Below are 57,193 nucleotides of genomic sequence, written 5' to 3' on the forward strand. Positions count from 1 at the left end.
CAACCGTTGATAGAAGCCACCCGGTGAGATCGTCTCATCAGCCGTGGAGTTGTAACTGCGTCTGAAGCCAGCGAGTGTTCGGCTCTCGCCTGCGGCGAAGCCGAACACGAGCGCCCACACGAGGACTGGTACCTGTAGCTTGCCCTCTCGCTCGACCACGCCGAGTTCCTCGGCGTGCTCTTCGAGGAACTCGGAAGGAAACAGTGTAGTAAGCCGACGCATGATTCTCGATGAGGAGGCTTCTGTGTGCACAGCGGTTGCCTCCTCATTCCTCTCGAAAAGAAGCCTCGATAAGCCGTCACTGTCACGTGGTTCTCCTCTTAGCTAAAGACGGATAGGTACGTTATTCCCTTACGACCCTCCATTCAACAGGAGATCTAGACTACGGACCCGCTTTTGCGGCGAAGATACTGCCACAGTTAGATGGGATTCCGTTACAAAACGCTCATGCGCTCATCGATGAGCTGCATGGGAAGATCGAAGCAAGCAGTGCTGGAATGTCGAAGTTCTCAAAAGAAGTCCCTAAGCGTACTGCTGAACAGCTTCTGAGCAATGTCTAGCACAAGACCTGACGCGCCTAGTCGGGACGAATTGATCCGTGAAGTCGCGGAGTACTTTGTCGGGTATATTGGTGCTGGAGCATCAATGGAGCCATTCGCAGATGATTTCACACCCAATCTAAAAGTTAGTAGTCTTGAGGAACTTCTGGAGTATTATTTCCTGTTGACTGGAGAAGTGTCTAATCAGACATCCCGTTCGGAGGTAAACCTCTCTGAGAGTATAATTGAGGATACGTACGGTGTCCCAATTGGCGTCCTTGATTTCACATCATTACTGGCCAATCGGATTCGATCACTTGATCCCGAGATTCAGCCTGCGACGGAGATATTCCGGGGGGAAGTACGAGGCAGGATCAATTGGAACCAGACGATCAAGCACCGATACAACACAGGTGATTCGAATTCCCAAGTCTTTGCGTGTCAGGTACAGAAACCATCGTTAGACTCGCCACGGAACCGTGTGCTGGTAGAGCTTCTCACTCAGATCGAGAAAATATTCACGCGGTTTGACAATCGCGTCTCTACTGATGAATCGTTTGAATGGTTTAGACCTTGGCTACGGTCACGAAACCAATCTGAAACTACGACAGGCCGTTACGACGAACCGCATGAACCCACCGAGTCGCCAAACCTACGAGCAGTGATTAAGACTGCGCTGAACCAGAGTCAACTTTCGGCGCTTAATAGAAAATCGGTTGAGGTTTCTGATAAGGAGGTTCGTCAAGTTCAGTTTGACCGGACCCCTCTTTATAGAGAAGCCGCTGAACTACTGGCTCTTCACCGACGTCTCAAACGTGGAAAGTTCGATGAAGATATCGCCCGGTCGTTTCTTGGATCTCAGGTTGTCCATCCACCAAACGACACTGAAATGATATCGACGTTGTTTGAGATGTACTGGATATTCAAGCTGATGGACACGTTCGAACACGCCGAACATAGACTCTTTGAAATGAAGGAGGATGAAGATTTAATCGGTCAGTGGCGCGAGAATGATTCGACGTATCTAATATTCAATGATTGGGACGGAACCTACGATGGTAACGAGTATCTCTCATTCGATCTCCCCTCGACTGAGAATCTTACAGCGTCAGCTAATTCAGACAATGCGGATGAAGTAGGCAATTCCAATACCCCCGTTGAAAACGACGTCCACCACCGTTTAGGGTTTGTGTTGGCTAACAAATATCTAATTGAGCGGCAAGTACTCGGTCACAATCCTACGCAAAAAACGCCAGATATCGTGCTTCTTAGATGTGAGGAGATTGGAGCCAGTCCAGTGATCGAGAGTGTGTTCATCGGAGAGGTGAAGCACTCAACCAACGCTCAGACCCTGCGGGAGGGAACTCTACAGTTGTTAGAATACGGTGCCTTCGCGCGAATTGGCGATGATGCAAAATTGTCCGTGGAACATAATGGACCATACTTGGCTTCTGATTCACCGATCATTGACTCACCTAATCTCGAACTTGGATATTTCGTTGGACATAGAAACGCACTCTCAGGAGATGACTTTGCGAATATTCAAGTTCGGGGCTTTGATCAATCACCAACTGAAGTATTACAAAGTTAGGTGGTACTGGTAATGAATGTGAGCGCACCGCTATACTGACCTGTGTTATTATAAGCGGGTGCGCGCTCCTGCCGACTTGGATGGGCGGCGGTCAAAGTGGTTAGGGTAGAGCCAAGAGCGATAACCACGTCTCACAGAAGCGTACAAACTGTTGGAGAGCCAAGCCCCGCGAGCGCGAACTCTTAACATCCCGGCCCGCGACTGCTCAATCTGACCGCCAGTCACCAGCGATGACGCGAGATGCTTAGCTCAGAACGCGAACGGCAGCGGGACGGACCAAGGATAGGTGGAAGCGCAGCCGCGCGACCAGCCGGGAGCGCGGCGAGAACCGCGAAATCGCCACGCGGCAACGCTGGTCGCCCGGACCGCCGAACGGAAGTGAGGCGGCCGGACGCAAGGGTGAGAATCCTGCAGCGCCCATTATGCGGTATAACGCTTAGGATACACAGGACAGCGCCGCCTTCTTTTTAAACAAGGCGGATGTCTTGGCGATCAAGTTCGTTATGTTGCATCACGGGGGTCGCTCCCGTCTGGTGATTCACCAAGAGACAAAACGGATTGTACTGTATTAGTCATTGAGTCGTTGCGCGCGAACAGTCCTCCTGAGAATTCCTTTCACACTGTTGAGTCTGAATCACCAATCAGACCGTGCTTGCGGATTGATCGCCAAGGATTCTGCCAACTCAGAGGAGTGTCCAAATAGTCATACGATATACAGGGCGCATATGGATCAATATGCGGCATCAAATCACTCTGGCTGATCCAACTGTCACTGTCAGACTTACCGTATTCGAATGGGCCACTGCTCTGGTGTAACGCGGGAAACCTGGTATAGTATAATATGCCTGAAACATTTTTACCTGAGCTTTCTACTTCGATATGGCGACGATGTCACAAAACTTCCCTTGGCACGCCAGTGCTGCGATACTGTCGGACAGTCCGCAACCATTCCGCAACTCCGAGGGGGGTGCCCACTGATGGCAGTCTCCCCAGTTGTGTCCGATGTGGCGTTCATACTCGGTCGGACGATGTTTGCCGCCGTCGTCGGGTATCTCGCCCTTGGTAACCTGTTTGATCTTGAATCGTCAATAGGCTACGCCGAGAGCAAGGGCGCCCCGCTGGCCTCTGTCACTGTACCGCTGGGAAGCTTAGGATTGATTGCCGGTGCACTAGCAGTCCTCGTCGGGTTCTATCCTGCTGTCGGCGTGCTGGCTATTGTTGCATTCCTGACCCCGATTACTGTCATCATACACGACTTCTGGACGATGGAGGGCCAGGCCAGACAAAACGAACAGATCCACTTCCTGAAAAATCTCGGGCTAATCGGTACCGCGTTAGTCTTTCTATCGCTCTCGACGAGTGCGTGGCCCCTCGCAATCGGAGTCGGGATGTGATCAGCAATGATCCGCCCAGTTTCAGGACTTATCGGTCGGTGGCTACCAGTTATCTTTCGGCTGATTGCAGTTACGGTTACGGCGTATCCCGCCGTCCGGAAATTCGTTGAATACTCCTATCGGGTTGAACAATTCGCCATATACGGGATTCCCTGGCCGGAAGTGGCGGTTCCGTTGACCGGTGTGATCGAACTCGTTGTCATCGCGTTGATTGCGGTTGGGCTCGCTGTGCGTCTCGGCGCTGCGATGCTCGTTGTCGGCATAATCGTCGTCGCGATCACCGCTGGCTCAAATCCGTTCAGTATCGTTGTGTTAGTCGTATGCGCCGGGATTCTTGCATTAGGCACGGGTCCGTGCTCCTACTGGAACCCGACAGTAGATGATCTGAGAAAATGTACAGTCAAACCGGATACACAGGGACTGATCAAACAGAAAAATCATAATTAGACTCGCTATGTCGAAGCAAAATATGAATCAGCATAACGGAACGCCACCACTCCCACCGAAACGAACAGGGGTTCCGGTAGTCGGTAGTGCAATAGCCTTTGCCCGAGATCCATATGCCTTCTACGCAGATCTTGCGAGCTACGGCGACGTAGTCCGGTTTTCACTCGGGAGTTACGACATAGCAGCCGTTCTTCATCCGGAGGGAATCAAACAGGTGCTGGTCGAGGATTTCGACCAGTTCCGAAAACCCGACGACGCGGGGGGTGTGGAAGTGCTTTCCGACGGATTGCTCCTCAGTGATGGCGACCAATGGCAGCGCCAGCGGACACGCCTCCAGCCCATATTCTATCGGGAGCGTATCGAGACATACGCTGAGACGATGGGTAGCTATGCGGCTGCGGTTGCCGACGAGTGGGCAGCAACTGACGGCAGTGTTGACCTGATGGAAGCGACATCGACGTACACGCTTCGTGTGCTGGGGAAGACGCTGTTCGGTGTCAACACTGACGAGTATCGACACGCGGTCCGAGCAGGTGCCGAAGCGGTTCGGCAACGCAGCAGCGAAAGCCCTGTCTCAGTCGATATCCCCGACTGGCTCCCGACACCTGGGAACCGCCGCTACCGGCGTGGCATCGACCAGCTTGAGGACGTTGTTGACACCCTTCTCGAAGAGCGTGGTGAAGACGCAGGTGGTGACGACCTCCTGTCGTTACTCCTCACAGCGACTGCCGACGGCGAGGGTCCCAGCGAGCGCGAGATTCGCAGTCAACTAATGACGTTTCTGTTCGCTGGCCACGAAACAAGCGCCACGGCGCTGACGTGGGCTCTGTACGAACTGGGTCGGAAACCCGCGGTTGCGCAGCGTCTCACCACCGAAGTCGATGAGGTCGTGGATGGCTCGTATGCGGCGCTCGCAGAACTGCCCGAGCTGGAGTATACAGAACAGGTGTTGCGCGAGACATTGCGTCGGTATCCACCGGCGGCTGCAATCTTTCGGGAGACTGACGAAGCGGTCCGCATCGGTGGCTACCGGCTTCCAGAGGATACGTACGTGGTTCTCCCCCAGTTCCACGTCCATACCGACGACCGCTGGTGGGACATACCACGACAGTTCGATCCGTCACGATGGGACGATATTGCGGAGCCCCCAGGTGACCGCCCGGAATATGCGTATTTCCCCTTCGGTGGTGGCCCTCGTCACTGTATTGGGATGCGGTTTGCTCGTATGGAACTGAAACTGGCGCTTGCAACGATTGCCCGGCGCTATCAGATAACCCACGAGTACGACGACGTGGGCATCGACGTGGGATCGACGGTGAGTCCCGCCGACAGTATCGGTGTCACAGTCGAAAAACGACACTAGCAACGGTATCTGCCCGCATTAAAATGATAATTATTTAATGCCTCTGTTGTGCCAGGGACACGTTTTTCAGCTGCCTGTCAGGAGCAGAACTCAGGTCTCACTAGCCGCTGACCCATCCACGGACTCGGGCATCGAGTCATCGTCGGCCCGACCGAGGCGCCCAGCTGCGGTTTCGCGCTGTCCCGACGCAGGCACCCGCTCCGAGACGTTTCCGAGGCCAAAGGGAGGCATATTGTTGTAGACGGCCTCGTACTCTCCATCCCCGACGAGGAATGTCTCGTGCCAGATCCCGACATCTCCGTCGCTTCCGACTTCTTGATTGTACTCTTGCCAGGCTGGCAAGTGTTCCTGGTCCGGGTCGCGTGCGTACTCGTGTAAGTCCTCGAAGGAACGCCAGTACATGAACAGGATGTGGTTACGAATGCCAAGATTACGCTGGTAGCCCAGCAGTCCGCTGTCGGGGTCTGCTTCGAGTTCCCGCAACATTCGCGGCATCGCCACAAAAACTGGGGCCCACTTGTGGACTTTCCAGAGTTTGTTGATCCGCATCCCGATTCGGAACACCACGAACTCACCCTCAATATCTGCGGTCACGCGTTCGGAGATAATGTCTCCGCTCATCTACGAACCCCCCGTTTTTGCTTGGGTGCGCTCATTGTCACGCCGCCTCAACCACAGTACTCCACTGTACAAGAGAGCGGCCACAATGACGACTGTGAACAACAGCAGCCAGCTGAAGGCGACCGATCCGAGAAGTTGACTCTCGTAGGGTCCGATGACATCGGCTGGCGGTTCGTTCGCGGTTGGGCCGAAGTGTTGCGTGATGACCATCGTGGCCAGCACAAAGAACAGGACCGTCCAGTACCTGACGCCGGCACGGTTTCGCCACCCGAGATATAATCCCAGGCCAACGAATGGATAGGCCAGCAAACTGAACGTGAACGCATTAACAGCAGGGATTAGCGGCCACCCGACGTGGTTACCTCGAATGACATGATCGATATGATGACCGAGACCAAATAGAAACACGAAGAACACGAGGAAGAAGAGTCGGCGTGGAAGTTTTTCACCAGTTAGCTGTGAGTTACGGAGCCAGGTCCGGATGACGTGTCCTTTCCATATGAACAGCCCCGAGAGTGTCAACAGCGGAAACACGATCATCTGGAGGACTAAATCACTGCCCTGGGCCGATCTGAGTGGTGAATAGAGAAACACCCCTAGAGCTATCGCGAGAGCAAGGTGAACTACTCGTTGCACTAAGCGAGATGGCCACCATCCTCGCTGTGTACGATCAGTCATCTTTCGGGTGTTTGTGTCCGCCGCTTCTCCGATTCGGTTAGCTTCCTAGTGAATAATGGTACCTGTGTCATTTCTGAGCATTGACAAGTCTCGAAGACCATTATCTTAAATCTTACTAATACAACAATTATTCTTATAGAGTGTTTGGGGAGTTGTGTTGTATTTATTAAGGAACCGTTATTTCTCACTTGGGCCGGTCTGTAAACAGAAGCGTAAATTCGGATCAGCAATCGTATGTCGAAACCATCAGTGTATCAATCAAGCAGCGTGACGTGGCGATCAGTCGTCTGCCGGATGCGTGGTGGTGTGTTGGGTCTGAGTAGATCTGGCTGTGTCTCGCCAGGTTCCACGACGATACCATGCATAGGCAAGGACTGCACCGGCGAGATTCGTCGCTGCAATCGACAACCAGACGCCGGACGGTCCCACTGAGACGGCGCCAAACTGTGCCACCGGGAGACGGATCAGCCCGTACATAATCAGTACGATGACAGCAGCACTCAGTGTCTTTCCTGCACCCCGGAGGCTCGCGGTGAACACCCGTACCAGGCCGATGAATCCAAACGTAGGCGCCACGTAGCGCAAGAATAGGGCGCCACTCTGGGCGACTTCAGGGTCGGTAGTGAACACACCGATAATGGTTTCAGCACCGATCCAGGCGACGATTCCCACGACTGCGAGGACCCCAAACACGAAGCGAGCAGCGAAGTGCGTCGCCGTCGCTGCCCGGTCGGGTTGGACTGCACCGATGTTCTGTCCGGTCATAGTTTCGATGCCCCTGGCGACTGCGATTGCGGGGAGGTACACGACCGAAAGCACGCGCATCCCGATGCCGTATCCGGCGACCACCGTCGTCGGGAACAGTCCCACAATAACCAAGAGAAGATTGAGTGACAACGTCCGACTGATACCCTCGACAGAGGCGGGAATCGACAGACGTAGTTGCGTAGCGACGCACTCTTTCGTGGGTCGGAGTTGGGAGAGTCTGATACGGATGCCCCGATTTCCTCGGAACATAATCCAGAGTCCGACGGCAAACGCCAGTCCCCGGGAAGCGACCGTTGCAATCGCAGCGCCACGAATCCCCCACTCCGGGAATGGACCCCACCCGAAGATGAGGAACGGGTCAAGAGCGATGTTCAGCCCGACCGACCCCGCAACCACCAGCATCGGTGTGACAGTATTCCCGGCCCCACGCATCAGTGCCATGAACGTGACGAATCCGAACATAAACACCAGCCCGAGTGAGATGAGTCGCATATAGACGGTTGCTAACTCCAGCACCTGCGGGGATGGGCCGATCACTCGGAGGACATCGTCGATAAAGAAGTATCCGAGTCCGCCGAGACCGACTGCGCCGAGTACCGAGAGTGTGACTGTCTGTGAGGCAACCGCCGTCGCCAGTGGTCGGTCACCGGCCCCCAGATGCTGCGCAACGAGGATGCTTCCCGCGGCGGAGATGCCCAGGCCGATTGAGATGTACAACAGCACCATCGGAAACGTGAAACTCGTTGCTGCCAGCGCAGCGGTGTCGTATTGGCCCAGCCAGAACGTATCGACGAGATTGTACGTGGTCTGGAGGAGATTCATAATCACGATTGGGAGGGAGAGATGAAACAGTGGCTGTGCGATACTCCCATTCGTAAGGTCAAGTTCGTCTTCGCTCTTGAACAGCGGGCGCGTGAATTCGCGTGGGTCCATATGTCTCTGGTCTCACGCACACCATATTAATATCAGGATAATTATACTAAATCAGGTATTGCTTGAATGTCCAGGTTTCCTCTTGGAAACCAGATGTGCTCAAAACACAGAAACGAAGAAAAGAATGCTTGAGACGGAAATAAAGAGTTTATTAATAGAGGAGATAGTCTACTATTTTACTTCAGAGTGGTCGATACGCAACATAGATATACTACGCTAAATCTGGTTTATTATAATTATCCTGAAATATAATTGCCACGGCAAGGTAGATTCGAATGTATGACAGCAACCTCAGACACACAAGTGACAGTGACCCAGTTCACGGACCCGATGTGTACGTGGTGCTGGGGTTCGGAACCGATCATCCGCCACCTTCACGTCGCGTACGGGAATCAACTACAAGTCACGTACGTGATGGGCGGTCTCATCGAAGATTTTGAAGAATTCTACGACGCGCGAAACGACATCTCAGAGCCCGATGATGTCGCCCCTCACTGGCTGGAGGCATCCGACATCCACGGGATGCCTGTCGATGTAGATATCTTTGATGTTGATCCAGCACTTTCGACGTATCCAGCCAGCATAGCCTTTGTCGCTGCCCGCCAACAAAATGAAGCCCTCGCTAATCGATACCTGCGGCGTCTCCGTGAAGCGTACGCGACGCAGGTACGCAATATCAACAACCGCGAGGAACAGGTCAAACTGGCACGACGCGTCGGATTGGATATTGGTGAATTCACGACGGCTCTCGACAATGGAAGAGCTCGATCCGAATTCCAGAACGACTTATTGCGGACTCGGGCAGCTGGCGTACGAGCCTTCCCAACGTACCACATCGACGGCCCTGCTGGTGACCGTCAGATTAGCGCGTTCCGGTCGTTCGATGACTTGGTAGACGCACTATCCGCTGTGGCTCCCAGCCTTGAGCAGTCGTCTCCGCCATCCATCGAACGCTTCATTACCGAGTACGGTCCCGTTGCAACCCAGGAAGTCGCCGAAGTATATCAGGTCAGTCGTGACAAAGCACACCAGACGCTTCAGGCGCTCGGTGACGAGGGTATTCTCCGGCGGGAATCCCGTGGGAACGGTGTGTTCTGGGACCGCTCCCAGTAGCGTGCGCGTGCCACGGAGGTGACGAACTCACTACCGGAGTGATAATTCGAGGGTTACTCAAACGATTTTCACCAACTGTTTACATTCATATCATACTATCCAGGTTCAACTCGGGGAAAACACGATTCCAAAGCGCTTTGTAACTCAACGTGGCCCGTTCGAGGTAAATTTCAGTTCACAGAGATAATAAGTGGGTTGCAAACGTCTGTATCTCTGAACCGAGATGACCCGAAATATCCAGGTAGTGGCTGTCTGTGGAAGTTTGGCGTCCGACAGCGTGACTCGTGTCGCGCTTCGGGAAGCGTTGCAGGCAGCACAGACTGCGGGTGCACAGACGACGCTCGTCGATCTCAGGGAGTACGATCTCCCAACATTCGACGCCGACAATCAGGACGCTGGCGACGCCCCAGAATTGCGCGATTATCTTCAACGGGCAGACGCGATCATTCTGGGCACGCCGATGTATCACGGCTCCTTCAGCTCGCCACTGAAAACGGCGCTGGATTACAGCGGCTTCGACGAGTTCGAAAACACAACGGTCGGATTACTCGCTGTCTCCGGGGGGTCGTTCCCGACTCCTGCACTGGATCATCTCCGATCAGTTATGCAAGCATTCGACGCGTGGCCGCTGCCACTCGACGTGGCTATTCCGAACTCACACGAGTATGTTAGTGATGGCTCCTTCGTTAAATCGTCGCTTCGCGACCGGGTGCACAGACTCGGAACCGAAGTCGTCCAGTACGCAGACGTTGCTCAGTACCGTGCCACCGCAACCACCCCCTCGACTCACACGCACGCTGATTAACATCTATGTCAACCGCATCAACCCGTCAGGACGAAGTTCACACAAAAAACGTTGAAGCCTGTCCCGTCGTCCAAGCAGTGGAGACTGTCGGAACGCCGTGGCGTCTGCAAATTCTGTACGCGCTCCGTGAGTCGGAGCTGCGGTTCAACGAACTCAAGCGGGCGACTGGTGGCAGATCGAAGACGGTCTCGGACGCACTTGATGTCCTCACCGACGAGAGCCTGATTGCACGACGGACCGAGGAGGCAGCCCCGATCGCGGTCTACTACCAGCTCACAGAGAAAGGAAAGACGCTTCTCAGTCGACTTGATGAAGTGAGTCAGTGGGCTGTCGAATGGATGGACGACGTGGATGATCCTGACGAGTTTACACAGCGGCTACGATAGGGACAGTATCCGGACCGGCTGTCAGACCCCACTCGCTGTCGATTTTTGTACGGGTTCCTGAAAATTATTAGGATCGGTGTAGAATAGTCGAGGTATGACAGGACCGGGTGACGAGTCCCCGGAAAAAATCGATCCCCAAGAGGCATTTCAATTGTTCAGCCACGAGATGCGACTTGAGATCCTGTTCGCTATCTGGAAGTCGCCCAACTATGCGTTGGCATTTTCAGAGATACAGGATGCGGTCGGTGAGCGCGACTCGGGCAAGTTCACCTACCACCTAGAACAACTCACCGGACAGTTTGTCACAGAGATCGAAGGACAATACGTCCTCCAACTTGCCGGCCACCGTGTCATCGACGCCATCCAAAGCGGTATCTTTCACATGTCCCCAACAGTGTCGCCGGTCAAAGCACCTGGGTCCTGTACGCACTGTGGTACGACACCGACCTTCGAGTACGACGAGCTACTCGCAACTGTCTCCTGTAGTGAGTGCGAGACTAAACTCATCGAATACCCGTTCGAACCCGGTGGTTTTCAGGACCGTTCAGTCGCTGAGGCTGTTAGTGCGTTTGATCGGCGGACGAAATTCTTATGGCGACTTGCCTCAAGCGGTGCCTGTTTCGTCTGTGCGGGCCGTGTGGAGGTCGCCTACACTGAGTCAGCCCCACAAATCGACCACGACGACCGGTATGGAGAGTTCTTTGCCGCCGACCATCCCGCCCTCTTCCATCTCAGCTGCCACAACTGTAGTTTCTATAGCTACATCCCAGTTGGAATCCGACTGCTCGATGATCCAACGGTCGTCGGGTATCTTGCTATGGCCGGGATTGACGTAACGACTGATCATCTCTGGGAACTGCCATTCATTACTGACGCAGAACTCGTGACAGTCCAGAGCCGAGAGCCGTGGGACATTCTCATTGAAGTCCCGACGGAGACTGAGAGTCTCACAGTCCGTCTCGACGACGACGCATCTGTCCACTCTCTCACCGTCTGATAAGTCGCATCAAAAGTACCCCTGTCCAACCACACACCGGGCGCGAACTCCTCCTCAGGGTTCGTCCGCGGGAGTTGGCTTGTCTGCCATTGCGATTGAACGGAGGGGAACTACCTTCATAAGTGTCAGGGGGTATTATATACCAGATTCAGTCAAGGAACTGACCAATATAAACGGGTGGGTAGACACATGACACCGGAACGGTTCATAGCGAATCGGCACCCAGCACAGCAGTTAGGAAACCATCCGACACTGGCTGTGCTGTCCAGACTGTCACAATCACCACCGTACTGAGAGGGTCAAGTATAGTGGACAATACCTGGTTTCATATAGTCTGCCTGAAATATTATAATGGGTAGGTCGTATCCGCAACTGCAATGTCCGAATCAGCCATCGACTCGCGTATCGACAGCAACCACACCACCGGTAGAGGAGTGATGTAACAATGGGGAAGCTTGTTGACGGCGAGTGGGTTGTTGCCCCCGAGCGGGGGCACGACGAACAGGGGTTCGACGCCTGGATCGGTGGGGGAGACGGAGACAGCGACTACGAGTATCCCGCGGAACCGAATCGATACCATCTGTATATCTCTCGGGCGTGTCCGTGGGCGCACCGGACGGCACTTACGCGCCGCCTGAAAGGTCTCGAGGACGTGATTTCGATCGATGTCGTCGATCCAGTCCGTCGGAACGATGGATGGGAATTCACCCCGACAAAAGACAACTGCACACCCGATTCGGTGAACGGCTTCGAATACCTCCGTGAGGTATATACTCAGGCTGACCCGGCCTATACCGGGCGTGTGACTGTACCCGTCCTCTACGACACCGAACGAGACACGATCGTCAACAACGAGTCAGCCGACATCGCTCGTATCTTGGACGACGCCTTCGACGAATACGCCACGCGAGACATCGATCTCTATCCCACACAGAAACAAGAAGAGATCGACGCCATCATCGAGCAAATCCACGACGATATCAACGTCGGTGTGTACAAAGCAGGATTTGCCGACACCCAAGAGGAATACGAGACGGCAGTCCGGCATCTATTCGACGCGCTCGAGCAGTGGGATAGCGTACTCGGGGAACGTCGGTTCCTCGCGGGCGACGAATTGACGCTTGCCGATGTGTTCCTGTTCCCGACACTCTATCGATTCGACGCAGTGTACCACACTCACTTCAAGTGCAATCTCAAGCGCCTGGTTGATTTTGAAAACCTCTGGCCGTATGCTCGTGAAATCTATCAACTTCCGGGCGTCCAGGCGACCTGCAACATAGACCACGTGAAAGCCCACTACTATCGCAGTCACGAGGACATCAACCCGACAGGATTCGTTCCAGTGGGACCGGCAGCTGACTGGTCGGCGCCGCACAATCGAGCGCGTCTTGGCGACTCGACAGCCATCACTCTCGCTGCCGATCAGTAACAGCACAGATACTCTTAGGGCAACACTCGAAATCGTACGCCAGTATGACAGACTCCATAGATTTTTGTTCCGGTGGCAGAAGATACGACCACGGTGGGATCTGCGAACTTCTGGACTCATCTTCGCCCACAGGATCGTGACCAGACGGTTGCGCCGTTATCGGCCCTCAGTTCGTGGTGGCTTCTCGCTGTACTTGCTCCGATTGGACTGACGGTACTGGTCATCGCCAGCGCGTATACACTCACAGGAGGACAAGACCCCGGATTTCCACTGCAATTCCCGCTCTTGATGTATGGGTTCGCCAACCTCGTGGTGCTGGTTGGTCTGTGTGTACAGGTGGGTGAGGAAGTCTGGAAAGCGAGTGCGCTGTTCCGAGACCCATCATCTGCCGAAGTTGCAGCTGGAATGGGTGCAACTGGACTCGGGATTATCATCGGGTGGCCACTCACGACAGTGGTATCAGAGACCGTTGGCGTCGCTCACTATACAGTTCCATCTCTCACAGCAGTTGTCCCGATTGCCGTTCTATTTCTCGGTTCGGTTGCCGTGGCCCCGATCGCCGAAGAGATTCTATACCGCGGAGTGTTTCTCGGGATTGTTCTTGAGCGGGGATATGCACCCGTGGTCCCTAGCGTGGGTTCACTCGTCGTATTTGCGGGGATTCACCTGTTCAAAGCCGGACTGGGAGGCGTCGTGAATGCGTTCCTGCTGGGTGTATTGGTCACCGCACTCCGACTATGGTTCGATAATCTCCTCGGAGTGTGGTCGATGCATACGCTCAACAATGTTTTGGAGTTTCTTGTTGCCATCTCTGTCATTCCATCACTGTATGCGCTGTGAGACGGGCTCTCAACCATCCAGGTTGCTCCGAATTAATTATGCCAGAGCCATTTTCTTCGCTGCTGCATAGAATCTCTGTATCTCGCACGCTGCTACTGATATGTCGTAGAGGGGTCTGCGTTCGACATCGGTACATTGGTCCCCTGAACTGTTGTCGGATGCACACGTCCCTGGGGTGTGGCAAGGAGAGGTTCCCTACCTGCATCATCAGTTACGTCCGGTCGCCGGTCTGCCAACTATGCATCCAGCACGCTACAGGTTTCATCGGTGAGAGCAATATATCGCTCACCTCGATCCTTATTCTTGATAGGAGTGCCCGATTCCGCTCTATGCTGGACTTCAAGTGATTGATCGTCGGGGTTGTAATCACCGACATCAAGTGCAACGACTGGCCCACGACGGAGTGCAGCGCGCCACATCAGGCGGAAACAGACGTGGCGTGCTGACGCGTACTCGTAGGTATTGAGATGGTCGAGTATCTTTTCGGCAGCTTCAGAATCGACCTTGACATCACGGACGTTCTCACCGCTGTCCAAGCTTGGAGATATGACCTTGGTGAACAGGTCTGTGTGAACAGCATCGACTGATTCACACCATCTGATGAAAACACGTAGCGTATCCATCTGAGTTTTCTCGGTTACTGGAGCGATGTCGCCCTCCTCTCGACGCCACAAACGATAGCGGTGGAGATCACGGCCAGTGAGATCATTGAGGTTCGTCACGTCCTCGTTGTCACACCATTGTAGAAAGTGGCCTAAGCGGGATTGGTGTGAATGCAATGTCGCGTCTGCAAATGAATCGGAGTAAAATCAAATCGCCTCGTAGAGGCCTCTATACTCCCGTATTCGGCATATTCAACGTATCAAATAATCCGCCTCAAATTGCGACCAAGGTGAAACTAAACGCACCTCTTCGCAGTCGGTCGATTCTTTCAGCAAATCGGGGTGGTTTCGGTGGATAACCCACCCGAGTTTGGTTACGTCCAGTACTACTGTCGGACCTGCGCGACAGGATGTATCAATCTTCGTTCACAGTCGCGGACTCGCTACCGCGAGTGTTCCACTAAATCTATCGTATAATTGTCGTTTCTTAATTATCGTCATTAGGCATCCTGTATTGTCCAAAATCGTCAACGGTGCCAAGTGGAGGAGCACCACACATAATCCACGTCTGCTCCTCGGTGTCGGTGTCGTTCCGAACACTGCGGATGGCGTCTGGTCCGAGACGAACGACACCGCCTGCGGAGACCTCGTGACGGGTCTCCTCAATTTCTACAACCCCTCCGTCGAGAGCAATATACACTTCTTCTTGCTGTTCGTGGGCGTGTGGAGCTGTCGTCTCCCCTGGCGCAAGCGTTACTGTATTGATTCGCATCTCGGTACAGCCAAGCGATTCGGTAAGTTTTCGATGACGGTTCCCCGACTCGGGGAACTGCTCTTGTGCAATGTCCTCTAATTCAACGACGGAGAAGTCTGCTGTCATATTCACCAATCTAACCGTCCGGATAATAAGTTGACGTGGCTACCACTGGAGGGATTGAGATGCACTCTCTCTGTTGTGACTACCGCCACCCCACCCATCGCGACAATAGCTGTATACAGATTTTAGTAGGCCGCCAGCGGAGCATTCTCCTGTGCATTCCGCCCTCCAGGAGTGCCGCCGATCACTCCACCGACACGCTGGCCAGGATGTGAAGCCGCCCGATTGGTCCTATCGCATTCGTTTCGGGTCCAGAACCAATCCGCAGTTCCGTGCGTCGTTCAGAGACACGTGGCTGTTGTCAGAGATCAAGTGCGTGAGGGAGGCTGGTACTGATGAGCGATGATTCGGGATTCAGTATTAATGGCCCTGAGACTTTAGCAGGGGCATTACTGTATGTTATGATTGGCCTTGCCATCGCCAGTTATGGGGGCTACGATTATGTGCAGCAGACCGAGGCAGTTCGGGATTCAGTACAAGTCAACGCGACTGTCACAGAACTCAGCATTGAGACGGATAGCGGGACATCCTCAAACCCGGGTATCGAGTACGACCCGACCGTTGAATTCGAATATCGGTATAATGGAACGCAATACACTGGGACAAAACTATACCCAGCGGATATTGAGCAGAACTACGAGACACGGTCAGGAGCCGAGTCGGCGATCGAAGGGTACGAACAAGGGGCAGAGACGACCGCGTACGTCGAGCCAGACGAACCGAGTGATGCGTTTTTGAAGAACAAGACATCGAACGCGCCGCTAATAGCCATTGGTATCGGCGGGATATTCGCTCTGTTCGCAGCAGTGTCAGCTGGAAAGAAAATGTAATCCGCTCTGATGTAACCGCTGCTTCTGTTATCTATCTGGCACCGCAGCAGCTAGCACAAACAGATAGACCGCAGGCTCCGAGAGTTATAATAGCACTCAGGAAACTCACGCCGGCCTCAAGAGGTAGCACCCTTTCTAGGCCCGTTCGTAACCGTCCGTCCGACGCTGTAGGCGGCGGTCGTGCCGAAGCAGCAATGAGTCGAGGATGTCTGCCGCAAGTCGCGGAATTCACTTCAAGCAGGGGATGAAAGAATTGGCCGCGACACTCCGCTGTGAATCGATCTAATGAGTGTGTCTGGAGTTGGCAGCACTCCGAGTGAGTAAACGCGAGGACCGAGAGTATGTCACAGTGCGAGAGGTTGTTTTCACTATCGAGTACGAGCGTGGGACCGATCCGTTGATGGATGTCTTCATCGAGTACCCTGATTGTACGCGCGATCGCTGCAGGTGCAAGCGACCAGCGAGGCACGCGATGTTGCACCAGGTCCGATCAGCACGGCTTGCCGGGCCCCCCCTTGGAGATGCCGATCGCGGCGGGCTGGCCGTGTGGTGGCGGCCACGAGGTCGATAAGCCGCAACCCACCTTGTTATGTCGCGCCTACCGCCGCAACCCACGGGATTCCGCACGAGACAGATGCCCACCAGTCCACCGGATCACGACCGACGCGCCACTGTCGGGTCCCGCCACGGGAGGGTTCACGATGACCGTCGGCGCTATCTTCGATGCGATTGAGGAGCTAGCCGCCGGCTCGACACACCTCGTCAAGCGGCGGAAAGTTGACAGCGTCGATAACCACTACATCGGGCTCCCCGAGACCAAGACCGCGACCACGGAGTGACGATGCACACGAGACATATTACAGTTGTCGTAAGACCGGGGCAGGGGTGTGGCTGAAAGATCGGCACGAAGACCGCCACCACGGTCACGCCACACCAGTCGAAACCACCACCACAGACAAATTCGAGCGAGAATAGCGATAAATAGCGCTAATACACTTTATTTCGGTAGTCGTATCGCCGTCTTTTCTCCCGTCGTTCTCCCGTCGAGACGGGTGACAAAGACCTGGGAACCCATCGTACGACAACTGTAAGATCGGAATGTGGCTTCCAACCGTCTCGTCAGAGTAGGGACGCAGCTCGGATCGGGATACAATCGCGGGATCTCCCTCCGCCGTGGCGATCGCCTCCTTCGACACGATGGTACTGTATCCGGATCGTCGCAGCTACGAGAGGGTAATGCGTAGTTCGTATTCGTTCGTGATCCCGAGGAGAATTTGTGGGAGTTCGGACGTGAAGCGGTCCCCGTTGAGTCGGTTGGAAGGCCCAGAGACACTGAACGCACCGATAACCTCGCCGGAGTTGTCCGTCACCGGGGCGCCAACCGCGTTAACACCCTGGATTTGCTCTTCCCTGTTGAAAGCGTAGCCGCGGTCACGGATCGTCGTAAGTTGTTCACGGAGCGTGCTCGCCGAAGTGATCGTGCTCGAAGTCTTCCGTTCTAGGCCCTGATCGATGATTCGAGCAACCTTGTCGTCAGACAAAGATGCAAGAATGGCTTTCCCTCCGGCAGTCGCGTGGAGGGGGATGCGTTTTCCAATCGTTGACTGTGTCCAGACGCTGTGGCTTCCCGCAGAGGTATAGAGATAGATCCCTTGGAGATTTTCTTCGACGATAAATGTTGATCGACAGCCACTTTCCTCGGCGAGCATATCGGCGTACTCTTCGGCACTCGTGTAGACGTTCTTGCGCGTCCGTGCCCGCTCGCCGAGTGTGAGGAACTTCAACGCGAGATAATAGACGCCGTCTTCTTTCACGAGATAGCCCTTCTCAACGAGTGTATTGAGATACCGATGTGCGGTACTCGAACTGACATCCATTGAATCAGCGATATCGGTGGGTTTCCCGCCGTTATTTGAATGTATTAGTTCAAGGATCTCAAATGCCTGTTCAATCGTGGTCAATGTCTCAGGATTTGTGTCATTCATTCCGGTTTGTGGATCTACGGCCGACAGCATAATGCTACCGCATACTAGGATTAATAATCTGAAGAATAATACAGTATAGATATATCTATATTGCCGTATCAACGGATTTCTATCCCGATATTGGGTAGTGTGAAAATCAGTTCGCACATCGAGGTGCATCTCAGCTGTTCGTATTGTGGGACTATTTTGTATATGTCCCGCATAGTGATTATTTCAATCGAGTAAAAAGAGTAAATAACATCGCGGATTACCATATCTCGAGTGTTATTAAGAGCAACTTATTTGTTATTAGGGCGGGTGGGACCTCTTGGCACAATGGAGTACAACGATATTTCACGCCGGGAGATCCTCGCTGCGACTGGGACTGCGATCCCAGTCGGGCTTGCCGGCTGCTCGGACGGATCAGATGCGTCGGGCGATTCAACTGACACCTCCAGTTCAGATTCGGCTGACACAGGTAACACAGCGGCGGATGAATCCGGTTCTTCGGAGGGAGCCACATTCAACGTTGGGCAGGCACTCCAACCCACGCGGTTCGATCCGATTCTCCAGTACTCGAATCCCGATGCGCTAGTCGGTAACCGTGTTTTCAGTAAACTGTACACCTACACTGAGGGGACGGAGACGACGACAGATCTGGCAACCGCAGCGCCTGAAATCACGCGAGAGAACACACGATACGTCGTTCCAATAAAGGAGGACGTTACTTTCCACAACGGCGACCCGCTGACCGCAGAGGACGTGGTGTATTCGTTCCTCGCACCGATTGAGGAAGAAACGCCACTCTCTGGGATTTTCTCAGTCATCGATACCGCCACAGCCGTCGATGACTACACTGTCCAGTTCGATCTGAACTACCCCTTTGCGATGTTCGACGATCTCCTCACGCATCAAATCGTGCCGAAAGCTGTGCGTGAGGATGATCCGGAAGCGTTCAACACCGAACAGCCAATCGGCTCGGGGCCGTTCCAGTTTGTTGACTGGGAAGAGAATTCCTTCGTCGAACTCGAACGGTGGGACGACTACTGGGGTGACACAACGCCGAACGTCTCGGGAGTGCGGTTCGTTCCCATCACGGAATCGACGACTCGGGTGACCGAGCTCGAAACCGGGAGTCAAGATATCATCGAGACCATCCCTCCGAAGTTGTGGTCGACCGTTGAGGGAATGGAGAATGCAGACGTCTCGTCCGTCGAGAGCATCGGCTACTTCTACGTGGCGTTCAATATGAACGAAGGGCCGACCACGGATCTCAAGGTGCGAGAGGCCATCGATTACAGCTTCTCGATGGACGACGCCGTCGAGCGGTTCATCGAACCGTCCGGGCTTCGTCAGTACAGTCCGATGCCAGGCCCGATCAACGAGGATTGGGGATTCCCGGTCGACCAGTGGACGGATATTCCCAACGACAAGGACATCGAGCAAGCCCAGCAGCTCTTCTCTGAGGCCGACGTCCCATCCGATTGGAACTGCAAGATTATCGTTCCGCCGGACGACAACCGTGAGAACATCGGGGTCTCGATCGCGAACGGGATCAAAGAGGCCGGCTACGACGCGAACGTCCAGCGCCTCGACTGGGGGACGATGCTCAGCCAAGCCTACACCGGCAACGCCGACGATTACAACATCTACGTCCTCGGCTGGGTCCGCTACCCCGACCCGGACGACTTTATGTATAATCTGTTCCACATCGACGCGGCCGGCGTCAATCAGGGCGTCTACTACGAGAACGAGGAAGTGATGACACAGATCTCCGAGGCGCGCCGCTCCGTCGACCAGGCAGAGCGGAAGGAACTGTACACGAACGCGATCACGACACTCCTCGAAGACAAAGTCCACCTTCCAGCCTTCAATTACAAGAACGCCTACGGTGTCAGTTCTCGTGTGCAGGACTTCTCCGTGCATCCTGTTTCGCCGATCAACCCTCGACTCGTCACCGACTACAACAACGTCTCCCTGTAATCTAATACGCTCCCTACTCCCTTGCGCATATGAGTCTCCCTCGATACGTCGCCCGTCGGCTGGGTCAGTCGGTATTTACGCTTCTCGGCGTCGTCACGATCACGTTTCTCCTCGTCAACGCCGCTCCGGGCGACCCGGTTCGGATCTTTATCGGGCCGAGCGCCGACGCATCGGCAATCGCCGCGATGCGGGCGCAGTTCGGCCTCGATCAACCGATCCATATCCGATACATCAAATATCTTATGAATGTCGTCCAGGGCGACCTCGGACAGAGTATCAACTACCGGGTGCCGGTGACACAGAAAATCCTCGAACGGCTTCCAGCGACGCTCTTGCTCGTCGCATCTAGCTTCACGTTTGCTATCATCACTGCGGTCCCGATCGGGGTGCTTTCCGCACAGCGCCGGAATCAACTCTCCGATCACGTCTTCCGAATTTTCGGTCTCATCGGGGTGAGTACACCGAGCTTCTGGATCGGGCTACTCCTGATTATCATCCTCACGTACCACCTCGGGCTCCTGCCAGCGACCGGTCTGGTGATGCCGTGGGCGCCCCCATCAGCAGTCGATCACGCGACGACACGCCTAGACGTGCTCTACCAATCCGGAATCCACCTCATTATGCCGACACTGACGCTGGGCACGCTTCAGATGGCCGCGATTATGCGTATCGAGCGCTCCTCGATGCTCGAGGTCCTCAATCAGGAGTACGTATCGCTCGCCAGAGCATTTGGCGTCTCGGAGCGGACGATACTCCGGAAACACGCCTTTCGGAACGCACAGCTTCCTGTGTTGACCGTCATTGGACTCAATCTGACGACCGCGCTCGGAGGGTCGGTACTCACTGAGACGGTGTTCAGCATCAACGGGATTGGAACGCTCATCATCACAGGTGTGAACGCCCGGGATTATCCGCTGGTCCTCGGCACGACGCTGTTTTACGCGTCGTTGTTCGTCATCGGCGTTCTCATCACAGACATACTCTACGCGTATCTCGACCCGCGTATCTCCTACGGGGATGAAAGCTAATGAGTGACGCAACTGCCGACGAATCCACGACACACACGCCACGCTCAGGCTGGGAAGAAGTAACGACGCAGCTCCGACGCAATTCCACGTCTCGGTGGGGGATGTATATCGTCCTCTTCATCATCGTGGTCGCTATCTGGGCGTTCGTCGACGGCGTCGTGCTCGATTACTACTTCGCCGAGCGGTTCTGGTACAGTCCGATAACGGCCCCGCCTGGCTCCCGTGGCCTCCTGCCACCAGTCGGCATCACGAACGAGTACGGGACCGGCACGTGGGCCCACCCGCTGGGAACCGACCATCGCGGACGTGATATCTTGGTGCGACTCGTCTATGGGTCACGGATTGCCATCCAGATCGGGATCGTCGCGACCGGCGTCGGCGCCACACTCGGGACGATCATCGGCGCGGTGTCTGGGTACTACGGTGGATGGATCGACGACGTCCTGCAGCGAACCGTCGAGACGTTCTACGCGATCCCATTTATCGTGCTGATGATCGCGATTATGTCCGCGTTCGGGCGAGGCCTCTGGATCGCTATCGTCGGCGTGAGTGTCATCACGACGCCGATCTTCGCCCGACTGATCCGCTCGGAAGTACTCAGCGTTCGCGAAGAGGAGTACATCGAGGCCGCAAAGGCTGCAGGTGTCCGTGATCGGAATATCATCCGCCGTCACGTCATTCCGAACAGCCTAGCCCCCGTGTTGGTGCAGGCAACGCTGCAGATTGGCGTGAACATCCTCATCGTCGCCGCGCTGTCCTTCCTTGGATTCGGCGCACAACCACCCACGCCCTCGTGGGGCGCGATGCTTGCCCAGTCGCGAACCTATATGTTGCCCGATCCGTGGTTCAGCGTCTGGCCGGGACTTGCAATCCTCGTCACTGTCGTCGGGTTCAATCTCGTCGGTGATGGGCTTCGCGACGCGTTCGATCCGCGACTGAACGACTGACTACACGATACTATGAGTGACACACCACTACTGAAAGTCGAGAATCTGAAAACGCAGTTCTTCACGGAAGCAGGCACAGTCCGGGCAGTGGACGGCGTTTCATTTACCGTCGAGCGAGGTGAAATCGTGGGCCTCGTTGGCGAATCCGGTGCGGGAAAGAGCGTCGCCGTCCGGAGCATTCTCCGTCTCATCGACTCGCCCGGTCATATCGTCGGCGGCGAAATTACGTTCGACGGGAAGACCGTCGTTGGGTTCGAGGACGAACCCGGGACAGACGGCGAGCCGACCAGGCGAGAAGAGATGCTCACGAACACGGAGATGCGGTCTCAAATCCGTGGAAGCGAGATCGCACTCATCTTCCAGGACCCGATGGAAAGTCTGAATCCCGTATTTACCGTCGGGGGCCAACTCCGTGAACTGATCGAATTGAATCGTGGGCTCTCGAAGCAGGCGGCGCGTGATCGAGCAATCGAAATACTCCGTGAGGTCGGAATCCCTCAGCCCGCAGAGCGCTTCGACGACTACCCACACCAGTTTTCCGGTGGAATGCGTCAGCGTGTGCTCATCGCGATGGCACTCGGCTGTGAGCCGAAACTCATCGTTGCAGACGAGCCGACAACGGCGCTCGACGTCACCGTTGAGGGGCAAATCTTGGATCTAGTCTATGACCTCCAAGACAAATACGACGCGAGTTTCCTGTGGGTCACTCACGATATGGGAATCGTCGCTGAGATCTGTGATCGCGTCAACGTGATGTATCTCGGTGAAGTCGTCGAGCGCGCCAGCGTCGACGACCTCTTCTACAATCCCCAGCACCCATACACCGAAGCCCTACTGAACTCGATCCCGCGACCGGACCAATCCACCGAAGATCTCCAACCGCTCGAGGGGGCGATGCCCGAGCCGATCAACCCGCCCTCGGGATGTCGGTTCCACGACCGCTGTCCGGAGGCTCGCGAGGTCTGTCAGCGAACCCATCCGGATCTCCGGACGGTGACCGAGGCGGGACAGTACGCCGCGTGTCTGAAACACGATGCCTTCGAGGCGGCATACGAGACCAGCCGGCCACTCACCGACGAGAGTCCAGCTGCAGGGGGTGACCGACGTGAGTAGTCATCCCGAAGAGTCGGAGGAGGACCCGCTCGTCCGCGTATCAGGGCTGACCAAACATTTCGACAATTCGAGCGGATTGCTCGGCAGTTACGAGTTCGCCCCTGACGGGCTGAGTTTTCCGTTTACGCACAATCCGGAGACCGTTCGTGCAGTTGACGGCGTCTCCTTCGAGATCGAACAGGGCGAGACACTCGGTCTCGTCGGCGAATCCGGATGCGGGAAGTCGACGCTCGCTCGCGTCCTGCTCCAACTGCTCTCACCGACTGACGGTGACATCCACTTCCAGGGCGAGAATCTCGCGGAACTGAGCAACGAGGCGCTCCGGCAGCGGCGTGAAGACATTCAGATGATCTTCCAAGACCCGCAGTCGAGCCTGGATCCGCGGATGAAGATCGGCGCGATCATCGAAGAGCCGATGGAAGCCCACGGACTCCGGGATGCCACCGGGCGCGAACAGCGGGCGAAGGAACTCTTAGAATCGGTCGGGCTAGAGCCGCAGTACTACGATCGGTACCCACACGAGTTCTCGGGCGGCCAACGCCAGCGGATCAATCTGGCACGCGCACTCTCGGTCGATCCGGACTTCGTCGTCCTCGACGAACCGACGAGCGCCCTCGACGTATCCATCCAGGCACAGATCCTGAACACACTTCAGGACCTCCAAACGGAGTTCGGGCTGACCTACCTGTTCATCAGCCACGACCTCTCGGTCATCCGCCACATCAGCGATCGCGTCGCCGTAATGTATCTCGGAGAGTTGGTCGAGGTCGGAGACGTCGACCGGCTCTTCGAGGATCCGAGGCACCCCTACACACAGGCGCTCCTCTCCTCGATCCCGGTTCCGGATCCACGGAGCCGCGGCGAGCGGAGCGTCCTCCACGGCGACGTGCCGAGTCCCATCAACCCCCCATCTGGCTGTCGGTTTCGAACACGCTGTCCCGCCCTCATTGTGCCAGCCGAGTATGACATCTCTGATAGCGAATGGGCCGACGTCCGCGAACTGATACGCGCTGTCGATCGGCGTTCCTTCGATGCAGACAGTGTGTCGCATATCCAAGAGCAGTTCCTGGATGGTCGGCTTACAGACACCCGCTGTCAGGAGGTCGTGACTGAGGCAATCGAGCACACTGTCGCCGATGAGTGGGAGCGTGCGACCGAGCTACTGCAGACGGAGTTTGCTGAGAAAAGCGTGTGTGCAGAGACGGCGCCGAGTCTCGACAGCATCACCGGAGAACCCACGACCGACCGGCGTGTGGCCTGCCATCTCCACGGATCAGAGGGCGAACCGATACAGCACGAATGAGCTGCGCCGATCGCCTTCACGGGCCGAACTGACGACACACCAACGCACATCTGAACTATGTCAAAACACGATATCCACGAACGAATCGAAGCGCGCCGGACTGACCTCGTCTCGTTGACCAGAGATCTCTGGGCGAACCCGGAGCTCGCACTCGAAGAGACAGCATCGGCCGAACTACTCGCGTCCACGCTTTCCGAGGAGGGATTCGAGGTCGAATATCACGTTGGCGGGATGCCGACCGCCTTCGTCGCCTCCTATGGCGATGGGGACCCAAAGATCGGGATCCTCGGAGAGTACGATGCCTTGCCCGGCCTCTCACAGAAATCGGTACCGTACCGCGACCCGGTTGAAGCGGGCGGGTCGGGCCACGGATGCGGTCACAATCTTTTCGGCGTCGGCAGTCTCGGCGCTGCAGTTGCGGTCAAGGAAGCGATCGAATCGGGTGACCTCAGTGGCACAGTACGGTACTACGGCTGTCCGGCCGAGGAGACGCTCGTAGGCAAGGTCTATATGGCTCGTGCGGGCGTCTTTGACGACCTTGATGCCGCTCTCACCTGGCATCCAAGCCACGTTTCAGCACCCTGGAAAGGACGCTCACTCGCGATGAACTCGATCGAGTACACGTTCCACGGGGAATCAGCTCACGCCGCACAGTCACCGGAATCGGGGCGGAGCGCCCTTGATGCCGTTGAGTTGATGAACACAGGCGTCGAGTTTATGCGGGAGCACATCTCCGACGACGCTCGCATCCACTACTCCATCACGGAAGGCGGCGGAGCACCGAACGTCGTGCCAGCCGAGGCGTCCGTGTGGTACTTCGTACGGGCGCCATCTCGGCACACGACCGAGAAGATCACCGACTGGGTCGACGACGTTGCCGAAGGGGCGGCGCTGATGTCTCAGACGACCGTCAAGCGGCGCTTCATCACGGGATGTCACGACTATCTCGCGAACGACACGATTTCGGACGTGTTACTCTCGAATATGCGTGAACTCGGGGCGATCGAGTACACCGAATCGGACCGTGAGTTCGCAGCCGAACTCCAAGAAACGCTTTCCGAGGAGACAATCGAGAACCGATTGGCCGATCTACAGTCGGACGAACGAGAAGCCGCCAGGGATCGCGCACTGTACGCGGAACCGATGGCGTCCTTCGATGAAGGGACCGTGATGAAAGGTTCAACGGACGTTGCAGACGTGAGCTGGATCACGCCCGTAGCCCAGTTCTGGGCAGCGTCGTGGCCCATAGGCACCCCGTCTCACTCCTGGCAGGCGGTCGCTGCCAACGGGGACTTTGCGGCGAAGTCTGCGGTATACGCGGCGAAGGCCATAGCTGGGACTGCTTACGATCTCTTGGTCGATCCATCGATCCTCGAGGCGGCGGCAGAAGAACTGGACGCGACTCGTCCCAGCGAGTACGAAACGCCGCTGCCGGAGAGTGCAGAACCACCGACGAATATGGAGGTGAACTGAGATGGCAGTCCACGCATCTCACCGCAGTCCAACGGGAGTGAGCGACCGTGAGTGACAGCGCCGACTACCGGCTAGAACGGATGACGTGGGAAGATGCTGCGAGCGCGCTCGAAGCCGCAGATTATGTTGTGCTGCCGTGTGGAAGCACCGAACAGCACTCGCTTCACCTTCCGACGTCGGTCGACACGTTGCGCTCGTCATACCTCACAGACGAACTTGCGGAACGTGCGCCGGATCACGACCTCGAGTTACTCGTGCTTCCGCCGCTCCCGTATGGCTACTCCGAGCACCACCTCCCGTTTGCAGGAACGATTACCCTTGATGCCGGCACGTACCAAGACGTTGTCGTTCAGATCGGCCGCTCAGTGAAAGAACACGGCGGCGACCGGTTCCTCATTACAAATTTTCACGCTGGGAACATCGAACCGCACAAATTAGCTATCGATCGTCTCCAGCGCGAACACGACCTACCGACACGGTATGTCAACTGGACGGATTTCGCACGGGACGAACTCGAAGAGCGATTCGGCGACGAGTGGGGCCACGCCGGAGAACACGAGACGAGTGTCATCGAACACTACTGCCCGGAGTTGGTACGGGATGAAAAGAAGAAGCCCCAGACGATGCACGAGTCCGAAGAATCCGAAGCCTTCCGATACTTCGATGACCTCACCGTCGAAGGTGGATTAGGAGACCCAACAGCCTCAGACCCGACGTTCATTGCTGAGGTAATCGCAGAAACCACCGATAGAATACTTGCAGATCTTCAAATCGAACAGTGATATGAGCGCGAATAGTAGATCGCAGCCGGCGTTTCGAGCAGGTCGACCAGCGAACGAGAGGCGACAATGAGTCGCGCGACAGTCTGTCTCACTGTCGATTTCGACGGTGTTTCCTCGTGGATTCACTCCTTCGGCGAGGCGGATAGTCCGACGAACCTCTCGCGTGGACTGTTCGGAGTCGACACCGGCGCACCCCGTCTGCTCGACCTCTTCGACGAGCACGACATAGAGACGACGTGGTTCGTTCCCGGTCACACGATCGAGAGCTTCCCTGACGCCGTCGAGTCGGTCTGGACGGCCGGCCACGACATCCAACATCACGGCTGGTCACACACGCGACCGGGCACATATCCCGACGAGGCGAGCGAGCGAGCCGACATCAAACGAGGCATTGAGGCTATCGAATCGCTTACCGGCCGCCGCCCGACGGGATATCGCTCACCATCGTGGGACTTCTCAGAGAACACCCTTTCTCTACTCGAGGCGTTCGATTTCGAATGGGATTCGAGTCAGATGGGCACCGAGTTCCATCCCTATCCACTCCGCAAGGGGTGGCAGGCGCCGCCTGATGCACCTTTCGAGCGAGGCGAGGCGTCCGCAATCGTCGAGGTTCCAGTCTCGTGGCAACGGGACGACTTCCCCGCGTTCGCATTCAACCGCCAGCGAGGCTTTGCAGACGAGCCGGCAGTGTTCGATATGTGGCAATCACAGTTCGAGTGGATGTATCGGAACGTCGATAACGGAGTCTATGTACTGACGATGCACCCACAAATAATGGGGTACAGTCATCGGGTCGAGCTGCTCGACTCCCTGATCGAGACTATTGCCGAGTACCCGGAGGTGGAGTTTACGACCGTCGACGCGGTTTCCGAGGGTGTTTGACACCGCCAGGATTAGACGAGAGCAGACCCACCGTCGACGTTCACGACACTCCCCGTCATATAGGCACTCCCTTCACCACACAGGAAGTGGATCACACGAGCGACTTCGTCTGGATCACCGAGGCGGCCCGCCGGAAGGCGCTCGACGAAGGCCGCTAACTCCTCGTCGGACCAAAGTTCCGAGTCGGTCGCGAGTGGCGTATCGATGAGACCGGGAACGACAGAGTTCACCCGTACACTGGGAGCAAGCTGTTTCGCGAGCCCCTTGGTTAGTCCGAGTACACCGGCTTTCGAGGCCGAATAGTGGACGCCTGCGCTCGCGCTCCCTCGTTGTCCCGCGGTGGAAGAAACGTTCACAATCGCGCCATCACCACGTTCGTACATTTTCGGTCCGACAGCGTGGGCAACATTATACTGTCCAGTGAGATTGACATTGATAACCTCTTGCCACTCCTCAAAGGTGAGATCGCCGAGCCAATAGTACCGCGAGATTGCCGCGTTATTCACCACAGCCGTAATATCGTGCGTTTGCTCGATCTGATCGACGACTTCGTGTACTTCCTTGTGATCACTCACATCCACCACAGAGGTCGATACAGCCTCATCGAACGTATCGTGGATCGTCGGATCGATATCGAGTGCGGCAACGTGGTCGGTAGAGCCATCATCCAGAAACTGCTCGACCACCGCTTGCCCAATACCCGAAGCCGCACCTGTCACAAGCGCACTTGACTGCATACGTCTTCCATATCCCGACTAATCAAAGATCTGTTGTGATCCAATCAGCGACTCTCGGAACACGCCACGCAGTCCGGAACGACACCACGTTTTCGATGACCTGCATCACCGATTTCTCGTTCGGTCAGTACACTGCCAGTGAGTGCTGCCAGTGCTGTCACCACAATCAGCTACCCTGCGCACCGGATTCGTTCACTTGTGGGCCAGGATTCGAAGAATAGAGTGAATCCCTGCTTGCTCAGCGAATTTGCTCTTGTGAGCACTCTCGATCCAGATGTGGAGACCCACAGATTGCTGCTCAAAACGCTGCGTCTCCCTCGCTTGGAGCGTTGGCTGCGTGCTCACGAGGCGTACGTCCGAACGTCGGCGTTCGCATCGGTGTGTACACTCTGCCAAGGCGGCGCGGGCGTCGTGAGCGTGGCGGTAACCCAGCGCCCTACACGCGTTCTCACCGACGTGCGGGCCCTCGTCGTCGAGTAACGCGATGGACAGGGGTGTTAGCAGAGCCCCTGTTTCGGGGGAATCGTCGGCGACGCGGCTCAATGCACCGCTGGCGTTGATGCGTGCGTCAGTGTCCTCGAAATACTACGGCACTGCCGGTGCCACGGCGTTATCTGTGACGCCAGTTCTTGGGATGGCGTTCCTTACTCCAGAGAGCGGGTGAAATTGGATCATCCCATCGTCTGGTGTACACTACAGTAACCTATTTTGCCGTCTCATAATATTGCGTCTGTTGTGCGAACATCGAAGGCTGTTGCGAATCGGATGGTAGACCTGTTGTTTACCGATGCGCGTACGCTCCGGTTCGATTCGATATTGTACCCGGTGTGTCCGGACGGGGTAGTCGTTGATGCAGTATATCGATATGTGGAGCAAAACCAACTGGACCCCCCAAATGGTGTGGCCGTCACGTCGAACAATGAGACGGCACAGCGACTGCGAGAAGCGTACGGGAACCGTGACCTAACCGTCGTAGAATCAACGATTTTAGCCGAAGACCCCGGGGTCGAGCGGACCTTCGATTTCGTGGTTGCAAACCCGCCGTCTATCGGGTGGCAGTCGTTGTCAGCGGAGCGGCGGCGTGAATTCGCAGCATCACTACGGCACGTTAGTCCGGATGACGGGTCGGTTGTGCCAGCTGTGATGTATATCGACCGAGCGCTCCAGTTTCTCCGTCCTGATGGGCGCGGTGTGTTCCTCACAGCTCCAGAATTAACGACGCAACGGACGGCTTCGGCCGCGCAGCAGTACGTGGCACCGTTTGTGAACGACCTCGTCGAACTCCCTACTGAGGCGGACGGAGCAGGTACTGACTCACGGGTGCTGACTGTCGTGACCGGTGAAGGCGAAGGAGAATACGAGCCTGACAGGCGGGTCAACGAACCGGAACCAGAACAGGTCGAATCAAGCCTTGTGGCAGCGGCACACAACGACACTCAGCGCCGCGTGGCGGAAGCAGTGATGACCCCAGCCGCTGAACTCGATGTCGTGGCAGCGAACCGAGACGTCGCATCAGTGTATTTGGATCTGTTTGCAAAGGACTACGACACTACGCTCGTGTACGAAGATCCGGATCGACGGGCAGGACTTCACGGGTTCGTATCACGCGCTGAACTCACAGTAGAGGACGGAGCCACTGTCGCCACGGCTACCGAACCGATTCCTACAATGCGGTGTGTCGCACTTGACGCCGGGTTGGATACGGTCGTCTCAAAACTCGGACAGCAACGGTTCTGCTTCGTCGGTGAGCCGACTGGACCGCACGGCCTCATCACTCGATACGATTTGAACAAACTCCCGGTCTACCACCAATTGTACGACCAGTTCGCTCGGTTCGAAATCGGGCTGCGGCAGTTCATCCGGCAGGTGGCTCCAGGCTGGGACGAACGAACTGATGTGACGCTCGGGGTATACGGTGCAAACGATCTTGTTGCCGACGAACTTGCAACCGCGCAGTTACGTGACCTCGTCAGTATCGTGACGGAGCTTGAACTCACTTCCGAACTCGGCATCCCCATCTCTGAGTATCGAGCGTCGCTCCAAGACTTAGTGAGCCTCCGGAACGGCGTCGCGCACTATAATCCGGTCGTACACGTGATGAGCTCACGCCCGACCGCAGACGATCCGGAACGCGGAGCACCACAGCTCGCCACCGAGTATGAGTTGTTAACGAGCTGCGTGGACACACTGACTTAGCTGCCACCGGGGAAGTCACGATATGTGTTTCACGACTTCGCAACTGAATCAGTCGTGGCACGCTGCGTGCGCACCTTTTAATGCGCCGGCTTCGGCTCGCTGGTGAGAGCTGCATCAAAAGCCTGCGAACCTCCCGTTTGTCGGTTCGCTCCCCGCTCGCTCACTGCGTTCGCTCGTGGATTCTTGCGGTGACAGCGACCCGTGCCGCTCTGCGATCGTCACCTCAGATGATCCGTGCTGGTGGCCCGTGGTACCTGTCGTCCAGCGCAGACCCCCCGAGAGCCTGGTACAGTGCAATCAGGTCGGCGACGTCGCTCGTACGGTAGTCTTCGAAGAGGCGCGTGAGTTCTCGGTGGACGCTGGTCGCTTCGATCCCGGCTTCGACGTTGTCGACGTATCGTTCGCCGATGACGTGCCCGATATGTTTTCCTTGCACGGCGGGGCTTTCGCTCTCCGAGAGGTACGAGTCGGGGACGGTGTAATCGTCGTACCACGCGCTTTCGTCGTCGATTCCGGCGGGGTCCTACGCTTTCCAGTCTGGCAGGATGTGCTGGTCGTCCCAGAGTTCCGCAGCGTATTCGTCGGCAGCGGCAAGCGCCACGTCGATGTGGCTTTCGAACAGGGCTTCGGTCCGGTCTCGCACCGCTGTATCGGCTGTGGCGTCGAGAGCCGCTGCCCGGGTGCGTAAGTGCTTCCCATCGAACCACGCCCCGTTGTACGTGAGGAGGCGGTCGATCGGACGTTCCTCACACCACTCGAACAACCGTTCGAAGAGGTTGATCGTGTACGTATCGCCCCAACCGCCGCGTCGGAACAACACACGTCGGTTTCTGGCGTCGCGCCCACGCCTTCGCGTACGCGAGGCCGACAGCAACCCATTCGTAGTACTGTGAGTCGTTCGTGTTCTCGGGCGGCTCTTCGAACGGGCTTGCCGTCTCGATATCGAGGACGAGTGGGGACATACCCTGGGGCATCCGCGCCGGCTTATTGAGTGACGCGGGAAGGGGGAGTCGATGGGAGAGAACGACGGGTTCTCCTCCCAGTGGCTGTGAGGGTCCGAGCGACGGCCGCTCTCAGCAGCAGCCGAACGCACCCTCGACAGGCCGACCGGTCGCCGTGCACCGCCCGGGCGGCTCCGGTAGTCGAATGCGACACTCAGGGTTTCACGACGAGTTTCCCGAGAGAGCCGCCAGCGAGGATCTCCTGGTGAGCGCGTCGGTGTTCTCGAACGCGTACGTCTCCGCGACGACAGCCGTCACCGCGTCCTGTTCTAGCAGTCGAGCGAGACGGTCCAGGACTGGACGCCGATCCGGCCAGTTGTCCATCTTCAGGGGCTGGATGGTCACTTCTTTGTTGTAGAACGGCCGCCCGTTCGTCTCAGGGATGTGCCCCATCGTACTGATGATCTGCCCGCCTTCGGTTACGACTTCCAGATCCAGGTCGAGGTACTCCTCGAGCCGGTGATCGAGGATCGTTTCCACGCCGGCGCCGTCGGTCGCGGCGAGGATTTCCTCGGCGAGTGAGTCGCTGTTGTAATCGAGTGCAGCGGTCGCACCGAGGTCTCTGAGTTGGCTGCGAGCGGCTTCGGTTCCGGCGGTCGCAATCACCTCCGCGCCACTGTGCGCGGCGATCTGGACGGCAATGTGCCCGACGCCGCCCGAACCGCCGTGAATGAGGACGCGATCACCCGCTTGAATACCGGCGAGTTCTTCCAGCGCCGTCCACGCCGTCGCGCCGACGTTACCGATGGCTGCGCCGACCGTCCACGCCACGTCATCGGGCAGGTGCGCGATCTTTGCAACTGGGACGGCAGCGTACTCGGCGAAGGTCCCGCCGGTGGCCCGATCCATCCCGGAGATGAAGACGCTGTCACCCGGCTCGAATTCCTCGACGTCCGCTCCGACCTCCGCAACGAGTCCCGCGCCGTCGCCGCCGGGAATCGTCGGAAGCGGGAGGTCACCGTACTGGCCAGCGCGGAACATCACGTCGACGCGGTTGACGCTGGCAGCCCGGATTTCGACGAGGACCTCGTCGCGTTCGGGGGTCGGGCGGTCCACTTCATCGACCTGGAGGACGTCCGCGCTGCCGTGGTCGTGGTAACGAACGGCTCTCATCGCTTGCCCACCTCCGATTGGAAAGCCACGGTGCTACCGGACCGAACGATACGGAACTGACAACCGATCGTGACTGGGGGTGTCGTCATCACACCCGGATCAAACAGGGCTATCGGCGTAGCGATTCTGTGGAGTATGCTCCAGGGGTTTATATTGGTCAGCCGTGAGGAGTCTCAAACGAGACACGTATGAAACACATCCGGATCACCGTCCGTCCGGAGCGTGAGCAAGCACCTGAGTTCCTCCGGTACATACTGGCGTCCCCCGCCGTCGACGAGGCACGTGCGATGGATTGGAACCGCGGCGAGTCGGTGCGCTCGACGCACCTGTACGCGATCGACGGCGACGGGGCGACGTTCGTCGAGTTGGCACGCGAGACGACCGGTGTCGAAGCGGTCGAACACGCAGCCACAGACACGGGCGTGACGTATGCACTCGTCACGTTGCGGGACGCGGCGATCCCGATCTTCGGCGGGTCCGCGACGGCGATCGATCGCGCTGGATTGGTGGTGCGACGGCCACTCGTCTACCGTGAAGGCTGCATCCACGGGCACATCGTCGGCGATCCGGAGACGGTACAGTCGACGATCGACGGCCTCCCGGCGACGGTGGGCGTTCAGATCGACGCGATTCAGGAGTTTCCGAGCGCTGAGGTAGATCCATCGACGACGCTGAGTGACCGCCAACAGGAAGCGCTGCAGGTGGCTGTCGAGTTGGGGTACTACGACACGCCGCGGAAAGCGACACACGCTGACGTCGCAGCAGAGTTGGGCTGTGCACCGAACACGGCGAGCGAACATCTCCAGAAGGGAGAAGCGAAACTGGTCAGGGCCGGGCTTGCAGCGTTCACGCCGTCACTGTGAGGCTGTATAGCCCTGGACACGATACGTTGTCCGGGTCTGACAGGACTCACTCCCGCGTCACGGCGACGAAGCAGGCCAAGCGGCCACCGAGCATTACGATCGTATTCCTGGGTTTGAGCAATCGGAGGGTAGCATCCGGGAAATACGGAAGCAACGGGTAGTCGAGAATACGATGAGCCCGCAGACGGCGAACAGCCCATCACCGAGCGTGACGGTTCTCACACGACGGTTACGTTCCCGTCGGCACACGAGGAAGTTGAGGCCGCTGAGCCTCGCAGCGAGGGCGAAAACGCCGAGACTGACGTCCGGTTCGAGGAGTTGCGCGAGTGGCATCCGGAATGTACACAAAATCGGTGCCACGTGCTCGGCGATCGACGTGTTAACAGAGGAAGGTAAGTGAAAACCACCTTGGCGTCCAGGTGTCGATTCACTCAGATTCATTGAGCTATCCAGTCGGACACCGGTTGGTGGGCTTGCGGGGGAAGTAGTGCCGACGACTGGAGTCCGTAGATCGTCCACGGTGGCTGAGGTGCCCCTATCTCTACAACACTCCCGGCTTCAGTACTCATACGGACAGAACGTCGGCAGGGCAACTCGCCAACTGTGTCGGATATATCCACTTAGTTATCACCAGGCCGACGCTGTGATCGTTGAGGCGGTCCGGTGTCGCTCCCCGACCGAGTACTGATACCCCATCCGTTCACGAGAGGTGATCGAGCAGCGCCTCGGTGACCTCCTCGCGCTCGTGGTGGACCCAGTGTGACGCGTCGGGGAATGTCTGAAGCTGACCTGTTTCACAGTACGCGAGGCTTTCCTCCGCCATAGAAGGGACGAGTCCGACATCGTCCTCGCCCCAACAGATCAGCGTTGGCTGGACGACCGTATCGCGTGACGGACGCTCGGACCGCCTGAATGCCCGATACCAGTTTATCCGCGGCTCAATACCGGTGTGCCGCCACGCTGCCCGATACCGCGCGATCGTTTCGGCATCGAACGTTCCGGCATTCGAGGAGATGTCGAGCGTGGCGACCATGTTCTCCATCTCGTTCCGACGCAGCATCCATTCGGGGAGCTTCGGGAGCTGATAGAACCAGACGTACCAACTCCGCGCGAGTTGGCGGAGACTGGAGCGGAGCGTCTCCCGGTACACCGTCGGGTGGGGAACGTTACAGATTCCGAGCCGATCAACGACCGTCGGTTCCCGAAGCGCGACGTTCCACGCGACGAACGCGCCGAAATCGTGCCCCACGATATGCGCCGACTCGCGTCCCTCACTGTGGATTAATTCACGGACGTCGGCGACGAGGTTCGACAGCCGGTAGGCGTCGATTTTGTCGGGTGCGTCGCTCAGGTTACAGCCCCGTTGATCCGGGACGATCACACGATAGCCGGCGTCGGCGAGTGAAACGAGTTGATCGCGCCAGCCGTACCAGAAATCGGGGTGCCCGTGCAGCAAGACAACCAGGAGACCGTCAGGATCGCCGGCTGTGACGACGTGCAATCGGACGCCATTCAGGTCGCGATAGGTCGATTCGACACCGTGAGCAGTTAACAACGATGCGTCAGTGTCTGGAGGTGTTTTTGTGGCAGTCATCTGATTCAGTCGCGGATTTCGATCGGTTACGAGGCCTGTCCCACCTTTGGACGCCGTCTGAAGTGACAGTACGCGACAGATCCGATTAGATTGACTGCCGTCTGTGTGTGGCTCTTTTTATCCCGGCGGGGCGAGCGGACGCCAACGCCGTCGACGGTGGTCACTCACCGGACGGTTCTCGGGATGCATTCGCAAATGACATCACTGTACCATCTCGCTGAACACCCGTTCTTCGACCTTCCGGAGGTGCTCTCCCACTGTTCCGGGGGATATCCCAACCGTCTCGCCGATATCCTCGAGTGACGCCTGACGCGGTTCGCGGTAATATCCCAGTTCGACCGCAGTTTCGAGAATGTCTTCTTGTCGGGCGGTGATCAGCCGACTGAAAGACGATTCGTCCGCGTCGTACTCGCCCATATTGAGAATGTCGACCGTCATCGAGTCGATCTCGTCGACGTAGTCGAACAGCTTTCTGAAGGTGTCTTCGGTCCCGAGGTACGTTATTTTGAGATGGTCGTCGGCGGTGAAACGAATCGGCGTATCGATCACCAGGAACGACTCCCGTTGGAGTTCCAGCGCCCGTCGGACTTCCTCGGTCGGGTCGAACTGACTCACTGCGATCCACCGGTCGTCGCCGGCGGTGAGATAATCGATCACGTGCGGGGACTCCGCCATAATCTGTTTGTACCGATCTTGACTGCCGCTCGCTTCGGCCAGTAGCAACACGGTGTCGTCGGCCAAGAGTTCGACGTGATGGATGGCCTTCCGGTCGATCGTCGGTTCGTCCGTTAGTTCGCCCCCGAGTGGATGGAATGCGCCGTCCCCGTTTGGTTTGATTGCCACCGTGAGATACCGCATACGCCGATATGCAGGGCGTTGGAAGATAAATCTCCGCGGTCGAGCGACACGCCGCTATAGTAGCGTTTGCAACTGATTGCGCAGCCGATCGCACGCCGTCGTGCGATCGTGTGAGTGAAGACTTGCAAACGCTACTATAGGCCGGAAGAAGATCCAGCACTACTGGTACTTATATCACATCACAGGTGAGGCAGCGTACCTACGGCGTTCGGTCAGAAACAGACACGTGTGGACGATGTCCCAGCACCACCGTTCGACCGCCCTCCGTCCCCCGGAGACGGCGGTCGCCGCCCTCCCAAACGACGCCGTCGTCGACCGTGAGACACACGAGAATGCACCCGCGGTCGTGATCCGTGCCGACCGGGTTCAAGCCGTCCTCTCGACGCTTCGGTCAGCGGCGGAGTTCGACCATTGCTCGTGTGTGACGGCTCAAGAGTACAAAGACCGCTTCGAGACGACCTACCACCTCACGAGCTACGACGATCGAACGCGTGAGCTGTCGGTTGTCGTCCCGACAGCGAAGGACGACCCTGTCAGCGAGTCGGCAACGCCGGTCTACCGGACAGCCGAGTGGCACGAGCGAGAGGCCTATGATCTGGTCGGGATCGAGTACGAATGCCATCCTGACCTGCGACGGATTCTCCTCCCGGAGACCTGGCAGGGGCATCCGTTGTCGCTTGAGTACGATCAGACCCGCCCACAGCTCGTGACGCTCACCGAGCACGCGAACCCGTTGCAGGACGACCACCGTGAAGGAGCCGACACGATGCACATCAACATCGGCCCGCACCATCCCTCTACGCACGGGGTCCTTCACCTGGACGTCGCGCTGGACGGGGAGACGATCGTCGATGTCGAGCCGGATATCGGGTACATCCACCGGTGTGAGGAACAGATGTGCCAGCAGGGAACCTACCGCCACCAGATTATGCCGTACCCCGACCGGTGGGATTGGGGCGGTGCGGGCCTCCTGAACGAGTGGGCCTACGCCCGCGTCATCGAAGATTTGGCCGGGATCGAGGTCCCCGAGTATGCCCAGGTCGTCCGGACGATGAGCGCCGAACTATCTCGCATCCTCTCGCACCTGCTGTTCACGGCGATGTACGCGCTGGATGTCAGCGGTGAGTTTAATGCCATGTTTATGTACGGGTTTCGGGACCGGGAACTCGTCCAGGACCTCCTGGAGGACCTGACCGGCCAGCGGATGATGTTCAACTTCTTCCGGGTCGGCGGCGTCGCGTGGGACCTCCCCGAACCGCGTGAGGAGTTCCTCGAGGACGTGCGCGCCTTCACTAACGAGTTGCCGCGGAAACTCGCCGAGTACCACGACCTCCTGACGAGCAACGAAGTCTTCCAGGTACGGTGTGTCGACACCGGCGAACTCCCGCCGGCAGTCGCAAAGCAGTATGGAGCCACCGGACCGGTCGCACGCGCCTCCGGTATCGACTACGACCTCCGACGTGACGACCCGTACGGCTACTACGACCGTCTCGAGTGGAACGTCATCACCCGTGACGGCTGCGATAACTTCGCTCGCGTGCTCGTTCGACTGCAGGAGATCGAAGAATCAGCAGCCATCGTCGAACAGTGCGTCGACCTGCTCTCAGACTGGCCGGCAGCGGACCGGACCTGTCAAGCCAACGTGCCACGGACGCTGAAACCGTCCGGCGAGTGCTACCGGGCCGTCGAGGGCGCAAAAGGCGAACTCGGGATCTACATCCGCGCGGACGGGACCGAAACACCCGCGCGGTTCAAGATCCGCGGGCCGTCGTTCTCGAACCTGTCTGCGCTGCCGGCGATGGCGGAAGGCGAGTACGTCGCCGACCTCGTCGCAACGCTCGGCAGTCTGGACACGATTATGGGGGAGGTGGATCGATGACGGTACCGACCCCGACATCGTGGCGGAGAGACGCCGACCAGCAAGTGACCTGTATCGCCTGCGGCGAGACGGTCGACCGTGAAGCTGCGCGGGAATACGACAAACAGGGCGACCGCTGGAACCGTGACGACAAGGAGTTCGAATACCTCTGTAAGCCCTGCCACAGCGGGTGCTGTCATCAGAACCGCGACGGACTTGAAGAGACGCTTATCGCCGCCGGCGCTGGTCGGACCGACCGACGGACGTTCCTCAGGCAGTACTGCGAACTCTCAGCGGACGATGCGGATCCATCCCGGAACGAACCGTAAGAGAACAAACGCCCGACGCAATCACATCAGCGGAATGACGTCACCAGACAATACGACCCAGATGACCGCCCACCAGTACCGCTCTCGAACCGAGACCGACCCGGCGTCGAACCGGCCGATGTCGGTCGCAGAAATCAAAGAATCGTACGCCGAGTACGCTGACTGGATCCACCGGTTCGACTGGCTCGCTCACCTCGTTACTGGCCGCTATCGTCGCACGCAGTTCGGGGATGTCGACGGAAAGGTATTAGATGTCGCCTGCGGGACTGGAACGAACTTCCGATACCTTCCGGAGACGGTCGAACTCGTCGGCATCGACATCAGTCCGCAGATGTTGGCCCGAGCCGAAGATCGGCTTGCAGAGCTCGATATCGACGGCACGCTATTGCAGATGGATGCGCAGGACCTCGACTTTGCCGACGACAGTTTCGATGCAGTGATTTCGTCGCTGTCGACGTGTACGTTCCCCGACCCGGTCGCTGCGCTCCGTGAGATGACTCGGGTGTGTAAGCCCGGGGGGACGATTCGCCTCGTCGAACACGGACGCAGTGACGTGGGACCGATCGCAAGCTATCAGGAGTGGCGGACCGACGCTCACTACAGCCAGACCGGCTGTCGCTGGGATCAACAGCCCCGTGATATCGTCGCTGAAGCGGGTCTCACGGTCCAAGACACCGCTACTGGACTTCTCGGGACGATCACTACCTTCGAGATCAGCCCGGACAGCAGTGCTGAATGACGGGTGCGTTGGCCTCCAAAGCGGTGGAGTGGCTCGTCGCCGGCGGCGTCCTGACCGTTCTCGGAGCACTGATCAGGTTCCGCGGGTGGACGTTCCTACTCGCGGGCTACGACGAGACGTCGCGTGTCCCTGACGACGTGGTCCGGCAGGTGGCCGGAAACACGGTTCTTCGCGTCGGGATCGCCGTTGTCGCGTTCGGGCTGATCACCGCTGTGACGGATCCGCCGAGGGTTCTCGGCGTCGTGCTGGCGAGTGCGATTCTGGTGGCCGTGTTGCGATTGGTCTACCGACTCAACACGTGGCCACCGGACCCAACGAGCGGGACGCGGTGAGTTGATCGACGATGCAGTGGCTCGCCAAATCGTTTTTGACGCCCGATTAATGGAGCTCAGCTGATCACAGATCCGCGAATTGCAGTCGCTACGTGTCCGCGACGTCCACGACCTCGTAGCTGAGATTCTGCTCCCTGAGTTTGTCGGTGTGTGCCGAGAGCAGATCTGTCGAACATAAAAGCAGTGTGTCGAGTCCCTTCGCCGCTGCTTCCTGGACAGCGGACGCGCTTCCGAAACGGATATCCGGCTCGAGATTCGCTGCCGCCGCGACAGCGATCGCTTCGACTCCACCAACCGCTATCAGATCGTGGATTTCGGCCATCTCAGCGATTCGATTGGAATCTACTGCCGAACTTCCACCGTTTCGAACCCGTGGGATCGAGACGATCGTCACCGAACCTAGGTCGTAATCGACGACCCCGTCGAAGTTCGTAATTCCAACGTCCTGCCCCGCCTCCGCGCTCGTCACTGCAACTGCAGTTGCGCTCCCGGTGCCTCCAGACATAGCCCGTAGAACACCCTCTTGCATCGTCAGTGAAACGTTCTCACCTTCGTTGATCGCTGTCGTCGCGATGGCAGTCTCGACCTCGACCTGTCCAATGACGTCTTCAGAAATATGTTCGATGAAGTGGCGCAGCTCGTCGGTCTGTGAAATGAGCCAGTCGACCCCTTCTTTGGTTACTTCATATCGACCACGGCCGTGTTTGTTGACGTATTCGTGTTCAACCAGGTCTTGAAGGTAGTCGCTCACGGCCTGGGCGGTGATCCCGATAGCATCGGCTATCTCTTGTTGGTTTACCGCGGGTTGTCGTTCTGCGATCTGAGCGAGGATCTGGTACCGAGTGGCGTTTCGCTTGCTCTGGAGAACGCCGAATTCCTCGGGATCGGCCGCGTTCTTCGGCATTATCTCTTCTCTGGGCTGCGAAGTAAAGTAGCTTTGGCTTAGAACGCGTGAGATTGGGAAAGTGTCCTGGCTGCGGGGATATAATCAAATTAACTTTCCCTAAGACAACCAAAATTGTTTTACGCCTCACGGTAGTTGTGTTCAGCGATGGCACACGTATCGCTCCCACACGATGCGAAGGCCGGTCCGACGAAACCGGAGGTCAGGGCCGTCCTTCTGCGCAAACTCGACCTCGGGCCGACCGACCACTTCGCAGAGGTCGGTTCGTGTACCGGCGCCGTCACGATCGAGGCGGCGCGGCGCGCGGGTCGGGTCACTGCACTCGAACGAAACGCAGAACGAATCGAAACGACCAGAAAAAATCTCGCTGCCAATGAGGTGACCGGCAATGTTGACCTTCGGGAAGCCGAAGCTCCTGAGGGGTTACCCGACGACGCAGACACCCTGTTCATCGGCGGCAGCCGAAACTACGAGGCGGTCCTCGACAAGGCAGTCGAAACCGGGGTTGACCGTATCGTCATGAACGTTTCGCGGCTCGAAGTGGCTGGAGCCGCCACTGAGGCGTTCCGCGAGCGGGACCTCCTAGCAGACGTCGTTCAGTTCCAGGTGAGTCGTGGATACGAACTCGCCGGCGCGACGAGTTTCAATGCCGACAACCCGGTGTATATGCTGGTGGGTGGGACCGGTGCGGTCGCGGCAGACGGGGGACCGCGATGACACTCTATGGTATCGGACTCGGCCCCGGCGACGCCGACCTTGTAACCGTCCGTGGACGTCGCGTCCTCGAAGCGGCGGACGTCGTCTACTCGCCAGGACGTCTCTCTCGGTCGGTTGCGACCGAGCACGTCCCCAGAGACCGAATCGGTGACGTCGACTTCCCGATGACTCGCGACGAGGACGAGCTCCGGCGAGCGTGGCGCGAGGCCGCTGAAGAGATCGCACCGCGCGCTCGCGACGGAACTGTGGCGTTCGTCACGCTCGGTGATCCGAATATCTATTCGACGTTCGGGCACTTGCGTCGAACACTCGCCGCGTTTCACCCTGATGTCGACATCGAGGTCGTCCCCGGGGTGAGCGCCGTAACGGCCTTTACCACGGCCCTTGGCGTCGAGATTTCTTCCGGGGCGAGTCTCGCGCTCCACGAGGCCGCTCGTGGTGCAGCACCTACTGGGCCGGATCGGATGATTCTGTTCAAAGTCACCGACGTCCCGACGACTCACGAGCAGCTCGTCGAGGCGGGCTATGACGTGATGTACGGCCGCCGACTGTATATGGAGGAAGGCGAGACGGTCGTGACCGACGATCCCGAAACGCTGACTGAACGCGACTACTACACGCTGGCCTACGCGGAGAAACGCGATCTCGGTTCAGAGCCGGCGACTGCGGCCTTCGAGGGGCCCGAATCGGAGAGTAACGCCGGCACTGGAACGAGGGCGAAGACCGATGGCGGGGCGAAGCCTGCCACAGAGCCCTGGTCCGGGGAGGAGTTTCGGCGTGATACTGTGTCGATAGAGCGGGCCGAAGGTGAAGCCTGCGGCGACGAAGTCCCGGAGGCCCCGCCGCGATGACCGACCCGCAAGACGCTATCGATGCGGAGGCGGACACCCGGGCGGTGGAGCGGGACCCTCGGATCGAGGACCGAACTGCTGGCGAGAGGCAGGAGGGGATCCCGTTCATCGGTGCCGGTCCCGGCGACCCAGGGCTCCTCACTGTCACCGGTAGAGAGCTGGTCGAGGCGGCAGATCTCATCGTCCACGCCGGATCGCTGGTCAACAGTGAACTCCTCGACGAATACGGTGCGAGCGCCGAACAGGTGTCGAGCATCGGTAAGGACCTAGAGGAGTTGGTCCCGCTGATGCGGGACGCCTACGAGGCGGGGCGGACGGTCGTCCGTCTCCACAGCGGCGACCCAGCAATCTACGGAGCAGCGCTGGAGCAGATGGACGCCCTAGAACACGAGGGGGTGCCGACCTACATCGTTCCGGGTGTGACCGCTGCGTTCGCCGCAAGTGCTACGCTTCGGACCCAGCTCACGCTGAACGGCGTGGCCAACCACGTCGCCTTCACCCGCCCTCAGGGGCAGACCCTCGATCCCGAAGACGATCACATCGGCGAGTTCGTCGAGATGGGCGACGTGACGACCTGCATCTACCTCGGCACCCACGCGGTCGACGAGATGATGGACCGCCTCCTCGAAGACGGTCACGACCCGGAAACGCCGGTAACCGTGATTTATCACGCCTCGTGGCCGGACGAGGAGATCATCGAGGGGACCATCGGAACGATCGGCGAGCGTCTTGAGGCAGCCGGCTACCGTGCGTCCGCGCTTGTCATCATCGGCGACGCGGCGCGAAAAGCGGGGTACGAGCGTTCCTACTTGTACGGTGACTGGGCGAACCGCAGTTCCACTGAGAGCGAAGCAGACGATTAATTTATGAGTACTGACACGAACGAACCGGAATCGGGTGAATCGGACGGCCACTGTGCGACGCCGGACTCCGACGGCGAGGTGGCCGAGGAAATCGCGATCATCAGCTTCGAACGAAAACTCGACACCGCTCGCGAGATCGAGGCAGAAATCGGCGGGGCATACGAGCGCGTGGATATCATCGAGTACCACGGCGACGTGTTTGCGGCACACTGGGGAGAGTACGATTGCTTTGTCGGGTTGATGGCCTCGGGGATCGCGATGCGCAAGACTGCGCCGCTCCTCGACGACAAGTGGGACGATCCCGCTATCGTCGTCGTCGATGAGGAACTCACGTGGGCAATCCCGATCACGGGTGGGCACCACGGTGCGAATCAGGTCGCCCACGACCTCTCCCAACTGGGCGCAGTCCCGGCGATGACGACCGCGAGCGAGGCTGCGGGCAAGCAGGGCGTCGAGAGCAAGGCGAAGGCGCTCGACACCCACGTCGTCAACGGCGATTCGACGGTCGCGACGAACCTCGCCGTGTTGAACGATGAACTCGGTCCGGTCACCCGTCTCGACGGCCCCCGAGCGGTCCTCGTCGGCGACGACGTGACCGTTCTCAAGCGCAACGGTGAACCCGGTGTCGTCCTCGGGACCGGGACCGTCTCGGGGGTGAAGAAAGCGCAGATACTCGATGCCTGGGAGGCTGTCCTTGACGACCTGGATCTGGAGTTCTCGGCCGTGGAATTCGTCGCGACCGGCACCCGAAAGGAGGGTGAAGAAGGACTGTACGAGGCGGCACAGGAGATCGGTGCGGGAGTCGTCCTCTTCGAGAAGGAAACGCTGGAGGCGTTCGAGGGGCCCTCGCCCTCGCGGTCGAAGGAACTCATCGGCTGGCCGGGTATCGCTGAAGCGTCGGCTATTGCCGGCGGCCGAGAGCACGACCTCGCCCGGAAGAAAGAGCGGTTCGACGACGCCGTGACCGTCGCGGTGGGGCGGTAATATGGGTGGCAGAGAGACCGCCGCCGACGCGATGGGGACCCTGTTCGTCGTTGGCATCGGCCCCGGACTGCCGCACGCGATGACCCAGCGAGCCAAGGACGTCATCACCACCGCCGATTGCGTCATCGCATCGAACCTCTATCAGGAGTTCCTCCGTCGCGACGGAACGCTCCCCCCAGAAAACGCCGAGGTGGAAGCCGCACCTGATGGGGGAACGGCGGCGGGCGAGGAGTCCGGAACCGTCCTCGAACGGCCAGGGGGAAGCCGCCAGACTCTCATCCGGTCGACGATGGGGAAGCAGGTCGAACTGGCCCGTGAGGCGTTCCAGCGTGTCCGGGCCGGCGAGGACGTTGCCCACGTTTCTGGCGGCGATCCGAACGTCTACGGCAAGAGCGACCTCCTGTACACGATGGCCGAGGCGGACGAGGCGTACGACGTGCCCATCGAGGTCGTCCCCGGTGTGACGGCGGCACTCGGTGGCGCGGCGAACCTCGGCGCACCGCTGTCGAACGACTTCTGTACGGTCTCGCTGTCCGACAAGTGGCGCGGATGGGACGAGATCGAAGAGAAACTGCGAGCCGCGGCGATCAGTGGGTTCGTCATCGTCCTCTACAACTGCTGGCGTGACTATCAGCGCGCGATCGACGTGGTTCGCGAGGAACGAGCCGACGACGTACCGGTCGGCATTTTCAACGACGCCGGCCGCGGCGACGCAGGTCGAAATCTGGACGACGAGACACACACCATCACCACCCTCGGCGAGGCGAACGACCACGACGACGAGGTCGGCGGGATGGGGACGTCCATTCTGATCGGCACCCAGGAGACGACGGTCTGGGAGAACGACTACGGCAACCACCTCGTCACCCCGCGCGGCGGGCGTGACGTCGACGATTTCTGACAATGAGCACTGACGACACCACTACTGAGACGAGCACAGACACCGAAACCAACTGCGGCGCGAGCGACGAGTCGAACGCGGGTGAAACTGCGACTGACACCAAACCGGGGTCGAAATGCGGAGGGTCGACGCCGGACGCCGAGACCGACGGTGGCGTTTCGAGCGCGGCCGGAACGGCGACAGACGCTGATGAGAGCACGTCGACGTGTGGCGGATCCACGACGTCGTCGAGTGCTGGATGCGGCAGTTCGAAGAAGTCGGCAACCGAAGAGAAGGTCGGGTCTACTGTCGACGACTTCGAGGCGGATCCCGGACGACTCGTCGCCGTTGGCTTAGGTCCTGGACAGCCAGAGGGGATGACCCAGCGTGCCCGGGGGGCGCTGCTCGACGCAGAGCATATCGTCGGGTACACCACGTACATTGAACTCCTGCCAGAAGAAGTCACGGAGTCGGCAGAGGAACTGTACGACACGCCGATGTGTGGCGAGGTGTCTCGCACAGAGGAAGCGATCGACCGCGCACTCGCGGGTACCGACGTCGCCATCATCGGAAGCGGCGATCCGAACGTCTACGCGCTGGCCGGTCTGGCCCTGGAGATACTTGAGTCGAAAGGCGCGACCGCGAGTATGGTCGACTTCGAGGTCGTTCCCGGCGTCCCCGCAGCCCAGTCCTGTGGCGCGCGGTTGGGCGCACCGCTCGTGAACGACACGGTCAGTCTCTCCCTGTCGGACCACCTGACGTCGATGCCAACCATCGAATCACGGCTCCACGCGGCAGCTAAGGAGGGCTTCACGATCGCGATCTACAATCCCTGGAGCCGCAAGCGACGGGAGAACTTCCAGAAGTGCTGTGAGATTCTCTTAGCGCACCGCGCGCCCGACACGCCCGTCGGAGTTGTCCACGGGGCGGGCCGCGACGACGAAGAGGTTGAGATCGTCGAACTCGGCGAGCTCGAGGAACTCGGCGAGACTGACCTCATCGATATGACGACGACGATCCTCGTCGGAAACGAGGAAACGTACGTCTGGGACGATCGGATGGTGACGCCGCGGGGATACCAGTCAAAGTATGACTACTGAATACCAGGTGCGGCTCGACCGTAGCGCCTGCGATGGCGTGTTCGCTTGCCTCGCCCGGGACGACCGCTTCGTCGAGGCCTCCGACGGGCTGGCGACTATCGACGGGGGCGACGACGGGAGTCATCAGAAGCGAACTATGGACGGAGCGGAGGTCGTGACGTTCACCGACGGGCAGCTGACGGCAGCCGAACAGGCGGCCCGCGCCTGCCCGGTCGACGCGATCGAGGTCCTGACGGGGGAAGACAATGAGTGACGCGAGCCGACGATCCACGACGCCGGACCCAGTCGAGGATTTGCTCGCCTCGACACCGGCCACGGCGTATTTCTGGGGACGCGTAGCCGGTGATGGCGAACTGACCGAGGACTGTGTGACCGTTCGGACGACAGACGAGACCTCGGCCGACGCGCTCGCAGCGATTGCCGGCACCGGTCGAACGGATCACGACCATCGAATCACCGCCCGGGAGTCGGCGCACAACGCCTCGATCGTCCGGTTCGACGACGAGTACCAGTTGCAGGTATTCGGGACGCTGGCCGAGCGTGCGAGTGCCGCACTTGGGCTTCCAATCGACGGACAGCCCGGTGGATACCGGTTCGACACGTTCTCAGAGTACCGTCCACAGCTCGTTCGTGGATTACTCGAAGCCTGTGGCACCATCTGTTTCCGAGAGTCCTCGGGGTCTGTCGGTGTCTCGTTCGTCCACGACGACGACGCCCTCCTTCGGACGGTTCAGTCGCACCTCGCCGCCGCTGATCCCCACGTTCCGGCCGACGACCTCTCCGAGACGTCTTCCGGTGGCTACTGGTTCGGTCTGAGCGATGATGCGGACACGGCAGCGTTTGCCCGATGGGTGTACGCCGGCAGCGACGGGTCGGGACTGTACTCGACAGAGCGGCGGCAGAAACTCCGTCGGAGCGTCGAACGCGCAAACGGTAGCGAGGTAGGCGAACTCTCCCGATGACCACGAACGCGACAGCCACCTCGATCGGCCTCGACGACGAAGCCGTCCTGCTGGTCGGTCACGGATCTCGCCGCGAGAAGTCGAACGAACAGGTTCGCAGGCTCGCGGCCGACCTCGAAGGCCGACTCGGCGTCCCGGTCGACGCAGGGTTCCTCGAACTCGCGAAACCGTCGATCCCCGACGCCATCGCAGGCCTCGCCTCGAGTGTCTCGCGAATCACCGTCGTCCAGCTATCGCTCTTCGCAGCCAGTCATGTCAAGAACGACGTGCCACTGGCAGTCCAGAACGCCCGCGCAGAACACCCTGGGATCACAATCCACAACGGTGCACATCTTGGGGTACATCCCGCACTCGTAGACCTCCTTGACGATCGGGCCGCGGCTGTAGAAGCGGAGCTGGGGGTCGACCGTGACGAAGCAGACGTCGCGGTCGTCCTCTGTGCCCGTGGCTCCAGCGACCCGGACGCGAACAGTGACGCACACAAACTCGCCCGGTTACTGTACGAGGGGCGCGCCTTCGATCGTGTCGAAACCTCGTTCATCGGTGTTACCGAGCCGCGCCTCGAGGAGACGCTCCATACAGTGGCGAAAAACCGTCCAGACGCCGTGGTGGTACTCCCGTATATGCTGGGAGACGGCGTTCTCACCGGACGTATCCGCGACGGTGCCGCCGAGTTCGACGACGAATATCCGTACGTCGACGCCGGTGCGGGCGACCCGCTTGGGACCGACACTCGAATTCTGGACGTGCTCGGTGATCGGTGGCAGGAAGCTCGGACCGACAGCGTAGACATGTCCTGTGACACCTGCAAATACAAGGTGGAACTCGACGGGTACGAGGAGGACGTCGGCGGTGCGAGAGCGATGCTTCGGGCGCTGACACACCAGGAATCACACGCAGATCGCGATGACGTGGACGCCCAACCTCACGCACACGACGCACCGGAGAAACACGTCGCGGTCTGTACGAACCAGACCTGTGCCGCCGACGGTTCACCAGCCGTTCTGGAACGGTTGCGACAGGAGGGCCGTGACTCTGACGCCTGTGACGCCCGAATCACGCGTTCGTCGTGTCTCGGCCGCTGTGGCGACGGCCCCATCGTCGCCGTCTATCCCGACGGTGTCTGGTACGGGGATGTCGACCAGACCGACGCGGAGCGAATCGTTTCGTCCCATCTTGATCGGGACCGTATCGTCTCGGACCTCGTCGATCAAACACTGTAACCACACCGATGAGCTGCTATGAAATCGAAGCCCTACGACTCGGACTGATGAACGTACTCGGGACCGAAGACCGGAGCGCACGCGAACACGCGGAGACTGAACTAGCGGGTCATCTCGATGGCCCGATCGAGGGGTTAGCAAACGCGGAGAGCGTTTCGGAGATCGAGCGCCACCTCGATGCGGCGCTCGTCGACCTCGAGGAGGAAATCGCCGCCACCGACACAGACGACCCGGAGTACGACTATATGCGTGGCCGACTGGTGGCCGTCCGCGACGCGGAGCGCGCCGTCCATCGGCTGACAGACCAAGGCGAGAGCGTCCTGAGCGGGTTGGGTGAGGCACACGACGTCCTCCACGAGACCTTCCCCGTCGATGAGTAACGCCCTGCAACAGCGGGCGGTCGAACTCGGTGACGTACCGCCCGCTCGATCCCGGCACGCGGGCAAACGGTCGGCAGTCACGTTGCCCGGGGCGTTGGTGGTCACTGGAACCGCCACCGGAGACGTGGTCGCGTACGACCGAACGACTCTCGATGAACGATGGCGAGAGAGAAGGGACACTGAGATGACGTCCGTCGTGGCAGCGGAGCCGTTCGGCGACGGTGTCGTGATCGGCGAGCGCAGTGCCGAGGGAACGCTCCGATGCTACGACCAGAAGACCGGCGAACTCCGATGGCAGTACGCCACCGCGAGGGACCTCGGGGCTCCGCAGAAATCGTCTCGGTTCTTTCTTCCCTTCGTCGCAGCTCTCGAGACGGCCGGAGATCGGTTGTACGTTGCATCCCGTCGTTACGAGCGCGACGGTGACCATCGATCCTTCACTAGTGCCGTCTACGCGTTCGACGAGACGGGCGATGTCGTCTGGACGCACGAGACCGATGCATCGCCGATCAGTCTCGATGTCGAAGAGCGCCGCTTGGCCGTCGCGTACAATCGCTGTCCTGGCACCCATCAGCACGGGGTAGTCGTCCTCGATGCGGCAACAGGGACCGTTCGATACGAGTGGGATCCCGGTACCGACGGTCAGCGACGCGTTGGTGACGTATCGCTCGTCTCGGACGGCGTGATAGTTGCCAGTCACGGCGACTACTGTGGCTACCGCCTCCACGACGGGGGTGCCGAACAGTGGTGTGTCGACCTCGGAACACCAGCGGCGATCGGCGATGAAACGGTGTACGCCTATCCGAACCACGTGCACGCGACGGCGGACGCCGCGGTCTTCGTCACGGGGAACACGTACTCGAGGGACGGCCGCGAGACTGCGTCACTGCATCCTCGTGAGCACACTGCCTTCGGGTACACCCCGGACGGTGAGTGCGTCTGGACGGCTTCGGCCGGTGGCTTCGCGAGCGAACTCGGTGTCGGAGGAAACCACGTGGCTGTTCCCGGGGCACAACATTTCCGCACCCGGGATGCCGCGGTCCACGGTCTTCGGATATTCAGTACGGAAACTGGCCTCGAGGCGACCTTCGAAACCGATGGCATCGTCACAGCGGTTGCACTTGACGGTGAATCGTTCGTCGCCGTGGAGGAGCCGGTGGTCTATCACGACGAGGGGGAGAAACGGGGGACCTATCGGTTGGTATCGGGTGCGAGCCGCCGGGAGGCCCGAGCACACCGGGATCACTTGTAGCGGAGACGGTACGCTCGGCGCTACTCTCCTCGTTGCGACGCGTCGGCACCGAATTCGTCTTCGAGCAACTCTGGCACGTCTTCCGGACGCACGTCCGAGTACCACTGATTGCGGGGATGGATGACCAGGGCGGTGCCGTCGGCGCTACACAGACCGAGACAGCTCGTCTCCGCGACGTGGACCTGAGACCAGAAGACGTCTCGTTCACGCAACCACGACTTCACTGCGTCGTACACCTCATCACCGTGGGCCTCCGCACAGCAGGCATACTCTGAATCTCGCGCGTTCGTACAGACTAACACGTGGTCTGAAAATCCGTTCTCACGCACGTCGTCGGTTCGGGACCTCATCAATCTGCACTGAGAGTTCCGTCGGTGGGGTCGGTTGCGATAGCAGCGGGCCCCGTGTCCATCGACCGGCGGCGAAGTCGGGCGTGAGTGCCCGCGAGGAGCAGCCAGAGCAACGCCTGTCCGAACACGATCGTTCCCGTTAGTCCACTCGCCAACTCGGATGGAAGGGAACTCTCCACGGCGTTCACCGGGGAAAGAGCGGCTGGAATCGCGAGCAACCCGAGAGAAAGCATCGCGACGATGGTAGCGGTCGGTCGTCCGTGTGTGTCTCGGAGGCGATCGTACACGAACCCTGCGAGCAAACAGACGAACGCACCGGCCACCATCATTCCCCCATAGAGCATACTGCGAAGCTCCGCCGGGAGTGCCTGTTCGGCTCCTAACCGTTGTGGCGAGAGCACGAGCCACGGCGCTCCGGAGACTGTGATGAACCCGGCAACCGCCAAGAGGTAGCTCTGCGTTCCGCCAGTGCCCGGGATTACGGGTTCGAGGAAGTAGTAGGCGATGCCGAACACGACCCCACCCAAGAGAATGCCCCAGAGCACACCGGAGACGATACTCACGCCGTTTGTTACCGTCATCGAAACGGTGCTATCGTGCTGTGCTCCACCGCTCCCCTCGTGGTGTTCCCCAGTTGCGTGTTCGTGGTTGTCGCCGATAGCGTGGCTACCGTGGCCGAGTTCATCGGCGAACGCGACGAGCGGATTAGCGACGAATGCTATGAGGAGACCGAATACCAGCCCAGCAACCACCCCTGCTTTCACCCCCCGCTTCAGATAGGCAGCGAGCATCGTCAGTGGCAGGTGATCCCCGCCGCGTGCCGAAAGTTGTGCATAGAATCGTGCAGCATCGGGTCCTGAACGAACAGGAGAGCGAATCCGAGTGCCGCGACGAGAGCGAGTCCGACGGCCAGCTGCGTCGGCGTTAGTTCTACGCGTGCCTGTTCGACTCTACCGTGAACGGTGTTGTTGGCAGTCGGCATCCTAAACCACACTTTCACAAAATCAAGTAAGGTTGTAAATCTTCCGGACGAATCAAACCTCACTTTCGTGTGCGGTCGCGACGGCTGCCTCGATTCGTTCGGCTGACAGGGCGGAGAGCGGCACACGCTCGCCCTCCGTTTCGTCGGCGATCAGGCCTGTTACACCGGATCGGTCACCGTCACTTGCGTCGACGACGACCACGTGGGGATCGAACTCGCTCAACCGGGTAGCGGCTTCACGCGTCTCACGGAGTGGGCTCTCTTTCGCAACGTTCGCTCGGCCATCAGTGACCAGCACAACGACGCTGGTGCTTGGTTCGGCCCGGTCGAGCACGTCGCCGGCCGTTCGGAGGCCTGACGGCAGTGGCGTCCGGTCCCCAGTCGGCAGATCCTTGAGATGTCGAGCGGCGAGGGTGACGCTGTCTGTCGGGGGGAGGAGCACGTTTGCTTCCTCGCCGGCGAAGGCGACGAACGCGACTTCGTCGCGCTTCTGATAGGCGTCCTTGAGAAGTTCAAGCACGGTTCCCTTCGCGGCACGCATCGCCGGGAGCATCGACGCACTCGCGTCCACGACGAACACCACCAACGCGGAGGACTCGCTCTGCCGGACAGATTGACGGAGGTCGCGCGACTCGACGGACGCAGCGCCGCGGGCGGATGCTGCTCGAACCGACGCCGCGACGTCGATGCGTCGGGTCGAATCAGCTTGCCGACTCCGTATCCGTGCCCCCTCGGTGTCTACGTGTGGCTGCGTCCGCGAACGGGATCCGCGTTCTGCTCTCCCGCTCTCGACGGCTTCGGGTGCGGTCAGTTCGGGAGCGCGTGCGGCCCCGACGTCGGCACGCGACTCTCCTGGGACGATCGGTGTTCCTTCGGTTACGTCGTCGTTTGCCTCCGCCTCCGTGTTCTCGTCCGCCGCCTCTGCTTCGACATCGTCGGTCCCTCTCTCCTCACTCCGTTTTGGGGACGACGTGCCGGACTCACCCCCGTCGTGCGTGCCGTTCTGTTCGGACGATCCGGGGTCGGTCGAGTCCGACGGGTCCGCCTCCTCGGCGTCTCCGGTGTCATCCGCTCCGTCCGACGGATTCTCCTCGGCGTCGGGGGGCGCCTCCTCTGGGCGGTCGCTTCGGTCCTCTTGCCCGCTGTCGTTACCCTCACCATCGAAGTGGTCGTCGATGAGCTCACTCGGATCGGGCGCGTCTTCGAACGGCTGTGATCGAAGTCGGTGCGGGAGGGCGAGTTCCGCCGCCCGCTGCACGTCGGCTTCGATGACCTTCGTGCGCCCGTCGAGCGCGGCGAACGTTATCGCGGCACGCGCTGTTGCGATGTCTCCGCGGTGTCCGTCAACACCGGAGTCCCGACAGAGTGCTGCGATGTCCCGGGTGAACTGGGTGGAAAGATCGACTTCGGAGAGTCGCGTGCGGGCTTGTTCCAGCTGGTCCCGGAAGTCCCCGTCCTCGACACCCCCGTTGGTCGATTGCTCCGTTCGGGCTCCATCTGTTCGGCCGATCGCTCGGTCGATGATACTGACCCGTTGCTCTACGCCTTCACAGGCGGTGACCGACGCTTGGAGCGCGAACCGGTCGCGAAGCTGCGGTCTGAGATCTCCCTCTTCGGGATTCATCGTCCCCACGAGCGTGAACCTAGCAGGGTGAGAGACACTCAGACCGTCACGTTCGATTCTGTTGACCCCGCTCGCCGCCACATCAAGTAACACGTCGACGAGGTGATCGTCGAGGAGATTTACCTCATCAACGTAGAGGATACCGCGGTTCGCACGGGCGAGCACTCCGGGATCGAACTCGTATTCGCCGTCGAGTGCATCCGCTACGGAAAGTGTCCCGACGACCCGCTCGCGGGTCGCCCCCAGCGGGAGCGTAACGAGAGGAACCGACCGTTCGACGGTCGGGGGATCGGTCCGCTCACGGCAGTCTTCGCACTGATACTCGGGGACGTTCGGCGGGCACCCGTACGGACAGCCCTCGACGGCATCCTGTGTCGGCAGAAGGTCAGTTAGCGCCCGCACCGCCGTGGACTTCGCCGTTCCTTTCTCGCCCTGTATGAGAAGGCCATTCAGGTCATCGTTCGTTGCGATGGTAAGTAAAGCTCTCTTGAGTTCCTCCTGACCGACGATTTCCGAGAAGGACAGCGACGTCCCCCGACCGTGCGAAGCTTTTTTGCCTCCGCCGTTATCAACCATACTTGTATTAGCACAACGGAGATTTAACAACGTTATGCCAACAATCGGCCTATACACCGCGACCGAGAACGAACTCGGTGCTGTCCAGCAGGCGGCGGCGCGAACTGACGTCGATTTGGTCGTTCGCTCGGAGAGCGACATCGACGATCAGGCAGACATCGACGCGTTCCTCGACGAGCTCGAAGATGCGGCGGCGGCGATCTTCTGGCTGCACGGCGCCGAGGAGAGTATGCCAGGCTACGAGCACGCCGTCAGTCGCCTGGAGGAGGCTGGGGTTCCGCTGGTCGTCAAATCGACCGGTGACGCCTACGCACGTGCGGACACATCCGTCACTGCGACAGACCGCGACCGAGTCTATGAATATCTGGAGAAAGGCGGGACCAGCAACGTCGCGAACTGCGTTCGGTTCCTCGTCGACGAGTACGGGTCCGCCGCGTGCGACTACGACGAACCGGTGACGCTCCCGACGGAGGGAGTGTACCATCCAGACTATCCGGGGGCATCGTACGAAGAACTGATCGATATGGTAGACCCAGAGACACCGACGGTCGCCATCTGGTTCTACGAATCTCATTGGACCCACGAGAATACGCGGTACGTCGACGGTCAGGTGCGCGCCGTCGAAGCTCAGGGGGCGGATGCACTGCCGGTTTTCTGTAATCCCGCGACGGACAGCGACGAACAGTGGGACGCTGAACGCGTAACCGAGGAGTGGCTTCTGGACGATGGAGAGCCTCTGGTCGACGCTGTGCTCTCGTCGTTTATGTTCTCGCTGTCGATGGACGAGCGAGGGCGGGCGGCCGATGATGAGGGGAATGGCGCGGAGACTGTCTTCCTCGACCGACTCGGCGTGCCCGTCATCCAAACCGTGACGACGATGCGATCTCGCTCACGGTACGAGAAGAGCGACACGGGCGTTATGGGCTTCGAACTCGCGCTGTCGGTTGCGCTCCCGGAGTTCGACGGCAACGTCATCACTCATCCAATCAGCGGCAAGGAACGGACCGACGACGAGGCGGGCATCGGAAGCGCGCCGAAACAACACTTCCCCAACGATGACCGGGTGGACCACGCCGCGAGGCTCGCGGTCAACTGGGCGCGGCTTCGGCAAACCTCGAACGAAGAAAAGAACGTCGCGGTCGTCCTGCACAATTACCCGCCGAGCGACGATGGCATCGGTACTGCCTTCGGACTCGACAGTCCCCAGAGCACGGTCAACCTTCTCCAGGAACTTCGCGAGCGCGATTACGACCTCGGCGGACGGACACCAACGGACGGTCAGGCCCTGATAGATCAGTTGACCGCGCAGTTAACGCTCGACGACCGCTGGGTCGCCCCAGCGGACGTGCGCGACCTGAGCGTCGACGTCGTTCCCCCCGAGCAGTATCGCGAGTGGTTCGCGGCCACGGACGAACGCTTCCAGTCGAACGTCGTGGACGAATGGGGCGAAGTGCCCGACCGTCCGTTCGCTATCCCGGGTGTTGCGTTCGGGAACGTCCTCGTCACCGTCCAACCACCGCGTGGGTTCGGAATGGACCCCTCGAAGGTCTATCACGACTCCGACCTCCAGCCCCCCCACGACTACGTGGCGTTCTACGGCTGGCTCCGAAACACGTTCGAGGCTGATGCGGTCGTTCACCTCGGCACGCACGGGAGTCTGGAGTGGCTCCCCGGCAAGACGGTCGGACTGAACGGCGAGAGCGCTCCGGACCAGCTCGTCGACGACATCCCGAACGTCTACCCGTACATCATCAACAATCCGGGTGAGGGGACCCAGGCGAAACGGCGCTCGTACGCAGCCATCGTGGATTACCTGACGCCGGTGATGCGCAACGCCGGAACGTACGACGAACTGGCCGAACTCGAGGAGCTCGCCGACCAGTACCGCGAAGCCGGGATGAAAGACGCCCGCACCGACGACGGCGAACACCTCGAGCGACTCCTCCGAGAGAAGGTCGACGAACTGGATCTCGCGGTCGAACTCGGCATCGCAGGTGATGTCGACGAGCGGGTTGAGGTTCGCGGTCCAGAGGAAGCCGGTACGACGCTCGCGGAGGGGAGAGTCGATGGAGACGAGATCGACGTCGACGAACTCGTCGAACGTATCCACGGGTACCTCACGGACGTGAAGACGACGCAGATTCGGATGGGCCTCCACACGATGAGTGAGCCTCCAGAGGCTGACCGTCTCGTCGAGTACCTCGTCGCACTCACGCGCCTGGAGAACCCGGGCGGGCCCAGTCTCCGAGAGAGTGTGGCCGGCGTGCTCGGCGTCGACTACCAACGGATGCTCGACGAACCGGGAGTGTACGACGACGAGCTGGGTCTGACACTCTCGGAGGCTGCCGACGAAGTGTACGAGACGAGTCTCGAACTCGTGGAGACGCTGGCCGCCCACGACTTCGACATTCCGGCTTCGGAGAGAGAAGCGGGACCGGAGGATGAGGGCACTATGAACCTTCTCGTGGTGGACATTGACCCGCTCGGGGACGCACGTGCGAAATCCGGTGCCCACAACGACCTCCGGGACGCGCTGGGGTTCATCTGTGAAGAGGTTGCTCCTCGCGTCCGAGGTGCACAGGACGAGGTTCCGAGAACGGCAGACGCCTTGGCCGGCGAATACGTCCCGCCTGGTGGGAGCGGTGCGCCGACGCGGGGTGGCGTCGACCTGCTGCCGACAGCACGAAACTTCTACACGCTCGATCCACGGAAGGTGCCGGCCAAGAGCGCGTGGCGCGTGGGGAAGGAGGTCGCGGACGGCATCGTAGCGCGTCACCACGAAGCGGACGGTGCGTATCCAGAAGAGGTCGGCGTCGTCGCGTGGGGGACGCCGACCGTTCGAACGCGGGGCGAGACCATCGCCCAAGTGCTGGCGCTGATGGGCGTCGAACCCGAGTGGACCGACGCCGGACGTATCGACGGCGTCACTCCCATTCCTCTGGACGAACTCGATCGCCCCCGGATCGACGTCACCACTCGCGTCTCGGGGCTGTTCCGCGACGCCTTCCCGCAGGCCGCAGGCGTCGTTCACGACGCCGTCGACGCGGTCGTCGCCCTCGAGGAACCACCCGAGATGAACTACGTCAAAAAGCACGTCGAGGCGGAAGCCGAGCGGCTCGACGAGCAGGGTGTCGATGACCCCGAAAAGGCCGCCAGACATCGCGTGTTCACGACTCGACCCGGCGGGTACGGTGCGGGCACGAACAAAGCAGTCGACGAAGGGAACTGGGACGACCGGTCCGACCTCGCCGACGTGTACGTCCAGTGGGGCGGATACGCCCTCGGGAAGCGAGGGCGCGTCACAGAGGCCCGCGAGTCCTTTGAGCGACGCCTCGGAAGCGTGGACGCCACGGTCAAGATCGAGGATACTGCCGAACAGGACGAGTTCGACAGCTCTGATTGGTACGCGTTCCACGGTGGGTTCATCACCGCTGTTTCGGAGATTGCGGGCGAGGAGCCAGCCTCCTACGTCGGCGATTCCAGCGATCCCGACAACGTCTCAGTGTACACCAACGAGGAGAAGGTCCGCAAGGCGATGCGCGCCCGCGTCCTCAACCCTGACTGGCTCGACAGTATGACCGAACACGAGTACAAGGGTGCTGGCGACCTATCGAGTACCGTGGATGTCGTCCTCGGCTGGGACGCGACCACGGGCGTCGTCAGTGACGCGCTCTGGGCCGACGTCGCCGAGAAGTACGCGTTCGACGAGGACCGTCAGGAGTGGATGCGCGACGTAAACCCGTGGGCCCTAGAGAGTATTAGTGACACACTCCTCGAGGCGATCGACCGCGGACTGTGGGACGCCGACGACGAGATCGCCGACGAACTCCGGGACATCAATCTTCGAGTGGACGGTGACATCGAGGCGCGCGCCGGGAGCGCGAGTACACCGGAGGTGTCCAGTGATGACGACTGAGGACTGCCGAACAGACGGTGGTAGCGAGGCCGGGAACGCCAGTGACTTCGAGGAGTACGCCGATCTCGGTGCGACGACCGAGAACGCGATGGCGATCGCCGAGACGAGTATGGATCGCGTGCGCGACCTCGTCCCGGACGAGACGGTGGCCGACCGCATTCGACAGAAGAGTGTCCATGCCACTGGCGATCCAGAGTTCCAGCACCTCGTGCGGTTCACCGGTGAGACCGAGGCCGAACCGGTCGTCGCTGGCGCACGGGCGGTCCTCGATGAGCAGCCAATCGTTACCGACATCACGATGGTCAAGGCCGGTATCACTGG

The 57,193-nt window shown here is 59.2% G+C and carries 57 protein-coding genes and 1 pseudogene (1 of these 58 cut by a window edge); 40 read left to right on the forward strand and 18 right to left on the reverse strand.

Going from position 1 to position 57,193, the window contains the following annotated elements; translation table 11 throughout:
• A pseudogene (locus BLU74_RS12705) lies at positions 1–222 on the reverse strand (IS4 family transposase); the annotation flags it as partial.
• A 423-nt stretch (positions 223–645) separates the two neighbouring features.
• Between BLU74_RS12705 and BLU74_RS18515 the strand changes: the two are divergent.
• From BLU74_RS18515 to BLU74_RS12725, 4 genes are all read left to right on the forward strand, one after another.
• Positions 646–2,130 carry a hypothetical protein gene (locus tag BLU74_RS18515; RefSeq protein WP_175454644.1) on the forward strand — a complete coding sequence of 495 codons (1,485 nt, stop codon included), beginning with the start codon at positions 646–648 and terminating at the stop codon, positions 2,128–2,130.
• Between the two features lie 977 nt (positions 2,131–3,107).
• Positions 3,108–3,524 carry a DoxX family protein gene (locus BLU74_RS12715; RefSeq protein ID WP_089767862.1) on the forward strand — a complete coding sequence of 139 codons (417 nt, stop codon included), beginning with the start codon at positions 3,108–3,110 and terminating at the stop codon, positions 3,522–3,524.
• A 6-nt stretch (positions 3,525–3,530) separates the two neighbouring features.
• Positions 3,531–3,971, forward strand: coding sequence for a DoxX family protein (locus BLU74_RS12720; protein ID WP_089767865.1), 441 nt, complete (start codon positions 3,531–3,533; stop codon positions 3,969–3,971).
• A 22-nt stretch (positions 3,972–3,993) separates the two neighbouring features.
• On the forward strand, positions 3,994–5,334 hold the full coding sequence (locus BLU74_RS12725) for a cytochrome P450 (protein WP_175454645.1): 1,341 nt from the start codon (positions 3,994–3,996) through the stop codon (positions 5,332–5,334).
• 90 nt (positions 5,335–5,424) lie between these two features.
• On the opposite strand, the gene BLU74_RS12730 is transcribed toward BLU74_RS12725, so the two are convergent.
• The 3 genes from BLU74_RS12730 to BLU74_RS12740 form a co-directional block, all read right to left on the reverse strand.
• Entirely contained in the window at positions 5,425–5,955 is a 531-nt protein-coding gene (locus BLU74_RS12730; protein ID WP_089767869.1) for a DUF4188 domain-containing protein, read from the reverse strand.
• Positions 5,956–6,591, reverse strand: coding sequence for a hypothetical protein (locus BLU74_RS12735; protein ID WP_139175763.1), 636 nt, complete (start codon positions 6,589–6,591; stop codon positions 5,956–5,958).
• Between the two features lie 321 nt (positions 6,592–6,912).
• Entirely contained in the window at positions 6,913–8,334 is a 1,422-nt protein-coding gene (locus tag BLU74_RS12740) for an MATE family efflux transporter (protein WP_089767874.1), read from the reverse strand.
• Positions 8,335–8,613: 279 nt separating this feature from the next.
• Here BLU74_RS12740 and BLU74_RS12745 point away from each other — a divergent pair, with 279 nt between their 5' ends.
• From BLU74_RS12745 to BLU74_RS12770, 6 genes are all read left to right on the forward strand, one after another.
• Positions 8,614–9,447: a DsbA family protein gene (locus BLU74_RS12745; protein WP_089767877.1), complete on the forward strand. Its 834-nt coding sequence runs from the start codon at positions 8,614–8,616 to the stop codon at positions 9,445–9,447.
• Between the two features lie 223 nt (positions 9,448–9,670).
• Positions 9,671–10,252 carry an NADPH-dependent FMN reductase gene (locus tag BLU74_RS12750; RefSeq protein ID WP_089767880.1) on the forward strand — a complete coding sequence of 194 codons (582 nt, stop codon included), beginning with the start codon at positions 9,671–9,673 and terminating at the stop codon, positions 10,250–10,252.
• 5 nt (positions 10,253–10,257) lie between these two features.
• Positions 10,258–10,638, forward strand: a complete 381-nt coding sequence (locus tag BLU74_RS12755) for a winged helix-turn-helix transcriptional regulator (RefSeq protein ID WP_089767883.1) — start codon at positions 10,258–10,260, stop codon at positions 10,636–10,638.
• Positions 10,639–10,732: 94 nt separating this feature from the next.
• Positions 10,733–11,635, forward strand: a complete 903-nt coding sequence (locus BLU74_RS12760; RefSeq protein WP_089767886.1) for a DUF7351 domain-containing protein — start codon at positions 10,733–10,735, stop codon at positions 11,633–11,635.
• A 445-nt stretch (positions 11,636–12,080) separates the two neighbouring features.
• Positions 12,081–13,064, forward strand: a complete 984-nt coding sequence (locus BLU74_RS12765) for a glutathione S-transferase family protein (RefSeq protein ID WP_089767888.1) — start codon at positions 12,081–12,083, stop codon at positions 13,062–13,064.
• 72 nt (positions 13,065–13,136) lie between these two features.
• The gene (locus BLU74_RS12770; RefSeq protein WP_175454646.1) at positions 13,137–13,904 is read left to right on the forward strand and encodes a CPBP family intramembrane glutamic endopeptidase; all 768 of its coding nucleotides are present in this window, start codon (positions 13,137–13,139) and stop codon (positions 13,902–13,904) included.
• Positions 13,905–14,140: 236 nt separating this feature from the next.
• Here the strand turns inward: BLU74_RS12770 and BLU74_RS12775 are convergent, their stop codons facing one another.
• The gene (locus BLU74_RS12775) at positions 14,141–14,626 is read right to left on the reverse strand and encodes a site-specific integrase (RefSeq protein ID WP_175454647.1); all 486 of its coding nucleotides are present in this window, start codon (positions 14,624–14,626) and stop codon (positions 14,141–14,143) included.
• 367 nt (positions 14,627–14,993) lie between these two features.
• Positions 14,994–15,386 (reverse strand): cupin domain-containing protein, encoded by a 393-nt coding sequence (locus BLU74_RS12780; RefSeq protein ID WP_089767892.1) that lies wholly within the window; start codon positions 15,384–15,386, stop codon positions 14,994–14,996.
• 332 nt (positions 15,387–15,718) lie between these two features.
• On the opposite strand from BLU74_RS12780, the gene BLU74_RS12785 reads away from it, so the two are divergent.
• From BLU74_RS12785 to BLU74_RS18995, 3 genes are all read left to right on the forward strand, one after another.
• Entirely contained in the window at positions 15,719–16,213 is a 495-nt protein-coding gene (locus BLU74_RS12785; RefSeq protein WP_089767895.1) for a DUF3592 domain-containing protein, read from the forward strand.
• A 400-nt stretch (positions 16,214–16,613) separates the two neighbouring features.
• Entirely contained in the window at positions 16,614–16,784 is a 171-nt protein-coding gene (locus BLU74_RS19685) for a hypothetical protein (RefSeq protein ID WP_449271658.1), read from the forward strand.
• A 130-nt stretch (positions 16,785–16,914) separates the two neighbouring features.
• Positions 16,915–17,052 (forward strand): hypothetical protein, encoded by a 138-nt coding sequence (locus BLU74_RS18995; RefSeq protein WP_175454648.1) that lies wholly within the window; start codon positions 16,915–16,917, stop codon positions 17,050–17,052.
• A gap of 384 nt (positions 17,053–17,436) precedes the next feature.
• Here the strand turns inward: BLU74_RS18995 and BLU74_RS12790 are convergent, their stop codons facing one another.
• On the reverse strand, positions 17,437–18,198 hold the full coding sequence (locus BLU74_RS12790) for an IclR family transcriptional regulator (protein ID WP_089767897.1): 762 nt from the start codon (positions 18,196–18,198) through the stop codon (positions 17,437–17,439).
• 315 nt (positions 18,199–18,513) lie between these two features.
• Here BLU74_RS12790 and BLU74_RS12795 point away from each other — a divergent pair, with 315 nt between their 5' ends.
• The 8 genes from BLU74_RS12795 (at position 18,514) to BLU74_RS12830 (ending at position 27,688) form a co-directional block, all read left to right on the forward strand.
• A complete protein-coding gene (locus BLU74_RS12795) occupies positions 18,514–20,160 on the forward strand; it encodes an ABC transporter substrate-binding protein (RefSeq protein ID WP_089767899.1) in 1,647 nt (548 codons plus the stop codon).
• A 29-nt stretch (positions 20,161–20,189) separates the two neighbouring features.
• Positions 20,190–21,188, forward strand: coding sequence for an ABC transporter permease (locus tag BLU74_RS12800; protein ID WP_089767901.1), 999 nt, complete (start codon positions 20,190–20,192; stop codon positions 21,186–21,188).
• Positions 21,188–22,135: an ABC transporter permease gene (locus BLU74_RS12805; RefSeq protein WP_089767903.1), complete on the forward strand. Its 948-nt coding sequence runs from the start codon at positions 21,188–21,190 to the stop codon at positions 22,133–22,135. The genes BLU74_RS12800 and BLU74_RS12805 overlap by 1 nt, the downstream gene beginning before the upstream one ends.
• A gap of 12 nt (positions 22,136–22,147) precedes the next feature.
• On the forward strand, positions 22,148–23,248 hold the full coding sequence (locus BLU74_RS12810; protein WP_089768172.1) for an ABC transporter ATP-binding protein: 1,101 nt from the start codon (positions 22,148–22,150) through the stop codon (positions 23,246–23,248).
• Entirely contained in the window at positions 23,241–24,551 is a 1,311-nt protein-coding gene (locus BLU74_RS12815) for an ABC transporter ATP-binding protein (RefSeq protein WP_394327875.1), read from the forward strand. Before BLU74_RS12810 ends, BLU74_RS12815 begins: the two co-directional genes overlap by 8 nt.
• A 57-nt stretch (positions 24,552–24,608) precedes the next feature.
• Positions 24,609–26,024, forward strand: coding sequence for an amidohydrolase (locus tag BLU74_RS12820; RefSeq protein WP_089767908.1), 1,416 nt, complete (start codon positions 24,609–24,611; stop codon positions 26,022–26,024).
• 80 nt (positions 26,025–26,104) lie between these two features.
• The gene (locus BLU74_RS12825; RefSeq protein ID WP_089767911.1) at positions 26,105–26,806 is read left to right on the forward strand and encodes a creatininase family protein; all 702 of its coding nucleotides are present in this window, start codon (positions 26,105–26,107) and stop codon (positions 26,804–26,806) included.
• Positions 26,807–26,872: 66 nt separating this feature from the next.
• The gene (locus tag BLU74_RS12830; RefSeq protein WP_089767912.1) at positions 26,873–27,688 is read left to right on the forward strand and encodes a polysaccharide deacetylase family protein; all 816 of its coding nucleotides are present in this window, start codon (positions 26,873–26,875) and stop codon (positions 27,686–27,688) included.
• Between the two features lie 11 nt (positions 27,689–27,699).
• On the opposite strand, the gene BLU74_RS12835 is transcribed toward BLU74_RS12830, so the two are convergent.
• Positions 27,700–28,425: an SDR family NAD(P)-dependent oxidoreductase gene (locus tag BLU74_RS12835; RefSeq protein WP_089767915.1), complete on the reverse strand. Its 726-nt coding sequence runs from the start codon at positions 28,423–28,425 to the stop codon at positions 27,700–27,702.
• A gap of 735 nt (positions 28,426–29,160) precedes the next feature.
• Between BLU74_RS12835 and BLU74_RS12850 the strand changes: the two genes are divergently transcribed.
• Complete coding sequence (locus tag BLU74_RS12850; protein ID WP_139175767.1) at positions 29,161–30,621, forward strand: DNA methyltransferase family protein; 1,461 nt, start codon at positions 29,161–29,163, stop codon at positions 30,619–30,621.
• 223 nt (positions 30,622–30,844) lie between these two features.
• Here BLU74_RS12850 and BLU74_RS19350 read toward each other — a convergent pair whose 3' ends face one another.
• The 3 genes from BLU74_RS19350 to BLU74_RS12860 all read right to left on the reverse strand — a co-directional run bounded on the left by BLU74_RS19350 (position 30,845) and on the right by BLU74_RS12860 (position 32,735).
• Positions 30,845–31,057: a hypothetical protein gene (locus BLU74_RS19350; protein ID WP_245705795.1), complete on the reverse strand. Its 213-nt coding sequence runs from the start codon at positions 31,055–31,057 to the stop codon at positions 30,845–30,847.
• Positions 31,058–31,144: 87 nt separating this feature from the next.
• Positions 31,145–31,441, reverse strand: a complete 297-nt coding sequence (locus BLU74_RS19355) for a hypothetical protein (RefSeq protein ID WP_245705796.1) — start codon at positions 31,439–31,441, stop codon at positions 31,145–31,147.
• Between the two features lie 343 nt (positions 31,442–31,784).
• Entirely contained in the window at positions 31,785–32,735 is a 951-nt protein-coding gene (locus BLU74_RS12860; RefSeq protein WP_217635377.1) for a quinone oxidoreductase family protein, read from the reverse strand.
• Between the two features lie 188 nt (positions 32,736–32,923).
• Here BLU74_RS12860 and BLU74_RS12865 point away from each other — a divergent pair, with 188 nt between their 5' ends.
• On the forward strand, positions 32,924–33,598 hold the full coding sequence (locus BLU74_RS12865; RefSeq protein WP_089767923.1) for a helix-turn-helix domain-containing protein: 675 nt from the start codon (positions 32,924–32,926) through the stop codon (positions 33,596–33,598).
• A gap of 700 nt (positions 33,599–34,298) precedes the next feature.
• On the opposite strand, the gene BLU74_RS12875 is transcribed toward BLU74_RS12865, so the two are convergent.
• Complete coding sequence (locus tag BLU74_RS12875; protein WP_089767925.1) at positions 34,299–35,192, reverse strand: alpha/beta fold hydrolase; 894 nt, start codon at positions 35,190–35,192, stop codon at positions 34,299–34,301.
• A 201-nt stretch (positions 35,193–35,393) separates the two neighbouring features.
• Positions 35,394–36,050, reverse strand: coding sequence for a helix-turn-helix domain-containing protein (locus tag BLU74_RS12880; protein ID WP_089767928.1), 657 nt, complete (start codon positions 36,048–36,050; stop codon positions 35,394–35,396).
• Positions 36,051–36,285: 235 nt separating this feature from the next.
• On the opposite strand from BLU74_RS12880, the gene BLU74_RS12885 reads away from it, so the two are divergent.
• The 4 genes from BLU74_RS12885 to BLU74_RS12900 are packed head-to-tail and all read left to right on the forward strand — an operon-like array spanning position 36,286 to position 39,308.
• Positions 36,286–37,929: an NADH-quinone oxidoreductase subunit D gene (locus BLU74_RS12885; protein WP_089768175.1), complete on the forward strand. Its 1,644-nt coding sequence runs from the start codon at positions 36,286–36,288 to the stop codon at positions 37,927–37,929.
• The gene (locus BLU74_RS12890; RefSeq protein WP_089767930.1) at positions 37,926–38,237 is read left to right on the forward strand and encodes a DUF7562 family protein; all 312 of its coding nucleotides are present in this window, start codon (positions 37,926–37,928) and stop codon (positions 38,235–38,237) included. Before BLU74_RS12885 ends, BLU74_RS12890 begins: the two co-directional genes overlap by 4 nt.
• A gap of 34 nt (positions 38,238–38,271) precedes the next feature.
• Entirely contained in the window at positions 38,272–38,976 is a 705-nt protein-coding gene (locus BLU74_RS12895; protein WP_245705797.1) for a class I SAM-dependent methyltransferase, read from the forward strand.
• Entirely contained in the window at positions 38,973–39,308 is a 336-nt protein-coding gene (locus tag BLU74_RS12900; RefSeq protein ID WP_089767932.1) for a DUF3784 domain-containing protein, read from the forward strand. The genes BLU74_RS12895 and BLU74_RS12900 overlap by 4 nt, the downstream gene beginning before the upstream one ends.
• Before the next feature lie 88 nt (positions 39,309–39,396).
• Here the strand turns inward: BLU74_RS12900 and BLU74_RS12905 are convergent, their stop codons facing one another.
• Positions 39,397–40,212: a DUF7839 domain-containing protein gene (locus BLU74_RS12905; protein ID WP_089767935.1), complete on the reverse strand. Its 816-nt coding sequence runs from the start codon at positions 40,210–40,212 to the stop codon at positions 39,397–39,399.
• 147 nt (positions 40,213–40,359) lie between these two features.
• Here BLU74_RS12905 and cbiT point away from each other — a divergent pair, with 147 nt between their 5' ends.
• Genes cbiT through BLU74_RS12960 form a run of 11 tightly spaced genes read left to right on the forward strand, consistent with a single transcriptional unit; the run spans position 40,360 to position 49,424 of the window.
• On the forward strand, positions 40,360–40,929 hold the full coding sequence (gene cbiT, locus BLU74_RS12910; RefSeq protein WP_089767937.1) for a precorrin-6Y C5,15-methyltransferase (decarboxylating) subunit CbiT: 570 nt from the start codon (positions 40,360–40,362) through the stop codon (positions 40,927–40,929).
• Positions 40,926–41,780 (forward strand): cobalt-factor II C(20)-methyltransferase, encoded by an 855-nt coding sequence (locus tag BLU74_RS12915; protein WP_089767939.1) that lies wholly within the window; start codon positions 40,926–40,928, stop codon positions 41,778–41,780. Before cbiT ends, BLU74_RS12915 begins: the two co-directional genes overlap by 4 nt.
• Complete coding sequence (locus BLU74_RS12920) at positions 41,777–42,643, forward strand: cobalt-precorrin-4/precorrin-4 C(11)-methyltransferase (RefSeq protein ID WP_089767941.1); 867 nt, start codon at positions 41,777–41,779, stop codon at positions 42,641–42,643. Before BLU74_RS12915 ends, BLU74_RS12920 begins: the two co-directional genes overlap by 4 nt.
• A 3-nt stretch (positions 42,644–42,646) precedes the next feature.
• Positions 42,647–43,627 carry a cobalt-precorrin 5A hydrolase gene (gene cbiG / locus BLU74_RS12925; protein ID WP_089767946.1) on the forward strand — a complete coding sequence of 327 codons (981 nt, stop codon included), beginning with the start codon at positions 42,647–42,649 and terminating at the stop codon, positions 43,625–43,627.
• 1 nt (position 43,628) lies between these two features.
• Positions 43,629–44,528, forward strand: a complete 900-nt coding sequence (locus BLU74_RS12930) for a precorrin-3B C(17)-methyltransferase (protein ID WP_089767948.1) — start codon at positions 43,629–43,631, stop codon at positions 44,526–44,528.
• Between the two features lie 2 nt (positions 44,529–44,530).
• Positions 44,531–45,607, forward strand: a complete 1,077-nt coding sequence (gene cobJ, locus BLU74_RS12935) for a precorrin-3B C(17)-methyltransferase (protein WP_089767950.1) — start codon at positions 44,531–44,533, stop codon at positions 45,605–45,607.
• Positions 45,597–45,860: a ferredoxin gene (locus BLU74_RS12940; protein ID WP_089767952.1), complete on the forward strand. Its 264-nt coding sequence runs from the start codon at positions 45,597–45,599 to the stop codon at positions 45,858–45,860. Before cobJ ends, BLU74_RS12940 begins: the two co-directional genes overlap by 11 nt.
• Positions 45,853–46,569: a cobalamin biosynthesis protein gene (locus tag BLU74_RS12945; RefSeq protein ID WP_089767954.1), complete on the forward strand. Its 717-nt coding sequence runs from the start codon at positions 45,853–45,855 to the stop codon at positions 46,567–46,569. The genes BLU74_RS12940 and BLU74_RS12945 overlap by 8 nt, the downstream gene beginning before the upstream one ends.
• The gene (locus BLU74_RS12950) at positions 46,566–47,792 is read left to right on the forward strand and encodes a CbiX/SirB N-terminal domain-containing protein (protein WP_089767956.1); all 1,227 of its coding nucleotides are present in this window, start codon (positions 46,566–46,568) and stop codon (positions 47,790–47,792) included. Before BLU74_RS12945 ends, BLU74_RS12950 begins: the two co-directional genes overlap by 4 nt.
• Positions 47,793–47,800: 8 nt before the next feature.
• Positions 47,801–48,172: a DUF3209 family protein gene (locus BLU74_RS12955; RefSeq protein ID WP_089767959.1), complete on the forward strand. Its 372-nt coding sequence runs from the start codon at positions 47,801–47,803 to the stop codon at positions 48,170–48,172.
• Positions 48,165–49,424, forward strand: a complete 1,260-nt coding sequence (locus BLU74_RS12960) for an outer membrane protein assembly factor BamB family protein (protein WP_089767961.1) — start codon at positions 48,165–48,167, stop codon at positions 49,422–49,424. Before BLU74_RS12955 ends, BLU74_RS12960 begins: the two co-directional genes overlap by 8 nt.
• Before the next feature lie 20 nt (positions 49,425–49,444).
• Here the strand turns inward: BLU74_RS12960 and BLU74_RS12965 are convergent, their stop codons facing one another.
• The 4 genes from BLU74_RS12965 to BLU74_RS12980 are packed head-to-tail and all read right to left on the reverse strand — an operon-like array spanning position 49,445 to position 52,956.
• Complete coding sequence (locus BLU74_RS12965) at positions 49,445–49,774, reverse strand: (2Fe-2S) ferredoxin domain-containing protein (RefSeq protein ID WP_089767964.1); 330 nt, start codon at positions 49,772–49,774, stop codon at positions 49,445–49,447.
• The gene (locus BLU74_RS12970; protein WP_089767967.1) at positions 49,774–50,565 is read right to left on the reverse strand and encodes a CbtA family protein; all 792 of its coding nucleotides are present in this window, start codon (positions 50,563–50,565) and stop codon (positions 49,774–49,776) included. The genes BLU74_RS12965 and BLU74_RS12970 overlap by 1 nt, the downstream gene beginning before the upstream one ends.
• A 2-nt stretch (positions 50,566–50,567) precedes the next feature.
• Positions 50,568–50,756, reverse strand: coding sequence for a CbtB domain-containing protein (locus tag BLU74_RS12975; RefSeq protein ID WP_089767972.1), 189 nt, complete (start codon positions 50,754–50,756; stop codon positions 50,568–50,570).
• 52 nt (positions 50,757–50,808) lie between these two features.
• Positions 50,809–52,956 carry an ATP-binding protein gene (locus BLU74_RS12980; protein ID WP_089767975.1) on the reverse strand — a complete coding sequence of 716 codons (2,148 nt, stop codon included), beginning with the start codon at positions 52,954–52,956 and terminating at the stop codon, positions 50,809–50,811.
• A gap of 34 nt (positions 52,957–52,990) precedes the next feature.
• Between BLU74_RS12980 and cobN the strand changes: the two genes are divergently transcribed.
• Both cobN and BLU74_RS12990 read left to right on the forward strand, forming a co-directional pair.
• Positions 52,991–56,872 carry a cobaltochelatase subunit CobN gene (gene cobN, locus BLU74_RS12985; RefSeq protein ID WP_089767978.1) on the forward strand — a complete coding sequence of 1,294 codons (3,882 nt, stop codon included), beginning with the start codon at positions 52,991–52,993 and terminating at the stop codon, positions 56,870–56,872.
• Positions 56,862–57,193, forward strand: partial view of a precorrin-8X methylmutase gene (locus BLU74_RS12990; RefSeq protein WP_089767981.1) — the 5' end (the start) only. It continues 400 nt past the right edge of the window; the window shows 332 of its 732 coding nt (coding positions 1–332); it begins with the start codon at positions 56,862–56,864; its stop codon lies beyond the right edge, outside the window. The genes cobN and BLU74_RS12990 overlap by 11 nt, the downstream gene beginning before the upstream one ends.

This window comes from Halobellus clavatus, assembly GCF_900107195.1.
GTDB lineage: Archaea > Halobacteriota > Halobacteria > Halobacteriales > Haloferacaceae > Haloquadratum > Haloquadratum clavatum.

Bases quoted from the DNA above. Each gene is read 5' to 3' on its own strand.
- BLU74_RS18515 (WP_175454644.1), top strand. From the start codon at position 646: ATGGAGCCATTCGCAGATGATTTCACACCCAATCTAAAAGTTAGTAGT.
- BLU74_RS12715 (WP_089767862.1), top strand. From the start codon at position 3,108: ATGGCAGTCTCCCCAGTTGTGTCCGATGTGGCGTTCATACTCGGTCGG.
- BLU74_RS12720 (WP_089767865.1), top strand. From the start codon at position 3,531: ATGATCCGCCCAGTTTCAGGACTTATCGGTCGGTGGCTACCAGTTATC.
- BLU74_RS12725 (WP_175454645.1), top strand. From the start codon at position 3,994: ATGAATCAGCATAACGGAACGCCACCACTCCCACCGAAACGAACAGGG.
- BLU74_RS12730 (WP_089767869.1), bottom strand. From the start codon at position 5,955: ATGAGCGGAGACATTATCTCCGAACGCGTGACCGCAGATATTGAGGGT.
- BLU74_RS12740 (WP_089767874.1), bottom strand. From the start codon at position 8,334: ATGGACCCACGCGAATTCACGCGCCCGCTGTTCAAGAGCGAAGACGAA.
- BLU74_RS12745 (WP_089767877.1), top strand. From the start codon at position 8,614: ATGACAGCAACCTCAGACACACAAGTGACAGTGACCCAGTTCACGGAC.
- BLU74_RS12750 (WP_089767880.1), top strand. From the start codon at position 9,671: ATGACCCGAAATATCCAGGTAGTGGCTGTCTGTGGAAGTTTGGCGTCC.
- BLU74_RS12755 (WP_089767883.1), top strand. From the start codon at position 10,258: ATGTCAACCGCATCAACCCGTCAGGACGAAGTTCACACAAAAAACGTT.
- BLU74_RS12760 (WP_089767886.1), top strand. From the start codon at position 10,733: ATGACAGGACCGGGTGACGAGTCCCCGGAAAAAATCGATCCCCAAGAG.
- BLU74_RS12765 (WP_089767888.1), top strand. From the start codon at position 12,081: ATGGGGAAGCTTGTTGACGGCGAGTGGGTTGTTGCCCCCGAGCGGGGG.
- BLU74_RS12780 (WP_089767892.1), bottom strand. From the start codon at position 15,386: ATGACAGCAGACTTCTCCGTCGTTGAATTAGAGGACATTGCACAAGAG.
- BLU74_RS12785 (WP_089767895.1), top strand. From the start codon at position 15,719: ATGAGCGATGATTCGGGATTCAGTATTAATGGCCCTGAGACTTTAGCA.
- BLU74_RS19685 (WP_449271658.1), top strand. From the start codon at position 16,614: ATGGATGTCTTCATCGAGTACCCTGATTGTACGCGCGATCGCTGCAGG.
- BLU74_RS18995 (WP_175454648.1), top strand. From the start codon at position 16,915: ATGACCGTCGGCGCTATCTTCGATGCGATTGAGGAGCTAGCCGCCGGC.
- BLU74_RS12790 (WP_089767897.1), bottom strand. From the start codon at position 18,198: ATGAATGACACAAATCCTGAGACATTGACCACGATTGAACAGGCATTT.
- BLU74_RS12795 (WP_089767899.1), top strand. From the start codon at position 18,514: ATGGAGTACAACGATATTTCACGCCGGGAGATCCTCGCTGCGACTGGG.
- BLU74_RS12800 (WP_089767901.1), top strand. From the start codon at position 20,190: ATGAGTCTCCCTCGATACGTCGCCCGTCGGCTGGGTCAGTCGGTATTT.
- BLU74_RS12805 (WP_089767903.1), top strand. From the start codon at position 21,188: ATGAGTGACGCAACTGCCGACGAATCCACGACACACACGCCACGCTCA.
- BLU74_RS12810 (WP_089768172.1), top strand. From the start codon at position 22,148: ATGAGTGACACACCACTACTGAAAGTCGAGAATCTGAAAACGCAGTTC.
- BLU74_RS12820 (WP_089767908.1), top strand. From the start codon at position 24,609: ATGTCAAAACACGATATCCACGAACGAATCGAAGCGCGCCGGACTGAC.
- BLU74_RS12825 (WP_089767911.1), top strand. From the start codon at position 26,105: ATGACGTGGGAAGATGCTGCGAGCGCGCTCGAAGCCGCAGATTATGTT.
- BLU74_RS12830 (WP_089767912.1), top strand. From the start codon at position 26,873: ATGAGTCGCGCGACAGTCTGTCTCACTGTCGATTTCGACGGTGTTTCC.
- BLU74_RS12835 (WP_089767915.1), bottom strand. From the start codon at position 28,425: ATGCAGTCAAGTGCGCTTGTGACAGGTGCGGCTTCGGGTATTGGGCAA.
- BLU74_RS12860 (WP_217635377.1), bottom strand. From the start codon at position 32,735: ATGAGAGCCGTTCGTTACCACGACCACGGCAGCGCGGACGTCCTCCAG.
- BLU74_RS12865 (WP_089767923.1), top strand. From the start codon at position 32,924: ATGAAACACATCCGGATCACCGTCCGTCCGGAGCGTGAGCAAGCACCT.
- BLU74_RS12875 (WP_089767925.1), bottom strand. From the start codon at position 35,192: ATGACTGCCACAAAAACACCTCCAGACACTGACGCATCGTTGTTAACT.
- BLU74_RS12880 (WP_089767928.1), bottom strand. From the start codon at position 36,050: ATGCGGTATCTCACGGTGGCAATCAAACCAAACGGGGACGGCGCATTC.
- BLU74_RS12885 (WP_089768175.1), top strand. From the start codon at position 36,286: ATGTCCCAGCACCACCGTTCGACCGCCCTCCGTCCCCCGGAGACGGCG.
- BLU74_RS12890 (WP_089767930.1), top strand. From the start codon at position 37,926: ATGACGGTACCGACCCCGACATCGTGGCGGAGAGACGCCGACCAGCAA.
- BLU74_RS12895 (WP_245705797.1), top strand. From the start codon at position 38,272: ATGACGTCACCAGACAATACGACCCAGATGACCGCCCACCAGTACCGC.
- BLU74_RS12900 (WP_089767932.1), top strand. From the start codon at position 38,973: ATGACGGGTGCGTTGGCCTCCAAAGCGGTGGAGTGGCTCGTCGCCGGC.
- BLU74_RS12905 (WP_089767935.1), bottom strand. From the start codon at position 40,212: ATGCCGAAGAACGCGGCCGATCCCGAGGAATTCGGCGTTCTCCAGAGC.
- cbiT (WP_089767937.1), top strand. From the start codon at position 40,360: ATGGCACACGTATCGCTCCCACACGATGCGAAGGCCGGTCCGACGAAA.
- BLU74_RS12915 (WP_089767939.1), top strand. From the start codon at position 40,926: ATGACACTCTATGGTATCGGACTCGGCCCCGGCGACGCCGACCTTGTA.
- BLU74_RS12920 (WP_089767941.1), top strand. From the start codon at position 41,777: ATGACCGACCCGCAAGACGCTATCGATGCGGAGGCGGACACCCGGGCG.
- cbiG (WP_089767946.1), top strand. From the start codon at position 42,647: ATGAGTACTGACACGAACGAACCGGAATCGGGTGAATCGGACGGCCAC.
- BLU74_RS12930 (WP_089767948.1), top strand. From the start codon at position 43,629: ATGGGTGGCAGAGAGACCGCCGCCGACGCGATGGGGACCCTGTTCGTC.
- cobJ (WP_089767950.1), top strand. From the start codon at position 44,531: ATGAGCACTGACGACACCACTACTGAGACGAGCACAGACACCGAAACC.
- BLU74_RS12940 (WP_089767952.1), top strand. From the start codon at position 45,597: ATGACTACTGAATACCAGGTGCGGCTCGACCGTAGCGCCTGCGATGGC.
- BLU74_RS12945 (WP_089767954.1), top strand. From the start codon at position 45,853: ATGAGTGACGCGAGCCGACGATCCACGACGCCGGACCCAGTCGAGGAT.
- BLU74_RS12950 (WP_089767956.1), top strand. From the start codon at position 46,566: ATGACCACGAACGCGACAGCCACCTCGATCGGCCTCGACGACGAAGCC.
- BLU74_RS12955 (WP_089767959.1), top strand. From the start codon at position 47,801: ATGAGCTGCTATGAAATCGAAGCCCTACGACTCGGACTGATGAACGTA.
- BLU74_RS12960 (WP_089767961.1), top strand. From the start codon at position 48,165: ATGAGTAACGCCCTGCAACAGCGGGCGGTCGAACTCGGTGACGTACCG.
- BLU74_RS12965 (WP_089767964.1), bottom strand. From the start codon at position 49,774: ATGAGGTCCCGAACCGACGACGTGCGTGAGAACGGATTTTCAGACCAC.
- BLU74_RS12970 (WP_089767967.1), bottom strand. From the start codon at position 50,565: ATGCTCGCTGCCTATCTGAAGCGGGGGGTGAAAGCAGGGGTGGTTGCT.
- BLU74_RS12975 (WP_089767972.1), bottom strand. From the start codon at position 50,756: ATGCCGACTGCCAACAACACCGTTCACGGTAGAGTCGAACAGGCACGC.
- BLU74_RS12980 (WP_089767975.1), bottom strand. From the start codon at position 52,956: ATGGTTGATAACGGCGGAGGCAAAAAAGCTTCGCACGGTCGGGGGACG.
- cobN (WP_089767978.1), top strand. From the start codon at position 52,991: ATGCCAACAATCGGCCTATACACCGCGACCGAGAACGAACTCGGTGCT.